Source organism: Acrocarpospora sp. B8E8 (assembly GCF_039871605.1).
In the GTDB taxonomy this organism is placed as follows: Bacteria; Actinomycetota; Actinomycetes; order Streptosporangiales; family Streptosporangiaceae; genus Acrocarpospora; species Acrocarpospora macrocephala.
In genome coordinates, this window is sequence record NZ_JBDPLV010000063.1 from 1 (window position 1) to 57,099 (window position 57,099).

Sequence of the window (57,099 nt, forward strand, 5' to 3'; positions counted from 1 at the left end):
CACCCACCCTTTTGTTCTTTCGGGGCTCCGCCCCTCCCCGCCGTAGCCGTGGTCCTTCCACCCAGGCCCTTTGGGATCGCTTGCCTTCGCTCTCACCCCAACTTCGGCCGCCATCAAGGCGGCAATCGCCGCCCCCTTAGTCGTATGTGCCGAGCTCGCCGTGCCGGAGGTGCGGCCATGGATGCAGCCGTACCTGTGTTCGGGGTGTGGGGCGCTGGTTGCGGGTGGTCGGAGTGGTGATTGAGGGTGCGGGTTAAGGAGCGGCTGAGTTCGCCGAGTCGGAGGTGCGGCCGTGAGTTAGGCGGTCTAGTTCGGATTGCATGATGCGTTCCATGCGGGTGTTGTCGGCGGGGTAGAGGAGGCGGTGGACGCTGAGGCCGTCTACCAGGGCCAGGAGGCGTTCGGTGATGTCGTCGAGGTTTTCCTGGGTGGTCAGTTCGCCGGTGTCGCGGGCTGACTGGAGGAGGGTGCGGATGAGGCGGCGGAGGTCGGCCGCCTCTTCGCGCTGGACCTGGAGGAGGGCGGGGGAGCTGATGCTGCGGGCCCAGAAGCCGATCTCCAGGCCGGTTTCCTGGACGCGTTCCTCGTCGAGGGGGAGGTTGTCGAGGAGGACCTCGCGGAGGGCGGTCAGGCCGGTGCGGCCGGCGAGTTTGGCCGTCAGGCGGGCGGTGATGCGGCGGTGCGAGGACTGGAGGGCCGACAGGAGGATGTCGTCCTTGTCGGTGAAATAGTGGGTGAGGACGCCGTTGGAGTATCCGGCTTCCTTGGCGATGGCGCGGGTGGTGGCCGCCTCGATGCCGTCGCGCAGGATGATGCGTCGCGCGGCCGCCACGACTTCCTGGCGGCGCTCCTCGTGATTCACGATCTTTGGCATGATTCCCCCGATCAAACCGGCTGTTGACATTTTAGTCGGACGCCCGTCTATTATCCAGGGCATGACCGTCCTCACCCTAGGCGTCCATATCGTGGACGTGCTGGCGCGCCCGGTGGAGTCCATTCCGGCCGGCCAGGACACGCATCTGGTGGAGCAGGTCCGGATCACGGCCGCCGGGGCCGCCGCGGGCACGGCGGTCGATCTCGCCAGGCTCGGCGTCCCCGTCGCCTCCGCGGGAGCGGTCGGCGACGACGAACTCGGCGACTTCCTACTGATGATTATGGCCAGACATGGCGTCGATGTGGCGGGCGTGGCGCGAAAGTCCGGCGAGCAGACCGCCGCCTCGATCCTCCCGATCCGTCCGGATGGGGGCCGCCCCTCCTTCCACGTTCCCGGCGCCAACCTCGGTTTCGCGCTCGCCGATCTTGACCCGGCCCAGGTCATCGGCGCGAAATTGGTCCATCTGGGCGGCATGGACGCGAGCTGGGGCCTTCATGATCCAGCCTTCTTCGCGTTACTCGACGAAGCCCGCGCGGGCGGCACGATCATCACCATGGACCTGCTGTCCAACATGCCCGACCTGATGCCCGCCGCGAAGGTCTTCCTCCCGCACCTGGACTACTTCCTCCCCAACGAGGAACAAGCCCTCATGATCACCGGTGCCGCCACCGTCGAGGAGGCCGCCACCGCCCTCCTCGCCGAAGGCCTGACCGCCGCCCTCATCACCCTGGGCGCTCAGGGCAGCCTGGTCGCCACCGCCGACGGCACCACCCACGTCCCCGCCCTGGACATCGAGGTCGTCGACACCACCGGCTGTGGCGACGCCTACTGCGCGGGCTTCATCGCCGCTCTCATCAACGGCCGCTCCGTCATCGCCGCCGCCGAACTCGGCACCACGGTCGCCGCCCGCGTCGCCGGAGGCCTCGGCTCCGACGCGGGCTTGAAGGACGCCCGAAACTTGCTGTCCGACGCTGGAGGTCCAGGCTCGGAGGCAGGTCCGGACAAAGCTTCTAACGCACTGTCCGATGCTGGAGGCCCAAGCTTGGACGCGGGCCCGGACGACGCCTTGAACGCATTGTCCGACGCCGGAGGTCCAAGCTTGAACGCAGGTCCGGACAAAGCCTTGAACGCAGCACTGTCCGACGCTGGAGGTTCAGGCTTGGGCGCGGGCCCGGACGACGCCCCGAACGCGCTGTCCGACTAAGAATCCCGGCGCAGCGCCGCCGGGCTCTTCTGGCGCCGGTGCGGCGAGGGGGAGTGCGGTGGCAAACGGCGCCGGATAACGGTGAGTAACCCGGCGGCCTGCCATTCGGTTGGCCTGTCACCAGCTCGATTGGATGCGAGGATCTTCATGTCGATGGACGCGGAGTTGCGGGCGCGGGCCGCCAAGGTCATTCCGGGTGGGATGTACGGGCATCTCAACGCCGTGCTGCATGGGGAGACGTACCCGCAGTTCTTCGTGCGGGCGGAGGGGGCCCGGCAGTGGGACGCGGACGGGCGGGAGTTCATCGATCTCATGTGCAGCTGGGGGCCGATGATCGTGGGGCACCGGAATCCGGTCGTGGAGGAGGCCGCCGCGGCGCAGCAGGCGCGGGGGGACTGCCTGAACGGGCCTGGGCCGATCATGGTGGAGCTGGCCGAGTTGCTGGTGGAGTCGATTCCGGCCGCCGACTGGGCCATGTTCTCGAAGAACGGGACCGATGCGACCACGCAGGCGCTGATGGTGGCCAGGGCGGCGACGGGGCGTACCAAGGTGCTGGTGGCGCACGGGGCCTATCACGGGGCCGATCCGTGGTGTACGCCCGGGTTGTCGGGGGTGACGCCCAATCAGCGGGCCGACAACGTGGAGTTCACGTACAACGATCTGGCCAGTGCCGAGGCCGCGGCGGAGGTGGGGGACGTGGCCGCGATCCTGGTCACGCCGTTCAAGCATGACTCGTTCGAGGATCAGGCGTTCGCGGAGGCGGAGTTCGCCAGGGGCGTACGGGCGCTGGCCGATCGGCTCGGGGCGGCGCTGGTGATCGACGAGGTGCGGGCGGGCTGGCGGCTGGACCTGCGCGGGTCGTGGGAGGGGTTCGGGGTGCGGCCGGATCTGTCGGCCTGGAGCAAGGCCATGGCCAACGGCCATCCCATCGCCGCTGTGACGGGCGTGGACGCGCTGCGCGGCCCGGCCCAGACCCTCTACTCGACCGGCTCCTTCTGGTTCTCCGCGAGCGCCATGGCCGCCGCCAAGGCCACCATCGAGATCCTCCGGGACACCGGCGGCGTCGCGCTGATGGAACGCGCGGGCGACCGCCTCCGGGCGGGCCTGGCCGCCCAGGCCGCGTCACACTGCTTCGTGATCAACCAGACCGGGCCCGTGCAGATCCCGTGGCTGTCGTTCGAGGGCGACGAGACCCTGGCGCGGGGCGTCGCCTGGGCGGCCGCCTGCCTGGCCGAGGGCGTCTACCTGCACCCGTGGCACAACTGGTTCCTGTCCACGGCGCACACCGACGACGAGATCGACCAGGCCCTGCAGCGCACCGACGCCGCGTTCGCCAAACTCAGGAGCGCATCCTGACCCAGCGGACGTCGTCGAGGCGGGTGCCGTCGGGCCCGGGCAGGAGCTCCTTCGCCACGCCCTCCCGGATGAAGCCCGCGCGTTCCAGCACCCGATGGGACGCGGTGTTCGTCGGAGTCGTCCCGGCGATCACCCGATGGATCGCGGTGTGGGCGAAGACCCACTCCACCAGCAGCACGACCGCGCGGGTCACGTAGCCGCGCCCCCGGTATTCGGGCAGCAGGCTGTAGCCGGTCATGGCCTCGCCGAGGGCCGGGATCACGTGCGAGAGCTGGATGTCGCCCGCGAAGGCGCCCGTGGCCGCGTCCCTGATCGTGATCTCGGCCTGTTCCGCGGCCAGCCAGCGGTAGCCCGCGTTGCGGCAGCGGAGCGCGATGTCGGCGTAGCCGGGGCGGCCGGGGGGCACGTGGTGGGCCATGACCTCGGGGTCGTCCATCATGCGGTGGTAGTCGTCGGTGTCGGCGGGCGCGAGCCGTACCAGCCGGATGACGCCGTCGGTGAGCTCGCCGCCCGGAAAGTCCGGCAGGTACGGCCGGATCGGGTCGCCGGAGTCGGCGGCGAGCCGGGCGAAGGCCACCATGTCGCAGCGGGAGCCGTCGCGCCGGCCGGCGGCGCCGCGCCGGATGCCCTCCCGGACGAAACCGGACGCCATCGCCACCTTCTGGGAGCCGAGGTTCTCGATGTCGGTCAGCAGGTCCAGACGTTGTGCGCCCTGAGCGAAACGCCACGCCGAGATCGCCCGCGTGGCCGCCGTGGCGATGCCCTTCCCGCGCGCCCAGGGCGCCACCCAGTAGCCGACCTCCACGTTGCCGAACCGGTCCGGCGGCTTGACCCCGATCACGCCCTGCGGCTCGTCGGTGGCCGGGTCGGCCATCACGAAGTCCGCGCCGTCCTCCGCCCAGGCCTGCTCGGCCAGCTTGTTCTTCCAGAACAGGGCGTCGGCCCGCGTGTACGGCACCGGGACGAGCGGGATGAATCGCGCGATCTCCGGGTCGGCGCAGGCGCGGGCCACGGCGTCCATGTCCGCGTCCAGCGGCGGGCGGAGGTTGACGGGCCCGGCGGGGATGGTTTCACGGGGGAGCATGAACCCTTACCTACCAGGGACGAGGGCATTCCGGCGAGTCGATTTAGCGCCTCCTTGGGCGGTTTGTACGCAGGAGCCGTACCAGTCGAACGAAGATAGCCTTGCGGCATGGGTTTTCGCAGGCACGGCCCGTTTCAGGCCGGGGATCAAGTTCAGCTCACCGACCCCAAGAACAAGCGGCACACGCTGACGCTGAAGGCTGACGGGGTCTTCCACACGCACAAGGGCTGGATCCCGCATACCGACCTGATCGGACAGCCGGAGGGATCGGTGGTGCGCTCGTCGGGAGGCACCCAGTATCTGGCGTTCCGTCACCTGCTCCAGGACTACACCCTGGCCATGCCGCGCGGCGCGGCCGTGATCTACCCCAAGGACTGCGGCCAGATCATCGCCATGGCCGACGTCTTCCCGGGCGCGAAGGTGGTCGAGGCCGGGGTCGGCTCGGGGGCGCTCAGCTGCTTCCTGCTCCGGGCGGTGGGCACGGAGGGCTCGCTCACCTCCTACGAGCGGCGGGCCGACTTCGCCGAGATCGCCACCAAGAACGTGGAGAAGTTCTACGGCGGCGAGATGAAGCAGTGGCGGCTGGTGGTCGGCGACTTCGTGGAGGCGCTGGACGAGACCGACGTCGACCGGATTATCCTGGACATGCTCGCCCCCTGGGAGTGCGTCGACGCCTCCGCCCGGGCCCTCACTCCCGGTGGTGTTATCTGCTGTTATGTGGCGACAACGACGCAGTTGTCCAAGACGGTGGAGACCATCAGGGAGCACGGGAGTTTCACCGAGCCCCATGCGTGGGAGACCTTGGTTCGCGACTGGCATGTCGAAGGGCTCGCGGTCCGGCCCGACCATCGGATGGTCGGCCACACCGGGTTCCTTGTCACCGCCCGCCGCATGGCGGACGGCGTCACGCCGCCGCCGCGACGCAGGCGCCCGTCCAAGGGTGCGTACGGGGAGGGAACCGAAGGTCAGTGACGATTTAGCGGCGAACCGGCAAAGTGGCGTGACACGGGGAACAAACCATGTGTTCGATGTGCTCACGTCTATGAACCAGTCGAAAAGGCACCAAATCACCAGGCACTCAACGTAACGAGACGAACACCAGTCGGCTACGTTTTTTAAGGCCGTCAGATTGGTAGTGACTTGAGTAGTCTTTCCTCGAATGGAAGGAGGTGACGGGCGTGGCAGCTCGCGATGACGCTGAGGCTCGGGCCGCGCAGCGCGAACGGGAGGTCACTGACCTCACAACTCAGGTCTCCTTCCTTCAGGAGGAGATCACCGCGCTGCGTCGCAAACTCGCCGAGTCCCCCCGGCAGGCCAGGGTTCTCGAAGAGCGGCTTCACGACGTGCAGGCCCAGGTGGCCGCCCTCACCAGCCAGAACGAACGGCTGGTCTCCACCCTCAAGGAGGCCAGGGACCAGATCGTCGCCCTCAAGGAGGAAGTCGACCGGCTGGCGCAGCCGCCGTCCGGCTTCGGCGTCTTCCTCGAGGGCAGGGAAGACGGCACGATCGAGGTGTTCACCGGCGGGCGCAAGCTCCGGGTGAACGTCAGCCCCGCCGTGGACGTCGACTCGCTCAAGCGTGGCCAGGAGGTCATGCTCAACGAGGCGCTCAACGTGGTCGAGGCACTCGGCTTCGAGGATGTCGGCGAGATCGTCATGCTCAAGGAGCTCCTTGAGGACGGCCAGCGTGCCCTGGTCATCTCGCACGCCGACGAGGAGCGCGTGGTCAAACTGGCCGAATCGTTGCTGGAGCAGCCGATCAGGTCGGGCGACTCGCTGCTGCTGGAGCCGCGCTCGGGCTATGTGTACGAGCGGATTCCGAAGTCCGAGGTGGAGGAACTGGTCCTCGAAGAGGTCCCCGACATCTCCTACGACGAGATCGGCGGACTGCGCGGTCAGATCGAGCAGATCAGGGACGCGATCGAGCTGCCCTACCTGCACGCCGACCTGTTCCGGGAGCACAAGCTCCGCCCGCCGAAGGGCGTGCTGCTGTACGGCCCGCCCGGTTGCGGCAAGACGCTCATCGCCAAGGCCGTCGCCAACTCCCTGGCCAAGCAGGTCGCGGAGAAGACCGGCCAGTCGGGCAAGAGCTTCTTCCTCAACATCAAGGGCCCCGAGCTTCTCAACAAGTACGTCGGCGAGACCGAGCGGCACATCCGCCTGGTCTTCCAGCGGGCGCGGGAGAAGGCCTCCGAGGGCACCCCGGTGATCGTGTTCTTCGACGAGATGGACTCGATCTTCCGGACTCGTGGGTCGGGCGTCTCGTCCGACGTCGAGAACACCATCGTGCCCCAGCTGCTGTCGGAGATCGACGGTGTCGAGGGCCTGGAGAACGTCATCGTCATCGGCGCCTCCAACCGCGAGGACATGATCGACCCGGCGATCCTGCGGCCTGGCCGCCTGGACGTCAAGATCAAGATCGAGCGGCCGGACGCCGAGGCGGCGAAGGACATCTTCTCGAAGTACCTCATCTCCGATCTGCCGCTGCACGGCGACGATCTGGCCGAGCACGGCGGCAGCCGCGAGGGCACGATCGCCGAGATGATCCAGCGGGTGGTCGAGCGGATGTACACCGAGATCGAGGAGAACAGGTTCCTCGAGGTGACGTACGCGAACGGGGACAAGGAAGTCCTGTACTTCAAGGACTTCAACTCAGGGGCGATGATCCAGAACATCGTCGACCGGGGCAAGAAGATGGCGATCAAGCAGTTCCTGGAGACCGGGCAGAAGGGCCTGCGGATCCAGCATCTGATGGCCGCCTGCGTGGACGAGTTCCGGGAGAACGAGGACCTGCCGAACACCACGAACCCGGACGACTGGGCTCGCATCTCCGGCAAGAAGGGCGAACGGATCGTGTACATCCGCACGCTCGTGCAGGGGAAGCAGGGCACCGAAGCCGGACGCTCGATCGACACTGTGGCCAACACGGGTCAATACCTGTAGACCACTCCGAAACGGCGCGAATCCTCGGGTTCGCGCCGTTTCGTCATGTCCCATGATCACGTGGTTCTCCCACCCACCCTCCCTTTGGTTTGCCGCGGGCTCCCCCCGCCCCCGTCGTCTCCGTGGTCGCTCGAATGGTGCCCCGGCTGGCTGCCGGGTGGGCTGGCGAAGCCACGGGGGTGTCGGGGTCGGGCGGAGCCCGAGGGCAATCGAAAGGGAGGGTGGGTGGGAGAAACCCCGGTAGCTCTGTTCGCGGTTTTGCGTGATACTTGAGCGCTCTGTGGGATTTTTGTGCCTAAGGGTTATTCCAACATGACGCATTTACGGGGGATCGCGGTGCTTGAGCTGGGAGTTCGTCCGTGACGGCGGCGCCGGCCAGGACCCGGCGGCGTAGACGGCGGCCGGCTTCTCCGCCACCGCCGCCCGCCCGGGCGCCGATCGCCGAGCAGCCGCCCGTCGGCGGGGGACCCAGGCTCGTCGAACTCGACTTATTGCGATTCGTCGCCGCGTTCGCGGTCATGGCCTTCCACTACATGGCCGCCAGCAGATCCCTCTGGGGCGAGTACCCCACCGAGATCTTCGCCTCCGTCAACCGGGTCACCACCCTGGGCATCCTCGGCGTCGAGCTCTTCTTCCTGATCAGCGGCTTCGTGATCCTGATGAGCGCCTGGGGCCGCAGCATCGGCAAGTTCGCCGTCTCCCGCATCTCCCGCCTCTACCCGGCCTACTGGTTCACCGTCGTCGCCCTGTACGTCCTGTACAACTACACCGACGTCACCGGCTTCAAGGGCAACCTCTATCCCATCCACTACCTCATCAACCTCTCGATGTTCCAGGAGGCGTTCGGCGTCCTGCACGCGGGAGGCGTGTTCTGGTCGCTCTGGGTCGAACTCAAGTTCTACTTCCTGATCTCGATCATCGTGATCATCGGCATCAACCTGCGCCGCGCGATGGCGTTCATGTGGGTCTGGCTGGTCCTCGTCGTCGTCGCGGAATACCTCGAGAACGACCTGCTGACCGAGATCGTCATGCCCAGGCAGGCGCCGTACTTCATCGCCGGCATGGCGTTCTACCTGATCCACCGTGTGGGCCCCTCAGTGACCCGCTGGGGTTTCGTCCTGGTTGGGTACGCTTTCGCCGTCTACGCCGCCCTGGAGCGCGTACAGAGCCGGGTGGACGCCATCGGCTTCAAGCGCTTCCCGGCGCCGCCGGAGGCCGTCATCGTGGCGATCACGCTCATCTTCCTGCTCATGGCGGCCGTCGCCCTCGGCTGGCTGAGCTGGGTCAAGTGGGCTCCGCTCACCACGGTGGGCGCGCTCACGTACCCGCTCTACCTGCTCCATCAGAATGTCTCGGCCGTGGTCATCCCGGGCCTTCGCGACACGCTGAACCCGTGGTTGCTCACCGCGCTGACAATGGCGGCATCTATAGTGCTGGCGTATCTCGTTTACAAGCTGATCGACCGTCCTGGCCAGCGTTTGCTTCGCCGGATTCTCGGTGGCCGGAGACCCGTACGAAACGAATAGTCGGCTCTCTGCCGTAACTGTCGGGTAACCGGGCATAGAAGAGGGGCTAGGCTCGGGATATAAACGGCGGAACGACGGCCATGGGGTGCGCATGACGGTACGGCGGGTGATGGGCATCGAGACCGAGTACGGCATCGCCGTGCCCGGTCAGCCCGGGGCGAACGCGATGGTGACCTCTTCGCAGGTCGTCAACGCGTACCTCGCGGCGTCGGCCGCGCGCGCCAGGCGGGCCCGGTGGGACTTCGAGGAGGAGAACCCGCTACGCGACGCCCGCGGGTTCGATCTGGCCAGGGAGGCGGCTGACTCCAGCCAGCTGACCGACGAGGATCTGGGCCTGGCCAACGTGATCCTCACCAACGGCGCGCGGCTGTATGTGGATCACGCCCATCCGGAGTATTCCACGCCCGAGTGCACCAACCCCCGGGCGGCCGTGATCTGGGACAAGGCGGGCGAACGGGTGATGCACGACGCCGCCGTCCGGGCGTCGGGCATGCCGGGCAACGCCCCCATCCAGCTCTACAAGAACAACACCGACAGCAAGGGCGCCTCCTACGGCTGCCACGAGAACTACCTGATGCGGCGGGCCACGCCGTTCGCGGACATCGTCCGGCATCTGACGCCGTTCTTCGTGTCGCGGCAGGTGGTGTGCGGCGCCGGGAAGGTCGGGATCGGGCAGGATTCCCGCGGCGACGGGTTCCAGATCAGCCAGCGCGCCGACTTCTTCGAGGTCGAGGTCGGCCTGGAGACGACGCTGAAGCGGCCGATCATCAACACCCGGGACGAGCCGCACGCGGACCCGGAGAAGTACCGCCGCCTCCACGTGATCATCGGCGACGCCAACATGTCGGAGATTTCCACTTACCTGAAGCTGGGCTCGACCGCGCTGGTGCTCGCGATGATCGAGGACGGGTTCCTCACCAGCGATCTCTCCGTGGAGTCGCCGGTCGCCGCGCTGCGGGCGGTTTCGCATGATCCGACCTGCAAGTATGAGATCTCGCTGCGGAACGGGCGCAAGATGACGGCCGTACAGCTGCAGATGGAGTATCTGGAGCAGGCCCGCAAGTATGTCGAGGACCGGTATGGCGCGGGTCTGGATGAGATGACCAAGGACGTGCTGAACCGGTGGGAGTCGGTGCTGACCCGGCTGGCCGAGGATCCGATGCAGCTGTCGCGCGAGCTCGACTGGGTGGCCAAGCTGGAACTCCTGGAGGGGTACCGGACGCGGGACAACCTGCCCTGGTCGCATCCCCGGCTCGGGCTGGTCGACCTGCAGTATGCGGACATCCGCCCGGATCGAGGGCTGTACAACCGGCTGGTGGCTCGCGGGCGGATGCAGCGGCTGGTGACCGAGGACGACGTCGAACGCGCCATCGAGACGCCGCCGACCGATACGCGGGCCTATTTCCGGGGGCGCTGCCTCCGGCAGTACAGCGAGTCGGTGGCCGCCGCGTCCTGGGATTCTGTGATCTTCGACATTCCCGGGCGGGAGTCGCTGCAGCGGGTGCCCACGCTGGAGCCGCTGCGCGGGACGAAAGCCCACGTGGGCGAGCTGCTCGACCGGTGCAGGACGGCCGCCGACCTGGTGGCCGCGCTCACCGGCGAAGGATAGCCGGGTTGACGGGTTTGTCCGTTCGGGGGTACGTTCCCGGTGAATTGTGGCGGCGTGAGGGAAATCCGGTGTAACTCCGGTGCGGTCGCGCCACTGTAACCCTCCCGATGAGGGGAGCCAGGTCACCACCCGCCACAGACCGACGACAGGGACGCGTAATCCCGGAGGAGGACCGTGGCGTGAGCCAGCTCTCAGCCCCGCATGTTCAGCCCATTCCGCTTCGCAACCTGGCCTGGTGGGCGCTGGCCGTGCCCGTTCTCCTGCTGGTGGCCTATCTGGTCACCTTCGACCAGGGGGCGATCTCCCAGGCGGGTGACTACCTGCACGAGCTCATGCACGACGGCCGTCATCTGCTCGGCGTTCCGTGCCACTGATGATCCGCCCGCTGTTCGTCCGGGGCCTGCTCGCCGGAATCATCGCAGGACTCGCCGCGGGCGTTTTCGCCTACTTCGCCGGCGAGCCGCACATCGACAGCGCGATCGCCCTCGAAGAGGCCGCCGCGCACGCCCATGCCGAGGTTCCCCTCGTCAGCAGAAGCGGCCAGCTGGGGGGATTGTTCCTCGCCACCGCTTTGTACGGCCTCGCCGTCGGCGGCCTGTTCGGCCTCGCGTTCGCCCTGGTACGGGGGCGTATCGGGCCCCGCTCCGGGAGCGTGTTGTCGATCACCCTGGCGGCGGCCGGATTCGTGGCCGTTGTCCTGGTGCCGTTCGTGAAATATCCGGCTAATCCGCCTGCGGTGGGGGATCCGGCGACGATCGGATCGCGGACGTCGCTCTACCTGGTCGCGGTCGCGATCGGGTTGCTGGCGATGGCCGCCGCCGCGGTCGCGCGCCGGATCTTCGAGGTCAACGGGGAACCGGTGCGGTGGCTGGCGACCGGGTTGGGGTTCCTTGTCCCGGTCACGGCAGCGTGGGTGTTCCTGCCGGTCGTGTCGGAGGTTCCCGAAGGGTTTCCGGCGGACTTGCTGTGGGACTTCCGGGTTTCGTCGTTAGGGACTCAGGTCGTGTTGTGGGGGGTGCTGGGGGTTTCGTACGCGTACCTCTGGCATCGGAGTGAACGGGTGGCCGGGGCGCCGCAGGGCGTACCGGCCTGATCGTGGCTGCGCGAGCGGCGCGGGTGATCGTGGTCGCCCATGGCAGGACGGCGGCCGTCAGGGCCGCCGCCTTCCCGTCCCCTGACGACGTTCTGGAGCTCCCGCCAGCCGGGGACGTCGTCAAGGGCGAGGGGCGGGCCGGGCCCGAGGAGCGTTGCCTGGGCACGGCGCGGTGGCTGGGCGTGGCGGCGGTCGCCGATCCGGGGTTGCGTGACTGCGATCTCGGGCGGTGGCGGGGGAGGGCGTTCGCCGAGGTGGCGGCGGAGGAGCCCGAGGGCGTACGGGCCTGGCTGAGCGATCCCGGCGCGGCGCCGCACGGTGGCGAGTCGGTGGCCGGGTTGATCGCCCGGATGGGGGAGTGGCTCGGTGCGCTCCCCGCCGGGCGGTCGCTGGCGGTCACCCATCCGGCGGTCGTGCGGGCGGTGCTGGTGTCGGCGCTGGGGTTGCCGGATGTCGCGTACTGGCGGGTGGACGTTCCGCCGCTGGGCCGAGTCGAATTGAGCGGATTCGACGGGCGCTGGAACCTTCGCTTACCACAATGGGGACCTTTGATGGGGGCCTCACGGGGGTCCGAAGGAATTTTTCCTGGTTTTTCGGCTATTTCGGAGGCTGGTTTTGAGGGATAGCGGTGGTGGATTCCTTCATTTGACCAGCCTTCTGAGGTTTCGGTCTTGAGAAAAGGGCGTATCTGCGGTGACGTATCCGTTTAGCGCGGTTGTTGGGTTGGCGGATCTGAAACTGGCGCTCGTGCTCAACGCGGTGTCGCCGCGGGTGGGCGGCGTCCTGGTCCGGGGGGAGAAGGGCACGGCCAAGTCGACCATCGTGCGGGCGCTGGCGGCGCTGCTGCCGCCGGTGGAGGTGGCGGAGGAATGCCGGTTCTCCTGCGATCCGAGCGCTCCTGATCCCTTCTGCCCTGACGGGCCGCATTCGGGTGCCGGGCTGGTACGGGCTGCGCGGCTGGTCGAGTTGCCGGTCGGCGCGTCCGAGGACCGGCTGGCCGGGTCGCTCGATCTTGAGCGGGCGCTGACCGAAGGGGTCAAGGCGTTCGAGCCGGGGCTGCTGGCGGCGGCGCATCGGGGGATCTTGTACGTGGACGAGGTCAACCTGCTGCACGACCATCTTGTCGATCTTCTTCTGGATGCCGCCGCGCTTGGGACGTGCTATGTCGAGCGGGAAGGGGTGTCGGTGCGGCATGCGGCCAGGTTCCTGCTCTCCGGGACGATGAACCCCGAAGAGGGGGAGCTCCGGCCGCAGTTGCTCGATCGGTTCGGGCTCACCGTGGAGGCGCGGGCGTCGCGGGATCCGGCGGAGCGGGCGGAGGTCATCCGGCGGAGGCTCGCGTATGAGCTCGATCCGGAAGGATTCGCCGCGCGGTGGTCGGCGGAGGAGGCGGAGCTCGCTCGGCGGATTGTCGGGGCTCGTGTGCTTCTGCCCGGCGTGAGGTTGCCGGATGCGGTGTTGAAGCAGATCGCGACGGTTTGTGCCGGGTTTGAGGTGGATGGCATGCGGGCGGATATCGTCACCGCTCATGCGGCGATGGCGCATGCTGCCTGGCAGGGGCGTACCCGGGTGATTTCGGCGGATGTGCGGGCGGCGGCACGGCTCGCGCTGCCGCATCGGCGGCGGCGGGATCCCTTCGACGCGCCAGGCCTGGATGAGGCCAGGCTCGACGAACTCCTGAACGATTTCGGCGATTACCCAGACGACGACCCCGACGATCGTGTACGTCAGGACGAACCCGGAAATATCAACACATCCGAGTCCGGTGACGCCGGAGCCGAGCCCAGCGCGGCCGGGTCAGAGGATGGGGGAGGGTCGGGCATGTCCGGATCGGCTGACTCCTGGGAGCCGGACGCGTCAACGGACTTCGGCCCGTCGGACGGGTTCGGGCCACCGGATTCCGCCGGGATGCGGACGGGTTCGGGCGAGCATGGAGCAGAGGGCCGGGCCGGGCCGGACACTCTGAGATCGGCGGATTCAGGTGGTGCGGGTTTGGCGGAGGGCGGGGCATTCGCGGAGGCGGGTGCGCCCTATCGGACCAGGATTTTCACTGTTCCCGGGGTCGGCATGGGTGTGCCGGGGCGGCGGTCGCGGGCGCGCACGCCGGATGGGCGGACGTCGGGATCCCGCCTGCCCGACGGGCGGGTCACGAGCGTGCACTTGATGGCCACCCTCCGGGCGGCCGCTCCGCATCAGCGGTCGCGTGGTGCGAGGGACTTCGGGTTGCCGGTGGAGAAGGCTGATCTTCAGGGAGCGGCTTCGGGGCAGCGGTCGCGGGGGGTGGATAGTCCCGGGTCGCGGGTGGAACAGGCTGATCTTCAGGGAGCGGCTTCGGGGCAGCGGTCGCGGGGGGTGGATAGTCCCGGGTCGCGGGTGGAACAGGCTGATCTTCAGGGAGCGGCTCCGGGGCAGCGATTGCGGGGCGTGGAAGGTCCCGGGTCGCGGGTGGAGAAGGCTGACCCTCGGGCGGCTTCGGGCCGGCGGTCGCGTGGGGTGGAAGGTCGTGGGCTGCGGATTGAGAAGGCTGATCTGCGGGAAGCCGTTCGTGAGGGGCGTGAGGGTAACCTCGTGCTGTTCGCCGTGGACGCCAGTGGGTCGATGGCCGCGCGGAAGCGGATGGGGGCGGTTAAGGCGGCCGTGTTGAGTTTGTTGCTCGATGCGTACCAGCGGAGGGACAAGGTTGGTCTGATCACTTTTCGGGGGGAGGCGGCGGAGCTGGTGTTGCCGCCGACGTCGTCGGTGGAGGCGGGAGCCGCGCGGATGCGCGATCTTCGCACGGGAGGACGGACGCCGCTCGCGGCGGGCCTGCTCAAGGCCGCGGACGTGCTCCGCGTGGAACGGCTCCGCGACCCGGCCCGCCGCCCGCTGCTCGTCATCGTCACCGACGGCCGCGCGACCTTCGGCCCGAACCCCCGCCAGGCCGCCACCCTGCTCACCCAGGTGACCACCGTCGTCGTCGACTGCGAATCCGGCCCGATCCGCCTCGGCCTCGCCACCGACCTGGCCATGCGGATCGGCGCGCTTCCCGTTCGCCTGGACTCGCTCGCCGAAGGCGGCCTGGCCCAGGTGGTCCGGGCCACCCGGCTGGCCGCATGAACCACGAGGAGAGGTCACATGCCGCAGGGCAAGCCTGACCAAGTGCCCGAAGACGGTCTTACGACACGGCAACGCCGCAACCGGCCGCTCGTGATCGTCCACACCGGACCCGGCAAGGGGAAATCCACCGCCGCGTTCGGGCTCGCCCTCCGCGCCTGGAACCAGGGCTGGCCGATCGGCGTGTTCCAGTTCGTGAAGTCCGCCAAATGGCGCATCGGCGAGGAAGCCGCCCTGCGCGCCCTCGGCGAACTCGGCCCACCCGTCACCTGGCACAAAATGGGCGAAGGCTGGTCCTGGATCAAGAAAGCCGGCACCGAAGACGACCACGCCGCCGACGCCCGCGAAGGCTGGAACCAGATCAAACGCGACCTCGCATCGGAAACCTACCGCCTACTCGTCCTCGACGAGTTCACCTACCCCATCAACTGGGGCTGGATCGACATTGAGGACGTGACCACCACCCTGACCACCCGCCCCGGCACCCAACACGTGATCATCACCGGCCGCAACGCCCACCCCGACCTCCTCACCATCGCCGACCTGGTCACCGAAATGACCAAGATCAAGCACCCCATGGACACCGGCCAAAAGGGCCAACGAGGCATCGAATGGTGACGATGCCTCGATTGGTCATTGCGGCGCCCGCCTCAGGAGCGGGCAAAACGACCATCGCCACCGGCCTGATGGCCGCCCTCGTCCGGCGCGGCCTGGCTGTCTCACCGCACAAGATCGGCCCCGACTACATCGACCCCGGCTACCACACCCTCGCCACCGGCCGCCCCGGCCGCAACCTCGACCCCTGGCTCACCTCCGAAGACCTGATCGCCCCCCTCTTCCTCCACGGCGCCGCCAACGCCGACATCGCGATCATCGAAGGTGTCATGGGCCTCTACGACGGCATGCGCGGCACCCCCGACTTCGCCTCCACCGCCCACGTCGCCCGCCTCCTCGAAGCCCCCGTCATCCTCGTCGTCGACGCCACCGGCCAAGGCCAGTCCGTCGCCGCCCTCGTCCACGGTTTCGCCTCGTACGACACCCGCGTCCGCCTGGCCGGAATCATCCTGAACCGCGTAGGCTCCCCGCGCCACGAGGAGGTCTGCCGCGAATCCCTGGAATCCACCGGCCTCCCGGTCCTGGGCGCCATCCCCCGCACCCCCGACGCCACCACCCCATCCCGCCACCTCGGCCTCATCCCCGCCGCCGAACGCCACACCGAAGCCACCACGACCATCCCGTCCCTAGCCACTTTGATCGAGTCGACTTGCGACCTACCCGGCCTTGTCACCCTCGCCCACCGCGCCGCACCGATCCCGGCCACCGCTTGGAACCCCCAAAACGCTGTCGCCACAAGCGCGAACGCAGGAGCGGCGAGTGGAGGAGCCCTCACATCGGTAGGGCAAAGCGAAGCCACAGGTGATGGATTGACGGGTGGGGGAGCCGCCGTTTCCGCGGGGCGGGGCGAAGCCACGGGCGATGCATTGGCGGGTGCGGGAGCCGCGGCGGGGCGGGGCGGAGCCACGGAAAGAAATCAAGGGTGGGCGGGTGGGACATCCCCCGCATCAGTAGGACATGGCGAAGCCACGGGAGAAGGCGAAGGACGCGTTGACGGGCGGGCTCGTCGGGGTATTCGGCCCGTGGTCGCCATCGCGGGCGGAGCCGCTTTCACCTTTGGCTACGTGGAACAAGTCGAACTGTTGATCGCGGCAGGTGCCGAGGTCGCGGCTTTCGATCCGGTGCGGGATGAGGATCTTCCCGAAGGCACTCGTGGAGTGATCCTGCCCGGGGGTTTTCCGGAGGTACACGCCTCGGAGTTGTCCGCCAATGAGCGCCTCCGGGCGAGGATGGCCGAGTTCGTCGCCAGTGGGGGCGCGGTCGTGGCGGAGTGTGCGGGGTTGCTCTATCTGAGCAGGGAGCTCGATGATCATCCCATGTGCGGCATCCTCGACGCCAAAGCGGAAATGACCGGACGGCTGACTTTGGGGTACCGGGACGCGGTAGCCGTACAAGATTCGGTGCTGACGCGGGCGGGGGAGCGGTATCGGGGCCATGAGTTCCACCGCACCGTCTGCACGCCGCCCGACAACCCGGTCTGGCGCTGGATTGACGGTGGCGACGGATACGCTTCCGATCGGGTGCTGGCTTCGTACCTGCATCTGCACTGGGCGGGCAGCCCCGTGCTGGCCGCGCGATTCGTGGGGGAGTGCCGATGAGTTTCGAGGCGTTCTGGAAGGAACGACACCTCTGCACCCTCACGACGATCCGCCCCGACGGCACCCCCCACGTCGTTCCGGTCGGCGTCACCCTCGACGGCGACACCGCCAGGATCATCACCAGCGGCGGGTCCCGCAAAGCCGGCCACATCCGCGCCGCCGGGCCAGAGGGCGCGCTCGTCGCGGTCTGCCAGGTGGACGGCCGCCGCTGGTCCACCCTCGAAGGCCGCGCCGTCATCCGCGACGACCCCGCCTCGATCGCCGACGCCGAGGACCGCTACGCCGCCCGATACCGCCAACCCCGCCCCAACCCGGAACGTGTCGTCATCGAAATCAAGGTGACCAGGATTCTAGGAAATGTCCCCCATGCCTGACCCGCACACCTCACGGGACACCCAAAGCGACTCACCCCACCCGTCGCCGCCCGGCACATTCCAGCCCACATCCGGAAACGCGAGTCTGGCCTGCTCACCATGACCGCCCCCGTTGTCGTCGTCGGAATCGGCGCCGACGGATGGGACGGGCTCTCCCCTGCCGCCCGCCGCGAGATCGAGACCGCCGAGGTGCTGATGGGCAGCGCCCGCCAGTTCGCCCTGGTCTCCACCTCCGCCGAGCGGATCACCTGGCCGTCCCCCCTGCTCCCGGCCCTCCCCGGCCTGCTCGCCGGCTACCGCGACCGCCGGATCTGCGTCCTCGCCAGCGGCGACCCCATGTTCCACGGCATCGGCTCCACCCTGGTCCGCATCCTCGGCCCGGAAAATGTCAAGGTCCTCCCCTCACCGTCCTCGGTCTCCCTGGCCTGCGCCCGCATGGGCTGGCCGGTCGAACGCACCCACGTGATCAGCGCGGTCGGCCGCCCCCTCGCCACCCTCAACGCCGCCCTCCGCCCCGGCGAGCGCCTCCTGATCCTCGGCGCCGACCCCGCCCGCGTCGCCACCCTCCTCATCAACGCCGGTTACGGCGAGAGCCCCTTCAGCGTCCTCGAACTCCTCGGCGCCCCCGACGAGCAGCTCCGCCACACCACCGCCAACGGCTGGGCCATCTGGGGCGACACCCCCGACCCCCTCAACATCGTGGCCGTCGAATGTTTCCCCGACCCAGGCACGCCCACGCCCCCACGCGTCCCCGGCCTCCCCGACGAGACCTTCGACCACGACGGCCAGCTCACCAAACGCGAGGTCCGCGCGGTCACCCTCGGCCTGCTCGGCACCGACGGCATCCTCTGGGACATCGGCGCCGGCGCGGGCAGCATCGCCATCGAATGGCTCCGCGCCCACCCCGCCGCCACCGCGATCGCCATCGAACGCGACCCTGCCCGAGCCACCCGAATCACCAGAAACGCCGAAACCCTCGGCACCCCCACCCTCCGCGTCCTCACCGGCACCGCCCCCGACGTCCTGACCGCCCTCACCACCCCGCCCACCACGATCTTCATCGGCGGCGGCCTCACCACCCCCGGCCTCCTCGACCACTGCTGGTCCAGCCTCCACCCCGGCGGCCGCCTGGTCGCCAATGCGGTCACCCTCGAATCCGAAGCCGTCCTCTCCACCTGGTACGGCCACCTCGGCGGCGACCTCTTCCGCCTCTCCATCAACAGAGCGGCCCCCATCGGCGACTTCACCACCTGGCGCCCCCAACTCCCGGTCACCATCTGGTCGGTGACGAAACCCTCCGAGGAACCTCGATGACGGCCATTCCACCCGAGGCCAGGCAATCGCACCGTCAGCCAACGATGGCCTCTCATCGCCAGCCGCTGCACCGGTGACGCACGATGACCGTCTCCTGCGTCGGCGGCCAGACGATGACAGGTGATTGCACTGGTGGCCCGCGATGACCGTTCATTTCGTCGGCGGCTGGCGGTTCGCGATGGCCGGCTCCTTCGTCAGCGGCCCGACCATGACGGGCGATTGCACTGGTGGCCCGCGATGACCGTTCACCTCATCGGCGGCCAGCCGTTGTACCGATGGTTCACGGTGTCCGTCTCCTTCATTGGCGGCCGGATGATGACGGGCGATTGCGTTGGTGGCGTGCGATGACCGTTTACTTCATCGGTGCGGGGCCAGGCGCGGCCGACCTGATCACGGTGCGCGGTCAACGCCTCATCGAGCGGCTGCCCGTCTGCCTGTATGCGGGGTCCCTGGTTCCCCCAGAGCTGCTCGCCAGCTGCCCCCCGGGAGCCCGGCTGATCGACACGGCACGCCTGACCCTGGACGAGATCATGTCCGAACTGCTCGCCGCGCACGCCGAAGGCCTGGACGTCGCCCGCCTGCATTCCGGCGACCCCTCCGTCTTCAGCGCGATGGCCGAGCAGATGCGCCGCCTCGACGCGGCGGTGGTGCCGTACGAGGTGGTGCCCGGAGTGCCCGCGTTCGCGGCGGCGGCCGCGACCCTGCGACGCGAGTTGACGGTGCCCGGCGTCGCGCAGACCGTCGTGCTCACCCGTACGGCCCTCCGGGCGACCCCCATGCCCGAAGGCGAGGATCTCGCCACGCTTGGCCGCAGCCGCGCGACGATCGTCCTGCACCTGGCCGTACAACGGATCGAGTCGGTCGTCGCGGAACTGACCCCCGCATACGGACCCGCCTGCCCGGCGGCGGTCGTCGCCTGGGCGAGCCGTCCCGAGGAGACCGTGCTCCGCGGCACGCTGGCCGACATCGCGGAGAAGGTCGCAACGGCGGGCATCACCCGAACCGCCGTCATCATCGTCGGCCGCGCCCTCACCGCCGCCACGTTCCCCGACAGCCACCTCTATTCGTCATCCCGCGTCCGCGACTGAGCTTCCTGTGGGGATCGCATTCCGCGGGACGCGCTGGCGGTGTCGGTCGGTGGGCCCGGCTGGCCGCCAGATGCGCGGTCGCGGCCGGTTGCGCGCATGCCGGGCAACGGCCTGCACGCCGCCAGTTTCCAGGCTGCCCGAACCGGTTGGCTTCCATCAGGCCGATGCCATCGCGGGCCTTCGGCTTGGTGGCACGGAAGACGGCCAGCTGATCATCGCCCTCGTCCCTGATCGACGTGCTCGCCCGCCACCTGGCTTCGCGCTGGAGGCCGATCGTCAGCCTGCGGCCAGGTCCATGCGGAGGAACTCGGTGATGCGGAGCAGCCTCGGTGGGCGTGGCACCTCATCGGAGAGAGCCTGGAACGCCTCGTCTTTCCCGACGAGGCGTGGGGCGGCGAGTTCCACGTCCTTCCCGTCGACCCGGAGCCGCGCCCCCTCGGCCGCCAGGACGTTCTGCACCCAGTCCGAGCGCGATCCGTACACCAGAACGAACAGGTAGCCGCCGTCGACAGGGTGCGCATCGAGCGGTGTGCGGTATCTCGTGCCAGAGGTGCGACCGACGTGAGTCAGCACCGGCCACGTCCCGCTCGCGATCGCGCGAGGGTTGAACACCCGCTTGTTCACGTGCCCCCACCACCTCGGCATCGGCATCGGGATCTCCTTGTCTCGCCCCGGCGGGGCGCGTCGTGGGTCAGAGGTTCGCTGAGCTCCCAAGCTGATTCCAACCGGGAGGGCTTACGCTCGTAAGGTGGCTTACGTGTGTAAGGCTGGCTTACGCATGTAAGATTGTCAACCCGCCCGTACCCTGGAGCCGTCGTGTCACCCTCACCACCGCTATCAACGCGGCAACCGCTCAGCAGAGGTCGCGTGCTGGAAGCCGCCATCCGGGTCGCGGATCGCGGCGGCGTGGAGGCGATCACGATGCGGCGGGTGGCGCAGGAGCTGGGCGTGGAGGCGATGTCGCTCTACCACCACGTGCCGAACAAGGATGCGATCCTCGACGGCGTGGTCGACATGGTGTTCGCGGCGATCGAGCTACCCAGCGCCGACTGCGACGATTGGCGCGACGCGATCCGTGCGCGCGCTTCCTCCGCGCGTGTGGTCTTGTCGCAGCACAGGTGGGCTCTCGGCCTTATGGACTCCCGTCGCAACCCGGGGCCGGCGACGCTACGCCACCACGACGCCGTCCTCGGCGTCCTCCGGCAGGCGGGGTTCACGCTGCCGATGGCCGCGCACGCCGTCTCACTCATCGACAGCTACATCGGCGGGTTCGTCCTTCAGGAGGCAAACCTGCCGGTGACGACGCCGGACGATGTCGAGGAAGTGGCCGGCGGCATCCTCGAGCACCTGCCGGCGGACGAATTTCCGTACCTCACGGAGATGATCGTCGGCCACGCCCTGCAACCGGGCTACGACCACACGAGCGAGTTCGGCTACGGCCTGGCCCTCATCCTGGACGCGCTCGAAGCTCGCCGCAGGCAGAGCCCTGACACCGCCACGTGAGACGCACCCGAAGCAAGACCGAAGCGTTCTCATGTAGTGAGACCGAGTAGCTGGAGTCCGTCCGTTGCGTGGCTCCGGTAGCGGACGGTGATGTGCTCCAGATGGCGGGTGAGCGTGTCGATCGGAGGTCGATGGCACGCGACCGCGGTCAGGCAAGAAGTGACTGCAGAGGGCGGTTCTACGGGATTCGACCGTTACTGGCCAATGGCAGAGGATCGGCCGACGATGGTTCCCGCGCGGTCGATGACGATGACGTCCACGGAGACCGGGGCGCCGGTCAGGACGGTGCGGGCGGTGTTCTGGGCGTGGGTGGCTACGAGGTCGCCGAGGGGGATGGTCGCGGCCTGGCAGAGGCGGAGGGCGTGGAGGGCGGTGTTGGCGGATTTGATCTGGGGGATGAGGTCGGGGGGCGCGCCCGCTTCCGCGGCCAGAGTGGCGAGCAGGGTGAGGTTCACCTGGGAGCGGCCGGAGTGCAGGTCGAGGTGCCCGTCGGCGAGTTTGGAGAGTTTGCCGATGCCGCCGACGATGGTGAGGCGGGGGATGGGGTGGCGGCGGAGGTATTTCAGGACTGCGCCGGCGAAGTCGCCCATGTCGAGGAGGGCGTCGTCGGGCAGGCCGTACAGGGTGGAGGCGACCTGTTCGGAGGTGCTGCCGGTGCAGCCGGCGACGTGGGGGTGGCCCGCGGCGCGGGCGACGTCGATGCCGCGGCGGATGCTGTCGATCCAGGCGGAGCAGGAGTAGGGGACGACTACGCCGGTGGTGCCGAGGATGGAGAGGCCGCCGAGGATGCCAAGCCGGGGGTTCCACGTTTTGAGGGCAAGCTCGGCCCCTCCTTCTACGGATATTTCCACTACGACGTCGCCGGTTCCGCCGTGGCGGGCGGCGACTTCGGCGATGTGGCCGGTCATCAGGCGGCGCGGGACCGGGTTGATGGCGGGTTCGCCGACCGGGAGGGGCAGGCCGGGTTTGGTCACGGTGCCGACGCCCGGGCCCGCGAGGAAGGTCACCCCGGAGGCGGGGGCGCCGGGGCGGACGGTGGACGCGATGAGGGCGCCGTGGGTCACGTCCGGGTCGTCGCCCGCGTCCTTGACGATCGCGGCCATCGCCCAGCCGTCGCCGAGCGCCTCCCGGGCCAGCGCGAATGACGGGTGTTTGTCCTTGGGCAGGGTGATCTCGACGGGGTCGGGGAATTCCCCCGACAGCAGTGCCGTGTAGGCGGCCGTCGTCGCCGCGGTCGCGCAGGCGCCCGTGGTCCAGCCGTATCTGAGGCCGCTCATGCGTCGGGGCCCAGGGAGGGCGTGGGATCCCGATGAGTTACGAGGCCGCTCATAGGGTTGGCGTTTCGTTGAGCCAGGTCACGGCTTCGTCGACGGTCTCGGCTGTGAGGATGCCGGGCGGTGGGGGCGGACGCCGTACCACGATCACGGGGAGGCCCAGTTCACGGGCGGCGGTGAGCTTGGCGGAGGTCATGGTGCCGCCGCTGTCCTTGGTGACGAGCACGTCGATGTGGTGAGCGCGCAGCAGGAGGAGTTCGCCTTCTCGCGTGTACGGACCCCGGCTGAGCAGCACCTCCATCCGGCGCGGGAACGGAGGCTCGGGCGTGTCGACCGATCGGGCGAGGAACCAGACGTCGTCGAGATGGGCGAAAGCGGGCAGGCTTCGGCGGCCGGTGGTGAGGAAGGCGCGCGTACCGATCTGGGGGAGCCGTTCGGCGGCTTCCTCCAGTGTGGCCGTCCAGCGCCAGTCGTTGCCGGGTTCGAGGGTCCAGCCGGGCCGCCGGAGCACCAGCAACGGAATCCCGGTGCTGTCCGCCGCCTTCACGGCCGAATCGGTCATTCGCGCGGCGAACGGATGCGACGCGTCCACGATCATGGTCACGCGTTCGGCTCGCAGCCAGGCGGCGAGGCCGTCCGGCCCGCCGAAACCACCGATCCTGACCTCGCCGACGGGCAACCGGGGGGAGTTCACCCGGCCCGCCAGGGACGAGATCGTGTCGACTCGTCCCTGTACGGCTGCCGCCAGACGCCTCGCCTCGTCCGTGCCCCCGATGATCAGCAGCCGGGGACTCATGCCGGGTAGCGGCGCGGCGTGAACACGACAGTCCCCTGCTCGCGGGGAACGATCCGCGTGGTCGAGGAGCCGATGATCAGCAAACAGCGCATGTCGATGGTGGCGGGGTCCAGGTCGGCCACGGTCGTCACGCGGACGTCTTCGCCGGGCGAACCCACGGAGCGGCCGATGATCACCGGGGTTTCGGGCGATCGGTGCTCCAGGAGCAGGTCGCGGGCCGCGGCGACCTGCCAGGTACGGGTGCGCGACGCCGGGTTGTAGATGGCCAGCACCAGATCCGCACGGGCGGCCGCGCTGATCCGATCCGCCACCACATCCCAGGGTTTGAGCTGATCCGACAGCGAGAGCACGCAGTAGTCGTGCCCGAGCGGCGCGCCCACCCGCGCCGCGACCGCGTGCGCCGCCGTGAGCCCCGGGACCACCCGGACGGGCACCCCCGCGAACCGGGCCTCGCACGACACCTCCAGAACCGCGCTCGCCATCGCGAAAACCCCGGGATCCCCCGACGAGACCACCGCAACCCGCGAACCGGACAACGCCAATTCCAGCGCGTGCGCGGCCCGTTCGGCCTCGACTCTGTTGTCGGTCGCGTGCCGTTTCTGGCGCGGATTCACGGGGACCCGATCCAAATAAGGCCCGTACCCCACTAATTCATCGGCTGTCATCAGCGCATCCCACGCTTCCGGTGTCAGCCACGGCCGGCCGGCGGGCCCAAGCCCGACCACGGCCACCTCACCCATTCCCGAAGCCGGAACAGTCCGCACCGGCACGACCGCCGGATCATTCACCGGACTGGGCAGCAACGCCAGCGAGAAATAGGGAACCGACGCCGGATCCACATCCGCCAGAGGCGCTATTCGTTCACCCGCCGTCGTGGCGCGCTCCACATACCACGCGTCGTCCAGTTTCCCCGCCGCCGCGAAAGCGTCCCGCACCTTCTCGAAGGTACGGCCCAGCTTCAGAATCGCCACCGAATCAGCCGACCCGATGTGCGCCGCGAGCGTCTCCGCCGGAAGCGTCCCCGGCAGAACCGTCAACGTCTCATCCCGCTCGACCAGCGGCCTCCCCAGCACGGCCGCCGCTCCGCTCACCGAGGTGACCCCCGGCACGACCTCGGTCTCATACCGATGCGCAAGCCGTTTGTGCATGTGCATGTATGACCCATAGAACATCGGATCGCCCTCGCACAACACGACCACATCCCGGCCCGCGTCCAAATGCTCCGCCAGCCGGATCGCACACGCGGCGTAGAAATCGTCGAGCGCGCCTTGATACCCACCCGGATGATCGGTCGTCTCCGTGGTGACCGGATAGACGAGCGCTTCTTCGACCTGGTCGCCGCGTAAATAGGGAGCGGCCACCGACCGCGCGATACTCCGCCCGTGGCGTGCGCTGTGATACGCGATCACCCCGGCCGCCCCGAGCAGCCGCGCGGCTTTCACGGTCACCAACTCCGGATCACCGGGCCCGAGCCCCACGCCATAAAGCCGTCCAACCTTGACGGTCACCGGTTCCGGGTGACCGGATGAGAGTTCAACACCATCGAGTCGTGCGGTCTGGACGGTCGCCCATTCAGGGTCACCGGATGAGAGTTCAACGCCATCGAGTCGTGCGGTCTGGACGGTCGCCGGTTCGGGGTGGCCGGGTCCGGCGAGTTGTCCGGTCGTGACGAATTCCGGATCGCTGGAATGCAGGGCCGGGTCCTTGGGGTCTTGTGGCCGGGTCATGTCGTTCGCACCGTCCTCGGTCACTCTTCGTCGCTCGCGATCGCGTTGATCGCCGCGGCCGTCATGGCGCTGCCGCCTCTACGTCCCCGTACCACAAGGAACTCCAGGTCGTCGCGTGCGGCAAGGGCGTCCTTCGACTCCGCCGCCCCGATGAAACCCACCGGAACCCCCAGCACCGCGGCGGGTCGTCCCGCTCCCTCGTCGATCATCTCCAGCAGCCGGAAGAGCGCCGTCGGAGCGTTTCCGATGGCGACGACCGAGCCTTCCAGGCGATCCCGCCACAATTCCAGAGCGGCCGCGCTCCTGGTCGTTCCCAGCCGTTCCGCCAGTTCGGGCACGCGCGGATCCCCCAGCGTGCAAACCACATCATTCCCAGCGGGAAGCCGCCTGCGCGTCACCCCCGACGCCACCATCCGCGCGTCACACAACACCGGAGCCCCACCACGCAACGCTGTCCCCGCCGCCGAGACCACCCGAGGCGACCAGGCCAGATCTCCCACCAGATCCACCATCCCGCAGGCGTGGATCATCCGGACCGCGACCCGCGCCACATCCTCCGGCAGCCCGCCCAATTCCGCTTCCGCGCGAATCGTGGCGAACGACCGCCGATAGATCTCCGCACCGTTCCGGACGTAACTCACCCGATCCTCCTGCTTCGCACATCCCCCACAACCGCGTTCAATTCCCTATGGGTACGGCTGACGCCCTCGAAATCCACCCGATAACCCCCCGGAACCGCCACCACATCCACGACCTCACCCCGAGGCCGCCCGCAACGACGTTCGCACCCGGCCCAATGCACGGACCTCGACCCGCGGAGCGCCGGCACCGACGCCCGCGCGTCCGCCTGCACATCGGTCAGCGACTTCGCGCATCCCGGCCGTCCCGTGCACGCCGTCACCCCCACCCAGGGCGATCGGGGATCGGTCACCAGCCCCGCATCGCCCAGAGCGGCCTCAGCCGACGCCGCGTCCTCCGCCGACAACCCGGCCACGACCACCCCGCGCCAGGGCGTCAACCGCACGATTCCCTCCGAACCGGCCACCTCGGCGAGCACTACCGCGTGTGCCGCCGACAACCGCCCGAGCGGAACGGCCGCTCCGATCGCATACGTCCCATCGCTCAGCGGAATGACGCCCAGCGGAGTGACGCCCAGCGGCGGACGACCGTCGCCGGGCCGATCACCGGGTCCTTCGGCCGAGGTCTGGCCCACGGTGGGCCGGGCGGCGACCTCGGTGGCGGCACGAGCGGTGACCTGGGCGGTAGCGGTGGTGTTGAGCAGGGCGGTGGTCTGGGCGGGGACGGTGACATGGGAGGTGAACAGCTCGGCTACCCGGGCGGCTACCTGGGCTGGACCGTCCTGGAGTTCGGCCAGCCGCCACGCCTCGCTGTTCTGGGCGGTTCGTTCGGTGAGGAAGGATTCCGCGGCGGTCAGTATGAGCGGGACGGTGACCTCGACCGGACAGCGGATTCCGTGGTCTTCCCCGGCGAGGAGGATTCGCAGGGAATCGGCGTCAGGGATGGCCGATATATCGGCGTTCTGGGTGGCCACGTCGCCGGTGCCGTCGTCCAGGGCGAAGAGGAATCGGCCAGGGAGGCCCGCCAGGGGCGTACGCGCGCAGAGGCCTTCGTCCAGGGCGGTGATCAGCGGGCGGACATCGAGGACGCCGTATGGGCCGAGGCCGGTCAGTGGCGAGGCGAGGATGTTGCGGACACGTTCGTGGGTGGCGGAGGGGAGCAGGCCCGCGGCGGCGATTCCGGCGGCGAAGGCGGCCGGGTCGCGGAGGGCGCGCACCTGGATGTTCGCGCGGGAGGTCAGCTCGATGAAGCCGTCGCCGAGGCCGGCGGTCAGGGCGTGGAGCGCGGCGGTGGAGAGCTCGCCGCCAGGAACGCGTACGCGGGCCAGCGGGCCATCCGCCGCCTGGTGAAGCTGCAGGGCTCCGGGGCAGGCATCAGGTCCAGTCCGGATGAGATCTGGGACGCTTCGCGCCGATATCCCGCTATGTCCCGCAATAGCCACATCCTGGATGGTAAAGCCTGCCCGGCCCTTCGCTCCCCGCGGGGCGCGGTGCCGGGCCCCCGAAATCACCGCGAAGTGGATCTGTACGCATTGGAGCGTTCTATCCATTCGCGTCACGGCGAAGGGTCGCCGCCCGATTCGCGGTGATGAGAAGCCATCCCGATAGTCGGGAAGGTGGGGTGGGCTGTCCTGGAAAAGGTGGTTGGCATACGCTGCTCGTGGCGACGGCGAATGAGGAAGCCGGTGTGAATCCGGCGCGGTCCCGCCACTGTCACCGGGGAGCGAACCCCACCATGGCCACTGTCACAGGGAAGGCCGGGGGGAGCGTCGAGCCGGGAGCCAGGACACTCGGGCCGTCGTGACTTCGACGACCCGGGGCGCGGACCCCGAGGGAGGGCTCTCGCGTGATCCTGCTGCTGTCCACGTCCGACACCGACCTGCTCAGCGCCCGTGCGAGCGGCGCCGGCTATCGCCTCGCGAACCCGGCCAGGCTCCGGCCGGACGATCTTCCTGACCTGCTGGACGGCGCCGATCTCGTCGTCGTACGGCTCCTGGGCGGCCGCCGGGCCTGGGAGGAGGGCTTGGACCTCCTGCTCGCCGGGCCGGTCCCGGTGGTCGTGCTTGGAGGTGAGCAGGCTCCCGACGCCGAGTTGATGGAACTGTCCACCGTCCCGGGCGGGGTGTGCGCCGAGGCACACGCGTACCTGGCCCACGGCGGACCGGCCAACCTGGCGGAACTCCACCATTTCCTCTCCGACACGGTGCTCCTCACCGGCCACGGCTTCGAACCGCCCGCCCCACTGCCCACCTGGGGCATTCTGTCCCGTCCCGGCCATCGCGCGGACGCAGGCGGCCCGTTGCCGTCTGGACAGTCGCCAGCGGAGGAGGGGCCGCTGCACGACCCCCGTTCTGAGAAACCCGGGAAGTGGGGCGAGCGGCCGCGTCATGGGAGTGACGGACCGCCGGATCATGAATCGCGCCGTGAGGGGTCCGGGGACGAGCTCCCGCGTCATGGGAGTGACGGACCGCCGGATCATGAATCGCGCCGTGAGGGGTCCGGGGACGAGCTCCCGCGTCATGGGGGTGACGGACGGCCGGTTCATGAACCGCGCCGTGAGGGGTCCGGGGACGAGCTCCCGCGGCCGGTGGTGGGGGTGCTCTACTACCGGGCCCATCATGTGGCCGGGAACACCGCGTTCGTGGAAGCGCTCTGTGATGCCGTCGAGGCGGCCGGGGGGCGGGCGCTGCCGGTGTACTGCGCGTCGCTCCGGACGGCGGAGCCGGGGCTTTTCGCGGCTTTGCGGCGGGTGGACGCGCTTGTGGTCACGGTGCTGGCGGCCGGCGGGACCAAGCCCGCGACCGCGTCGGCGGGCGGGGATGACGAAGCCTGGGACGTGGGGGCGCTGGCGGAGCTGGACATCCCGATCATTCAGGGGCTCTGCCTCACGGGGGATCGGGCTTCCTGGGCGGCGGGGGACGACGGGCTTTCGCCGCTGGACGCGGCCACGCAGGTCGCGATTCCGGAGTTCGACGGGCGGCTCATCACCGTTCCCTTCTCCTTCAAGGAGATCGACGCGGACGGGCTCACCGTGTATGTCGCCGACCCGGAGCGGGCCGCGCGGGTGGCCGGGATCGCGGTACGGCACGGGCTGCTCCGGCACGTCCCCGCCGCCGAGCGGCGGATCGCGATCATGTTGTCGGCGTATCCGACGAAACATTCCCGGATCGGCAACGCCGTCGGCCTGGACACGCCCGCGAGCGTGGTCCGGTTGCTGGACGCGATGGCGGCCAGCGGCTACGAACTCGGCGAGGATCTCCCCAGGCACGAGGGCGACGCGCTCATCCACGCGCTCATCGCGGCCGGTGGGCAGGATCCCGACTGGCTCACCGAGGAGCAGCTGGCGGGCAATCCCGTACGTATCCCCGCCGAGCGTTACATCGAGTGGTATCGCACACTTCCCGAGGACCTGCGGGAGGGGATGGAACGCCACTGGGGGCCACCGCCGGGGGAACTCTACGTTCAGGACGGGGACATCGTGCTGGCCGCGCTGCGGTCGGGGAACGTCGTCGTCATGGTGCAGCCGCCGCGTGGATTCGGCGAGAACCCGATCGCCATCTACCACGATCCCGACCTGCCGCCCAGCCACCACTATCTCGCCGCTTATCGCTGGCTGTCCGACACGTTCCAGGCGCATGCCGTCGTCCACGTCGGCAAACACGGCAACCTCGAATGGCTGCCCGGCAAGTCGGCCGGGCTCTCCGCCTCCTGCGGCCCGGACGCGGCCCTCGGCGACCTTCCGCTGATATATCCGTTCCTGGTCAACGACCCGGGCGAGGGCACCCAGGCCAAACGCCGCGCCCACGCCACCCTCGTCGACCACCTCGTCCCGCCGATGGCCCGCGCCGACACCTACGGCGACCTGGCCCGCCTGGAACAGCTCCTCGACGAGCACGCGTCCATCGCCGCCATGGACCCCGCCAAACTGCCCGCCATCCGCGCTCAGATCTGGACCCTCATCCAGGCCGCCCGCCTCGACCACGACCTCGGCCTCGACGACCGCCCGCACGACGCCGAATTCGACGACTTCCTCCTCCACGTCGACGGCTGGCTGTGCGAGGTCAAAGACGTCCAGATCCGGGACGGCCTGCACGTGCTCGGCGTCGCCCCCGAAGGCGAGGCCAGGGTCGACCTCGTCCTGGCCATGCTCCGAGCCCGGCAGATGTGGGCCGGTTCTGAGGCCCTGCCCGGCCTCCGCGAGGCCCTCGGACTGTCGGAAGCGGGAGACGCGACCCGAATCGGAGTCGACGAAGCCGAGGCGACCGCCCGCGCACTGGTCTCCGCGATGGAAGCCCGCGCCTGGACACCTGACGCCGTCCCCGAGGTCGTTCGCGAAACCCTTGGAAATATCACCCCTGGCCGGAAGTCGGACGACATCACACGCCCAGACCTGGACACACACCTGGTCCAGAACGCGATGCCGGGGGAGAGGGCCGAAGATGTGCCAACAGCGGATCTTGCCCCCACTTCCGGGACTGCGCCGACGATGAATGCCGTCCCCGCCGGGGTGGGGCCGGAGGTCCACGGTTCAGGGGCGGCGCCGGAGGTAGACGCGGTGGCGGAGCCCATGGCGGTAAGGCGGGTGATTTCAACGGATCACGGCTTGGTTGAGCGGGTGTTGCGGTTCGCCGCTGTGGAGGTTGTGCCTCGGCTGGCGCGTACCACCGATGAGATCGACAACGTGCTGCACGCGCTGAACGGGGGATACGTTCCCGCCGGGCCCAGTGGCTCGCCGCTGCGAGGGCTGGTCAATGTGCTGCCGACCGGGCGGAACTTCTACTCGGTCGATCCGAAGGCCGTACCGAGCAGGCTGGCGTGGGAGACCGGGCAGGCGATGGCGGAGTCGCTGGTCGAGCGGTATCGAGCGGATACGGGGGAGTGGCCCCGATCGGTGGGGTTGTCCATCTGGGGGACCAGCGCGATGCGTACCGCGGGCGACGATATCGCCGAGGTGCTCGCGCTGCTGGGCGTGCGGCCGGTGTGGGATGACGCGTCGCGCCGGGTCACCGGACTGGAGGCGATCTCCGCCGGAGAGCTCGGACGGCCACGGGTCGATGTGACCGTGCGGATCAGCGGGTTCTTCCGGGACGCGTTCCCCCACGTCGTGGCCATGCTGGACGACGCGGTCAAACTGGTCGCGAGGCTGGACGAGCCGGGCAACTTCGTCCGGGAGCACGTGCTGGCCGACGCCGCGCGCGGCGAGCGCGCCACGCTGCGGATCTTCGGGTCGGCGCCGGGGGCGTACGGCGCGGGCCTGCTCCCGCTCATCGACAGCCGCAACTGGCGGGACGACACCGACCTGGCCGAGGTGTACGCGGTCTGGGGCGGATTCGCCTACGGCCGCGGCGTCGACGGCGTCGCGGCCCGCGAGGACATGGAGTCGGCCTACCGGCGGATCAACGTCGCCGCCAAGAACGTCGACACCCGCGAGCACGACATCGCCGACTCCGACGACTACTTCCAGTACCACGGCGGCATGATCGCCACCGTCCGCGCCCTCACGGGCAAGGCCCCCGCCGCGTACATCGGCGACAGCACGCGCCCCGACGCCGTGCGCACCCGAAGCCTCTCCGAGGAGACCAGCAGGATCTTCCGCGCCCGGGTCGTCAACCCCCGCTGGCTGGCCGCGATGCGCAGGCACGGCTACAAGGGCGCGTTCGAACTGGCCGCCACCGTCGACTACCTGTTCGGCTACGACGCCACCACCGGCGTGGTCGCCGACTGGATGTACGACAAGCTCGCCGCCACCTACGTCCTGGACGAGGAGAACCAGCGTTTCCTCACCGAATCCAACCCCTGGGCGCTCCACGGCATCACCGAACGCCTGCTGGAAGCGGCCGGACGCGGCATGTGGGAACACCCGGACCCCGAAATCCTCCAGCGCCTCCAAGAGGTCTACCTCAAGGCCGAGGGAGACCTCGAATCCGGCTGAGCGATTCGGCCGCTCGCCGTTATCCGGCGCCGCCCACCACCACTTCGCTTCTCGCCGCACCGGCGCCGAAGAGGGAGCGCCATTTCCGGCCAGCTATCCACGGGCGGGGCCAACTCCCGTCGATCGGCAGCTCCATCGATGGAGCGGAGGCGGCCTTCGAGGTAGCTACATCGATTCGCCGAAGGGCATCGAAATCTACAACTTGAAGGCGCCCGGGGGGAGGTTTTCGCTGGACGGGAGGGTTTGGGGGCGGCGGCCTGGGGCAGCCGCGGAGATGCCTTCGCGGCGGAGGAGGTCGGCCAGCAGGAGGGCGACCGCCTCGCCGGTGAGGCGGCGGGCGGCCTCGCGCCGCAGCAGGCCCTCGATGACCGGCCACAGGGCTCCGGCGTTCGACGGCGGATCGGGCTCGTGGGTCAGGGCCATGCCGAGCATGGACAGCGGCCCATCCCCGGGATAGGGCGGCCGCCCCTCCACCGCCGCGTACATGGTCGCCCCCAGCGACCACAGATCCGACGCGTGCGTGGCTCTCTCGCCGCGCATGCGCTCCGGAGCGAGATAGGCGGCCGACCGGGTGAGCGGAATGGTCTGGGAGGCCGTGCTGTCCTCCTCCATCGCCGCGATGCCGAAATCGGTGAGCACCACCCGATCGCCGGTGAGCAGGATGTTCTCCGGCTTGATGTCGCCGTGCACGACCCCGCACAGATGCGCGTGCCGGATCCCGGCCAGAAGCTGGAACCCCAGCCAGGCCGACCAGCGGACCGGGATGCGGCCGATGTGCCCGATCGTCTCCTTGAGGGTCAGCCCTTCTAGGAACTCGGTCACGATCCAGAGCCGCCCGTTCTCCTCGAACAGATCGTGCACGGTGATGATCCCGGGATGGCTCAGCCGCGCCGCCGACCGCGCCTCCTTGAGGGCGCGCCGCCGGGTGTCCTCCAGGTCGGGCATGTCCATCCGGTACGGCGGCTGCACCTCCTTGATCGCCACGTCCCGGGTCAGCCGCAGGTCATGAGCCTGCCACATGATGCCCGTGCCATCACGACGAATCGGCGATGCCAGCCGATAACGCTCAAGGAGCAGTCGTGCGCGATCCGTTCCCATATCCACCCGTCTGCTCCGAGGTGCCTGCAATTCCCGCGTTCCGAGTTCCATATTGTGCTCTGTCACGGTTCCGGAGTGCGGCGTCACTCCCCGTACGGGAGATAACGATCCGATCTACACCAGGCCGATTCCAAGGATCATCGTCCCGGCGCCGAGTCCGACCCCGCCGAGCACGGTAAGCCATATCAGTTTGTTCGGCTTCGTATCAGACGGCCGTACGACCGACAGGAAGAAGCCGAGCGGCATCAGGATGGGGGCGGCGACGATCAGCACCCGGGCCAGGGAGCGCATACCGTCCGAGAGATCTGCATGATCCAGGTATAGCAGGGCGACCAGTGCGAAGAGCACCAAAACGCCCGCATGGGCGTGTCCGGCTCGCCAGAGGCCGCGTCTGACCGGGTTGTCGAGGTAGCCGGGGATGCGCCCGAGGATGTGGCCCAGCAAGGAGAGCCCGCCGATGCCGACGCCCGAGACGGTGATGAGCAGCACTCCGGCCGTGGTGAGCGAGGAGGGGGACATGCGCGGATCCGTTCGTTGGGAAGTTGTACTATCCAATATTTGGATAGTTTCGCTATCTAGTCAAGGGCATTTGCCTTTACGCCGCTCAACGGGTTATCTGTCGGGACTCCTTCAGCCGAGCCAAAGATCACACGACGATTCAGGCGAGTTGTCGGTCGGTTCGGGGAAGATATGAAGCAGAGAAGTCCCCCGAGCGGAGGTATCACCGATGGCCAGCAAGGACACCGGCGGTCAGAAGCAGACCGGCCGCCAGGAGAGCGAGACCCAAGACGTCGAGGCGCAGGACGCCACCGATGTCCAGGAACGGCATGAGAAGCTCACCGACGACGTGGACGCGATCCTCGACGAGATCGACGAGGTGCTCGAGGAGAACGCCGAGGAATTCGTGCGCAGCTACGTGCAGAAGGGCGGCGAGTAAGGGGGGATTCCCCTAACCGGCGGTGACGCGGCTCACCGCCGGTCACCGGCGTAAATCTGGGGACTCTCTACGTGAACCGCGGCGATCCTGTCCCAGTTCTAGTCAGCTTCCCGGCCGTAAACGAACCGAGCTCGCAGCTCCTCGCCGTCGATGGCTTCGACGGTTCAGGCCGCGTGCGGCAGCGTGACTCACTGCCCGGTATGGCAGGCCATGCCGTGTATCGCGGTGCCGATAACAGATCGTGGAGCCGTTCCCCGGCAAGCCGGGTGCGTTCAATCCCGTCACCGCATCACCAACAGTAACAGCGCAACCACAAAGAGGGAAGCCATTCCTCTCGGGCCCGAACGCCCGAGGTACCTGGCTAGATCCCGCTGAGATGAGGCGCCGCTCCGCTCGCTCCGGGCACGACGAGCAGGTCGTGGCGGTATTCCCCGGCCAGCCGGGCAAATACCGATTTATCACGCGGGCATGGCATCACCGCGAAACGCGACGCCGAACCCCGGATGACCGCCAGGCGAGCGCCTTCGCCTCCCTCCAGAAGGCCCGCTTCCAGGCGGGCGAAAGGCTCACCCGCGCGCAGCTCCACGCGAGCGGCCGGCCCGCCCCCGATGATCTCCATCGCCGAGACGAGCGTGCCGCGCACGACGTCGTCGACCTCGACCGGGCCGGGCACGCCGCATCCGATCCCGTGGATCTCCCCGCCGTCCGGAGCCCGCAGCGAAATCGTGCCGTCGGGGGTCGCCTCGACCCGGAGCAGGCCGTTGTCGAGGACTCCCGGGACCGGCAGGCCGCCACCGGGACCCGAGCCGGGGGACAGCGCGGGCGCGGCGGACGCGACCAGGACGATCCTCCCCGACGCGGGGACCGTGACCTGGGCGGCCACGGTCACGACCGGCTCCACGACCGCGCCGCCGACGAGCGTCGGACCGTGCTCCAGCCACTGGACCGGCACCCAGGCTCCCGCCCGCGTGCGCAGATGCGGGCGGCTCTCCGGCAGCTCGGTGAAGATCAACCCGGTCCGCTCGTACGCCGAGGGGTTCACCACCTCGATCTCCAAGGTCAGCGCGGTCACCTCCGATGGCCGGTCTTCACGAAGGATCGGTATACCCCGGGCGCAAGTCGTACAAAGATATGCCCGGGATCTTGAAAGCGGTTCGCGCTCAGCTGATCGGGAAGAGTGCAAGCAGTGCGCCGAGGTGAGTAGGGTCGGCCTAAACAGACGACACATTGGAGGGAGTCGCGTGGCATCTCAGCAGCAGGCCTGGATGAACAACCTCTTCACGAATACGGGTTCTTCGTCGTTCACCGAGTTCTTGGGCATGCACGCGTCGGATCTGCTGCCGTTCCGGACCGAGAGGCTGGCCGTCCCGGTCAGCGACCAGATCCCGCACGCGACCACGATCATCGCGGTGACCTGCGCGGGCGGCGTGGTCATGGCGGGCGACCGGCGTGCCACCTCCGGCAACATGATCTTGCAGCGGGACATAGAGAAGGTGTTCCGCACCGACGACTACTCCTGCCTCGGCATCGCCGGAACCGCCAGCACCGGCATCGAGATGGCCCGGCTCTACCAGGTCGAACTCGAACACTACGAGAAGATGGAGGGTCGCTCGCTCTCCACCGACGGCAAGGCCAACCGGCTCGCCACCATGATCAAGGGCAACCTGCCGATGGCCATGCAGGGCCTCGCGGTGGTCCCGATCTTCGCGGCGTACGATCCGAATCTGGACGCCGGGCGGATCTTCGGTTACGACGTGGGCGGCGGGCCCTACGAGCAGCAGCAGTACCACTCCATCGGATCCGGCTCGATCTTCGCCAAGGGGTCGCTGAAGAAGCTCTACCGGGAGAACTCCTCGCCCGAGGACGCGGTGCTGACCTGCGTGCAGGCCCTGTACGACGCGGCCGACGACGACTCCGCGACCGGCGGGCCCGACGTGACCCGCAAGATCTGGCCGGTGGCCGCGGTGATCACGGCGGAGGGCTACCGGCGCCTCGGCGACGACGAGGTTGCGGGCTACGTGCACGCGATGCTGGAAGCCCGGATGGCCAACCCTGACGGCCCCACCGCCCCGCTGCGCTAGAGAGGAACCCCACGAGGTGTCCATACCTTTCGGATACGCATCGCCCGAGCAGATCATGCGCGACCGGGCGGAATACGCGCGGAAGGGCATCGCCCGCGGCCGGAGCGTGGTCGTCATGCAGTACGAGGACGGCATCCTGTTCGTGGCGCCGAACCCGTCCAAGGCCCTGCACAAGATCAGCGAGATCTACGACCGGATCGGCTTCGCCGCGGTCGGCCGCTACAACGAGTTCGAGTCGCTGCGCCTGGCGGGGATCAGGTATGCCGACATCAACGGCTACACCTACAACCGCAACGACGTGACCGGCCGCGGCCTGGCCAACCTGTACGCGCAGCAGCTCGGCATGATCTTCACCGACTCGATCAAGTCGCTGGAGGTGGAGATCGTGGTCGCCGAGGTGGGCGACGCCACCGAGGAGGACCAGATCTACCGGCTGACCTTCGACGGCTCGGTCTTCGACGAGCAGGGCATGGCGGTCATCGGCGGGCAGTCCGACGCGGTGGCCGGGCGGCTCAAGGAGCGTTACCGCCCGGGCCTGTCGCTGGCCGAGGCCCTGGACGCCGCGCTCGCCGCGCTGACCGAGCCGGGCGGCGAACGCTCCCCGATCGGGCAGCTGGAGGTCGCCGTGCTGGACCGGACCCGGGAGCAGCGCAAGTTCCAGCGCCTGGCCGGGCCGCGCCTGGAGCGCCTGCTGGCCGCGTCCGGGCCGGAGACTCCGGAGGCACCGCCCGCCCCGGCGGAGCCCACGCTGCCGGAGAAGGGCGCCCCCGAGGTCGACACCGGGCCGCCCACCGCCCCCGACGGCGACATCGACACAGGATCCGATTCCTGAAGTTTCCCCGGATGGTCACCGAAACCGGTGGCCATCCGGCGTTTCCGGGCACGACCAAATGCGGATTTCGCTAGGCTTTTCCGCATATGACCACTTATCTCCGGCAGGCCGCGCTGGCTGTCGCCGTACTCTCGCTCGCCGCCTGTTCCGGCACCGAGGCCGCGGCCCCGGCCGCGACGGTCACCGTGACCGCCTCCCCGTCGCCGCTCGCCACGGTCACGGCCACCCCGGCGGCCGCCTCCCCCAGCCCCCTCGCGTCGCCGTCGCCGACGGCCCCACCGGGGAACCAGGTGTTCGAGCCCTCCGAGGAGTACGACCAGAACGACGTCATCGGGGCGAGACAACCGAAGATCAAGGGCACCAAGTTCCAGTTCGACCCCGGGCACGACTTCACCAAGCGCATCAGCCCCAGCGCCGACGGCATCCTGCGCGGCCGTTTTGTCACCATGCAGGACGGGGACACCGCCGAGTACGTCCCAGTTCGCTGGGACGGCGGCACCTACGTCGGCCCCGCCGAGGGCGACGTCACCGCCTACGCCGCGCCGCTGGCCCCCGGCGTGGTCTACCTGAGCGCCACCGGCTGCACCGGCAACGACCAGACGATCAACGGCGACGCGCTCGGCACCGAGCGCTGCACCCGCGCGCGACTCGCCGAGCACGCCCGCGAAGGCCGCCTCACCGCCCTGATCACCGTCGCGAACGGCCAGGTCACCAAGGTTGTGGAGATCTACTTCTGACCGCCCGGGAGGCCTGCGGGAGCGCCCGGGGACAATCCACTTCATGATCCCTATGTCGTTCCGCCATTCGGGGCATAGGGTGATGTGATGGATCGTCGCATCTTCGGGCTGGAGAACGAGTACGGCGTCACCTGCACGTTCCGGGGGCAGCGCAGGCTGTCACCGGACGAGGTGGCGCGCTACTTGTTCCGGCGAGTGGTGTCCTGGGGCCGATCGAGCAACGTCTTCCTCCGCAACGGCGCGCGTCTGTACCTGGACGTGGGCAGCCATCCCGAGTACGCCACGCCCGAATGCGACAACGTCGTGGAACTGGTAACCCACGACAAGGCGGGCGAGCGCATCCTCGAAGGTCTTCTGGTGGACGCCGAGAAACGGCTCCGCGAGGAAGGCATCGCCGGGGACATCTACCTGTTCAAGAACAACACCGACTCGGCCGGGAACTCCTACGGCTGCCACGAGAACTATCTGGTCGGGCGGCACGGCGAGTTCGGCCGCCTGGCCGACGTGCTCATCCCCTACCTGGTCACCCGCCAGATCATCTGCGGCGCCGGCAAGGTGCTGCAGACCCCGCGTGGAGCGGTCTACTGCGTCTCGCAGCGGGCCGAGCACATCTGGGAGGGCGTCTCCTCGGCGACCACCCGGAGCCGCCCGATCATCAACACCCGGGACGAGCCGCACGCCGACGCCGAGCGGTTCCGCCGCCTGCACGTCATCGTCGGCGACTCCAACATGAGCGAGACCACCATGCTGCTCAAGGTCGGCGCCACCGACCTGGTGCTGCGGATGATCGAGGCCGGGGTGGTGATGCGCGACCTGTCGCTGGAGAACCCGATCCGGGCCATCCGCGAGGTCTCGCACGACATGACCGGCCGCAGAAGGGTCCGGCTGGCCAACGGCCGGGAGGCGTCCTCGCTGGAGATCCAGCAGGAGTACCTGGGCAAGGCCAAGGACTTCGTGGACCGGCGCGGCGGCGACGAGACCAGCAAGCGCGTGCTGGAGCTCTGGGAGCGCACCCTGCGGGCGGTGGAGACCGGCGACCTGGACCTGGTCTCCCGGGAGATCGACTGGGTCACCAAGTACCAGCTGATTGAACGTTACAGAAAGAAGTACGACCTGCCGCTGTCCTCGCCGCGGGTCGCCCAGCTGGATCTGGCCTACCACGACGTGCACCGCCGCCGCGGCCTGTTCTACCTGCTGCAGAAGCGCGGCGCGGTGGAGCGGGTGGCCTCCGACATCAAGATCTTCGAGGCCAAGTCGGTCCCGCCGCAGACCACGCGGGCCAGGCTGCGCGGCGAGTTCATCCGCAGGGCGCAGGAGAAGCGCCGCGACTTCACGGTTGACTGGGTGCACCTGAAGCTGAACGATCAGGCCCAGCGGACGGTGCTCTGCAAGGACCCGTTCCGCAGCGTCGACGAGCGGGTGGACAAGCTGATCGCCGGAATGTGATCTCCTTACGCCATCCTGACAGCGGGTTCGGGTAGTGTGACGCGAACCCGCTGTCTGACTCTCCGCTGCCTTCCTGAGGATTCCCATCATGCGCCGCCGCACGGCCATCGCCGCCGCCGCTCTTCCCTTGCTTCTGACCGCTGTCGCGTGCGGCACCGCCCAGAAGACCGCCACCGGGGCCAGCCCCGCAGCCACCCCGGCCGGCTCGGCCGCCGCCAGCGGCAGCGCCCCCGCGCCCAGCGCCGCGGCCTCACTGACCGGGCCGCTCGGCGACGCCAAGAACATCAAGGTCGACGGCTCCGCCGGCACCATGCCGAAGGTCACCTTCCCCACCGGGAACCCGGCCCTGACCTCCTCGGCGCGCGTGATCGCCCCCGGGGACGGCAACGCGGCCAAGGACGGCGACACGCTGGTCGCCAACGTGAGCGTCTACACCTGGGACGGCAAGGAGAACAAGACCGTCGGCTCGGCGTACGACAAGGGAACGCCCGAGTTCGTGCCGGTCAACCAGAACCTCCCGAAAGTGCTGCACGACGGCCTGGTCGGGTTGAAGCCCGGGGGCAGGGTGCTGGTCGTGATCGCCAAGGACAGCCTCGACCAGGCGATGATCGACAACGCCAAGCAGCAGGGCACCGACTTCGGGGTGACCTCGCAGGTGCTGGTCATCGACATGGTCTCGGCCGCCGCCAGGGCCGCCGTGGGCAACGCCACCGACCCCGGCATCGAGGGCGTCAAGCTGGTCAACCCGGGCGGCGAGACGGCCCCCGAGCTGACCACCAAGACCGCGGCGCAGCCGCCGAAGGACCTGGTCGTCAAGACCGTCATCAAGGGCGACGGCCCGAAGGTGAAGGAGACCCAGACGGTCATGGTGCACTACACCGGCAAGATCTGGGGCAGCGACCAGGAGTTCGACTCCAGCTGGAAGCGCGGCGAGGCCACCCAGTTCGCGCTCAGCCAGGTCGTCAAGGGCTGGGCCCAGGGCCTGACCGGCGTCGCCGTCGGCAGCCGCGTCGTCATCACCATCCCGCCGGAGCTCGGCTACGGCAAGGAAGGCCAGGCCGAGGCCGGCATCAAGGGCACCGACACCCTGGTGTTCGTGGTGGACGTGCTCGGCGCCGTCTGATCGTTGCGCCGGAGCCCTCCTCCCCGCGAGGGAAGGAGGGCTCCGGCGTTTCCGTACACTCCGGCTGTGGACAGTGATGAGGCGGTGGCCCTGCTCGGAGATCCGGTGCGGCGGGAGCTGTACCGGTTCGTGGTCGGGCGCGGCCGGGCGGTCGGGCGGGCCGAGGCGGCGGAGGCGACCGGGGTGGCCCGGGGCCTGGCCGCCTTCCATCTCGACAAGCTGGTCGACGCGGGGCTGCTGACGGCGGAGTTCAAGCGGCTGGGGGAGCGGACCGGGCCGGGCAGCGGGCGGCCCGCGAAGGTGTATCGCCGGTCGGGGACCGAGCATCTGGTCAGCCTGCCGCCCCGGGACTATCGCACGGTGGCGCTGATCCTGGCCGAGGTGGTCGACCTGCTCGGCGGCGACGAGCTGGCCGAGGAGGCCGCGCGGCGGGCGGGCCGGAAGCTGGCCGCCGGCGCGTCCGGGCCGGTACGGGAGACGCTGGCCCGGCAGGGCTACGAGCCCTACGAGGAGGACGGGGTGCTGCGGCTGCGCAACTGCCCCTTCCACGTGCTGGCGGGGGAACATCCGCTGCTGGTGTGCTCGATGAACCTGTCGCTCTGCCAGGGGCTGCTCGACGGGGCCGAGGGCGTGACGGCCCGGCTGGACCCCAGGCCCGGGGAGTGCTGCGTGGTCATCTCTAAAAATAATAGGAATTGACATAGAAGGCGGGGCTGGGAATCCTGGGGTCATGCATCTGGCCCAGCTGAACGTCGCGCATCTGCTCGCCCCCCTCGACTCCCCCCAGCTGGCGGAGTTCGTCGCCCTGCTGGAACCCGTCAACCTGCTCTCCGACAGCTCGCCGGGGTTCGTCTGGCGGCTCAAGGGCGGGCCTGATCCCACCGACACCGTGCAGCACGACTACGGGGACGAGCTCGTGATCAACTTCTCGGTCTGGGAGTCGCGGGAGACGCTCTGGAACTTCGTGTACCGGTCCCGGCATCTGGCCGTGTTACAACGACGGCGGGAGTGGTTCCAGCGGGTCGCGGCGCCGTACAGCGTGATGTGGTGGGTGCCGGAGGGGGAGCCGCCCACGCTGGCGGAGGGGATGGCCCGGCTGGACCGGCTCAGGGCCGAGGGGCCCGGACCGGAGGCGTTCACATTCAAGGACTTCTTTTTCAATGAGAAACTCGTTCCATAGACAGCCGCATAGCCGCCGTCCAGGCGACTCACCGCTGCGGCCGCCCATTTCACGACTTTCTCATTGACCCGATCAGCGTGTGATGACCGACCAGTCGAAGGTGTGGCCCTTGGGGCCGATGGCGGCCACGCTGAGGGTGTCGTCGCCGGTGACCTGGACGGCCACGAAGTGGTGGCGTTTGCGGGCGGCGGCCCGTTTGGGCAGGCCGGGGCAGCCGTACTTGATCGGGTAGAGGCCCGCGCCGCCCCCGCCGGTGACGATGTAGTTGACCCCGTTGGGGGAGATGAAACGCTGGTAGTTGTGGTCGTGGCCGTTGAGGACCAGGGCGACCCGGTGCCGTTCCAGGATGGGCACCCAGTGCCGGTCCACGGTCGGGGTCGAGCTGTGCAACGAGCACGACCAGGCGGGCTGGTGGAACACCACGACCCGCAGCCGGGGCCCGGCGGCCGACAGCTGGCGGTCCAGCCAGCCGGCCTGCTCGGCGTGGTCGCGGTTGGCGTCCAGGAACAGGAACTCCACCCCGGGCAGCCGCTTCGCGAACGGCGGCGTGGGCAGGCCGAGGGTCTTCAGCTGCTGGGCGGCGTGTCCCGCCTGCACGTCGTGATTGCCGAGCGCCGCCCAGAGCGGGGCTTTCAGCCCCTTGTAGGGCTTGGTGAGCACGGCGGGGAACTTGTCGGGACGGCCATCGGGATAGACGTTGTCCCCGGTCGTGATGATCGCGTCGACGCGGTGCCGGGAGGCCCAGCGTTTCATCGCCGCCGCCACCCGCCGCTGCGCCTTCCCGCCGGTGCCGAAGTCGCCGATGGCCAGGAAGCCGATCTGCTGGGGATCGCTCGGCACCGATCCCGCCACGGTGGCGGAGGTGCTCGGGACGGGCTCCCGGTCCGCTCCGGACTCGGCGCTCGACCCTGAGCACGCCGGGACCGCCAGCAGGGCGGCACCCAGCAGGGCGGCCCGGACTTTCCGCGCTGTTCTTCTCGCGTTCATGCGTCGGATGCTAGAAGTCACGCCCGCGCTGAGCTGGTATTTCAGGCCAGAAGCGTGGCGGTGTGGCGGCCCGCGGCGGCCGCCGCCAGGAAGTAGGCGCGGTCCTGGTCCAGGTTCCTGCCCATCGTCGACAGGGTGACGGGGGACTTCCGGAGCGCCTCGTACAGCCCGCCGACCGGCACCTCCACGAGGATGTGGCGGGAGGCCAGGTCGGCCGACTGGTAGCGGATCTGGTCGCCGAACTCGCCCGGCAGCGCGGGCACCACCACCTCGGCGGGGGAGAGCGCCACCCGGCCGTACGCGGTGAGCGAATGGTGCGACACCCCGACGTGCCGGTCCCGCTGGTCGCCCTCGCTGATCCGCAGCGCCGCCACCGGGCGCCCGCCGAGCACCCCGGCCGCGTTGATCGCCTCCCCGGCCATCACGCCGGAGAAGCCCCAGCGGGTGCCCGTGCCCAGATTGCCGGGCCCTTGGGCGATGATCGCCACGTCGGCCTTGAGCACGTGCCGGGCGGCCAGCAGGGCGGTGTGCGTGGTCACCGCCTCCACGTCCCCGCCGAACGCCTGCCCGGCCGTCACCACGCCGCACAGCCAGCCGATCTCCCGTAGCCGGGCGCAGGACATGGAGAACCAGGCGGGGAGGGCGCCGCCGTCCTGCATCACGTACGCCACCCGGATCTCGGGGCGGGAGGCGTACAGGCCGCAGAGGATCGGCGGGAGGGCGGAGTGCAGGTCGGCCACCACGACGGGCATGCCGTCCAGGGTGTCGGCGTCGCGGAGGAGCTCGTGGTGGGGCGAGTCCTGCTCGTCCGCGCCCTGCACGGTGGCCTGCAACGGCGTGTACCGCGCCTTCACCAGGTGGCCGGGACCCACCGGATCTTGTGGCAAACGGTCTGGAATCGCCACCACCATGGCGTAACCTCCCGTACCGAGGCCCATCGCGAGTGCGGTCGTGTTCAGGAGCACCGCGTCGCCGGGTTCCGGACGGCCCACCAGCGGGGGATAGGCCAGCGCCCGGCACTGGGTTCCGTCTTCGACGGACACCTCCAGTTCCACCGCGCCCGGCCAGTCACGCCTGATCCCCAGGACCTCGCCCTTGCGCCATCTGATCACCTGGAAAAGGGTAGCGTTCTTCATCGGAGAAGGAGGGGAGGGGCCATGTCCCGGCGGAAGACCGAGCGATTGCTCAATCTGGTGATCTGCCTGCTCTCGACCCGGCGGCCGCTGAGCGCGGAGCAGATCCGCCACGTCGTCCCGGGCTACGACCCGGACAACGACGAAGCCTTCCAGCGCATGTTCGAGCGGGACAAGAACGAGCTGCGCGAGATCGGCATCCCGATCGAGGTCAACAAGGACCCGTGGGAGGACGATCCCGGCTACCGCATCGTCCGGCAGGCCTACGAGCTGCCCGAGATCACCCTGGAACCCGACGAGGCCGCCGTGCTGGGTCTGGCCGCGCAGGTCTGGCAGCGGGCCAACCTGGCCGAGGCGGCCAGCGGCGCGATGCTCAAGCTGAAGGCGGGCGGGGTGGAGACCGATCTGGTGGAGGGCCCGCTGGAGCTGCGGGTGGACACCAGGGACGCCTCCTTCCCGACCTTGTGGGAGGCGGTCAGGGACCGGCGGGTGGTGGCCTTCGACTACCGCTCCTCCGGCAGCGAGTCGGTGCTGCGCCGGGTGGTCGAGCCGTGGGGCGTGGTCAGCCGCCGCGGCCGGTGGTATCTGGTCGGGCACGACCGCGGCCGCGACGACACCCGGGTGTTCCGGCTGAGCCGCATCGCCGGCCCGGTCGCCCCCGTCGGGCGGCCCGGCGCGGTCCGCGTGCCCGACGGCATCGACCTGCGCGCCCAGGTGGGTTACGCGGGCGAGGAGTTCCCGGAGCGTACGGCGCTGCTGCGGGTGCGCCCCGGCACCTGCCAGGGGTTGCGGCATCTGGCCAGGCAGGTCCGGCCGGGAGCCGAGTGGGACGAGGTGGAGCTCGCGTTCACCGACGCGGAGCGGCTGGCCGGGTGGATCGCCAGCCTCGCCGCCGACGCCCAGGTGATCGACCCGCCGGACGCGCGGGAGGCCGTCATCCGCCGCCTGAAGGGGGCTCTGCAGTGAACGACCGGCTGCCGCGGCTGCTGGCGCTCGTGCCGTACCTGATGTCCCATCCCGGGGCGCAGGTGCCGGAGGTGGCGCGGCTGTTCGGGCTGAACGAGAAGCAGCTCATCGACGACCTGCAGCTGGTCTGGATGTGCGGGCTGCCGGGGCACACCCCCGGCGACCTCATCGACGTCTCCTGGGACGGCGGCGAGATCCTCATCGACAACGCCGAGACCATCGCCCGGCCGCTGAAGCTGGGCGTGGACGAGGTCAGCGCTCTGCTGGTGGCCCTGCGGCTGCTGGCCGAGCTGCCGGAGTTCGCCGGGACCGAGGCGCTCGGGCGGGTCATCGCCAAGCTGGAGCAGGCCGCGGGCGACGGCGCGGCGGCGGTCAGCAACCAGGTCGCGGTGGAGGTGGACGCCGCGCCCGGCGCGCTGGCCACCGTCACCACGGCGGCCAGGCACAAGCGGCGGGTGTCGCTGCGCTACTACGTGCCCGGCCGCGACGAGGTGACGCCGCGCGAGGTCGACCCGCTCCGGGTGGTGCTGGTGGACGGCCACCACTACCTGGAGGGCTGGTGCTACCGGGCCGAGGCGATGCGCATGTTCCGGGTGGACCGCATCCTCGCGGTGGACATGCTGGACGTGGCCGCCGACCCGCCCGCCGAGGCCGAGCCCATGGACGTCGCCGACGGCGTGTTCCGGCCGTCGGAGAGCGACGAGCTGGTGGAGCTGGAGGTCACCCCGGCCGGGCGCTGGGTGTCGGAGTACTACCCGGTGGAGAGCCTGGAGGAGCTCGGCGAGGGCCGCCAGCGCGTCACCCTGCGGGCGCGTGACCAGACCTGGCTGGTACGGCTCGCGCTCCGGCTGGGCGACTCCGGCCGCGTGATCAGGCCCGAGTCGCTGGCCGAACGCGTGACCGAGACGGCCAAAGAGGCCCTGGCCAACTATTACTGAGGGGCGTCATGATCTGGATCTATGCCGCGGTCGGGCTGGGCGTGGCCGGGCTGGCCGTGCTCGGCGTGCTGACCGCGCGGGTTCTGGTGGCCGCGCGCGGGCTCGGGCGGGAGCTCGACCGGGCCAGGAAGCGCATCGAACCCGCGCAGGCCCGGTTACGCGCCGAGATCGGGAATCGTCCTTCCGAAGGATGACATAGCCCCTGTTGGAAGGGCATGGTGATGAGTACTGCCCGCACGGCGTACCATCGGGCTGAGACGTGCAGGCGCACCATCGGCCCCGTAAGGAAGTGTCATGCCAAGCTTGGGACCCACTGAGCTGATAATCATCGGGCTCATCGTCATCCTCCTGTTCGGCGCGAAGAAGCTTCCGGACACGGCTCGGGCGCTTGGGCAGTCGCTGCGGCTGTTCAAGAAGGAAACCAAGAAGATGAACGACGAGGACGAGGAATCGACGGTCGTGAAGGCTCAGGCCGAGACCGTGCCGCCGCCCCCCGCGCAGATTCCCCCGGTCGTCCCCGCCGCCGCCAACCCGGCGACCCCCTCGGTCGAGGACCGGCTGCGCACGCTTGAGGAAGAGAACGCCAAGCTGCGCGCCTCGCAGGCCGACAAGCAGAACTGAACGCTCCTTCCCCTAGCCCAGGAATCGTCCAATGGCGCTGCTGAAACGGTCGACTCCCGCGGCCGCGAGTGACGACGACGGCCGCATGTCGCTCATGGATCACATCCGTGAGCTGCGCAACCGCATCGTCAAGATCATTCTTGGCATTGTGGTGGGAACGATCGTCGGGTTCATCTTCTTCGACCCGATCTGGGATTTCATGACCGGGCCGTTCTGCCGGCTGCCTTCGAATCTCCGGCTGGGCAACAGCACCAGCACCGACTGCAACCTCAACCTCGTAGTCGGCAGCGTGACCGGGGGCATCTTCATCAACCTCAAGGTCGCGTTCATGTTCGGCCTGGTGGTGGCCGCGCCGATCTGGCTGTATCAGGTCTGGGCGTTCGTGACCCCGGGTCTGTACCGCAACGAGAAGAAGTACTCCTACACCTTCCTCGGCCTCGCCGTGCCGCTGTTCCTGGCCGGGTCCGCGCTGGCGTACCTGACCATGGACAAGGGCCTGTCGCTGCTGCTGGGGTTCGTGCCGGAGAACGCGGTCCCGCTGATCGATGTCAACGACTATCTGTCGTTCCTGATGCTGATGCTGGTCATCTTCGGCGTGTCCTTCCTGCTGCCGCTGCTGATGGCCTTCCTGAACATCATCGGCGTGCTGCGCTACTCCGCCGTGGCCAAACATCAGCGCATGGTCGTGTTCCTGATGTTCGTGTTCGCCGCGATCGCCACCCCGAGCCAGGATCCGTTCACCATGCTGGCCCTGGGCCTGCCGATGATCGCGCTGTTCTACCTGGCGCTGGCGTTCATGTACTTCCGTGACCGCAGGCAGGACGCGCTGGACGCGCAGCGGGCGCGGGCTCTGGAAGAGGAGCTCGACGGCCCCAGCGTTCCGGCCGACGATTAGTGGCGGGCGAGCTCGTCGTCGTGGTGAACCCGGCCGCGCGTGGCGGGCGGGGGATCCGGTCGCTCGACCCGGTCCTGGCGCGATTACGGGCCGGTGGCCGGGAGGTCTCGGTCCTGATCGGAGATTCGGCTGAGGACGCGATGGCCCGGGCGCGTACGGCTGTCGCCGCCGGGCCCGCCGCCCTCGTCGCGTTCGGCGGGGACGGGCTGGTGCATCTGGCCGTCCAGGCGGTGGCCGGCACCGGCGTGCCGCTGGGGATCATTCCGGCCGGGACCGGCAACGACATCGCCGACGCGGTCGGCATCCCGCGTCGTGACCCGCTGCGGGCCGTGGACGCGGTGCTCGGTGGACGCGTGCGGGTGATCGACGCGGCCCGGATATCTCCGGGCTCGCGGTGGTTCGCCGGGGTTGTCGCGTGCGGCTTCGACTCCCGCGTCAACGAGCGCGCCAACCGGATGACCTGGCCGCCCGGCATGTCGAAGTACATCCTCGCCCTGGTCCAGGAGCTGCGCTCGTTCACCCCGATCCCGTTCACGATCACGGTCGACGACCAGGTGATCAAACGGGAGGCCATGCTGGTGGCGGTGGGCAACACGCGCTCGTACGGCGCCGGGATGCGGGTGTGCCCCGACGCGGCACCCGACGACGGCCTGCTGGATGTGATGATCCTGGCGGCCATGCCGAAGACCGCGTTCCTGCGCGCCTTTCCCAGGGTCTACAAAGGCACCCATACCGCCCTCCCGGCGGTGCACCTCCTGCGCGGCCGCACGGTCACCCTCGACGCGCCGGACACGATCGCGTACGCCGATGGCGAACGGGTCGGCCCCACGCCGCTCAGCTGCTCCGTGGAACCGGGGGCGTTGCGGGTGCTGGTGCCGTGAGCATGCCGTACAAAAGGGAATCTACTTTGTAAAGGCGCGAGGCCGGGCGCGGGACGGCCGTAACGCGGATATCGGTAGGGTTGACGGCATGAGCACGCCTGCGGAACGCTACGCCGTCTTCCGAGAGCAGCAGACCGAGAGCGGCCCGGCGCTCACCTCGTTCCGCGAGCTGTATGACTTCGGCCTCGACGAGTTCCAGGTCGACGCCTGCCAGGCGCTGGAGGCGGGCGATGGAGTGCTGGTGGCGGCCCCCACGGGCTCGGGCAAGACGGTGGTCGGGGAGTTCGCCGTGCACCTGGCCCTGGAGCAGGGCCGCAAGTGCTTCTACACCACGCCGATCAAGGCGCTCTCCAATCAGAAGTACAACGACCTGGTCCGGCGCTACGGCGCGGCCAAGGTCGGCCTGCTCACCGGCGACAACAGCGTCAACGGCGAGGCCCCGATCGTGATCATGACGACCGAGGTGCTGCGCAACATGCTCTACGCCGGGTCCGGCACCCTGGCCGGGCTCGGCTACGTGGTCATGGACGAGGTGCACTATCTGGCCGATCGGTTCCGCGGCGCGGTCTGGGAGGAAGTGATCATCCACCTGCCCGAGTCGGTGCGGGTGGCAGCACTGTCGGCCACGGTGAGCAACGCCGAGGAGTTCGGCGAGTGGCTCGGCGAGGTGCGCGGCGACACCACGGTGATCGTGGACGAGCACCGCCCGGTGCCGCTCTGGCAGCACATGCTGGTCGGCAACCGCCTCTACGACCTGTTCGCCAACGAGGACGGCGCGACCAGGATCAACGCCAGCCTGATGCGCCTGTCCCGGGACGAGCAGCGGCTGGCCAACACCCGCGGCAAGCGCGGCTACCTGCGCCCGCGCCGCAACGGCCACGACCGGGCGACGACCATCGAACGGCTGGACGCGGAGGGCCTGCTGCCCGCGATCACGTTCATCTTCTCCCGGGCCGGGTGCGACGCCGCCGTCCAGCAGTGCCTGGCCGCGGGGCTGCGGCTGACCAGCGACAAGGAGCGGCACGAGATCCGCCAGCTGGTGGACGAGCGGACCGCCCACCTGCCGGACGAGGACCTGGCCGTGCTCGGCTACCTGGAGTGGCGGGACTGCCTGGAGCGCGGCCTGGCCGCCCACCACGCGGGCATGCTCCCGGCCTTCAAGGAGGTCGTCGAGGAGCTGTTCACCAACGGCCTGGTGAAGGCGGTGTTCGCGACCGAGACGCTGGCGCTGGGGATCAACATGCCCGCCCGCTCAGTCGTGATCGAGAAACTCGACAAGTGGAACGGGGAGACGCACGCCGACCTGACGCCGGGGGAGTATACGCAGCTGACCGGGCGGGCCGGGCGGCGCGGCATCGACGTGGAAGGCCACGCGGTGGTGGTCTACCAGCCGGGCCTGGATCCGATGAGCGTGGCCGGTCTGGCCAGCACCCGGACCTATCCGCTGCGGTCGAGCTTCCGGCCTTCGTACAACATGGCGGTCAATCTCGTCGGCCAGGTCGGGCGGGAACGCGCCCGCACGCTCCTGGAGGACTCCTTCGCCCAGTTCCAAGCTGACCGGGCGGTGGTCGGGCTGGCCCGGCAGCTGCGCAAGTCGGAGCAGGCCCTGGAGGGCTACGCGGAGGCGATGACCTGCCATCTGGGGGATTTTCCCGAGTACGCGGCGATGCGCAGGCGGCTGTCGGACCGCGAGGCCGAGATGGCGCGGCAGCGCGGGGCCGCCCGGCGGGCGCAGGCCGTGCAGAGCCTGGAGGAGCTGAAGCCCGGGGATGTGATCCGGATCCCCGGGGGGCGGCGGGCCGGGCTCGCGGTGGTGCTCGATCCGGGGCTCGGGCCGCGCGGGGAGGGGCCCACGCCGACGGTGCTGACGGTGGGGCGGCAGGTCAAGCGGCTGGCGGCGGTGGACTTCCCGGTGCCGGTGGAGCCGGTGGACCACATCCGCATCCCGAAGAACTTCAACGCGCGCAGCCCGAAGGAGCGGGCCAACCTGGTCTCGACCATGCACGCCAAGCTGGGCGACCGGGATCTGGGCAAGCCTGCCCGGGCGCGCGACCACGCCACCGAGGACGAGGAGATCAACCGGCTGCGCCGGGAGCTGCGCCAGCATCCCTGCCACGGGTGCGACGAGCGGGAGGACCACGCGCGCTGGGCGGAGCGGTACTACAAGCTCCAGCGGGAGACCGAGGCGCTGCGCCGCCGGGTGGAAGGGCGGTCGCACGTGATCGCCCGGACCTTCGACCGGGTCTGCGGGGTGCTGGACCAGCTCGGCTACCTGGACGGCGAGACCGTCACCGACCAGGGGCGGCGGCTCGCCCAGCTCTACACCGAGCTCGACCTGCTCACGGCCGAGTGCCTGCGGGCCGGGATCTGGGAGAAGCTGGATCCGGCCGAGCTGGCGGCCTGCGTGTCCTCGCTGGTGTTCGAGTCCCGCCAGTCCGACGACACGCGCAGCCCGAAGATCCCGGCCGGGGGCGCCAAGGAGGCGCTGGCCGCGATGCTGCGGCTGTGGGGGGAGCTGGAGGGCATCGAGGAGGACCACGGCCTGTCGTTCATCCGCGAGCCCGACTTCGGGTTCGCCTGGGCGGCGTTCCGGTGGGCGAAGGGGCACACCCTGGACGCGGTCCTCACCGACGGCGACCTGGCGGCCGGCGACTTCGTGCGCTGGGTCAAGCAGCTGCTCGACCTGCTCGGGCAGCTGCGGGACGCGGCGCCGAAGGGCAGCAAGGTGCGCGACAACGCGGGCAAGGCGGTCGACGCGCTGCGGCGGGGCGTGGTGGCCTACTCCTCGGTCAGCTGATCCTGCTGAACCGGACCTCGCGCTTGTTCGGGTCCGCGCGCACCAGCCGGACCCGGATGCGCTCGCCGAGGGGGAGCCCGTCGCCGTCGCAGCGGGCGATCACGGCCGGGTCGGTGACCTGGACGTGGCCGCCCGGCTTGTCCTCGGCGACGTCGACCACGACCGCGTCGAACTCCTCGCCGACCCGCTCGTGCAGCACGAACGCCTCGACCAGGTCCACGCAGGCCCGGTCGGCCCCGCCGGTCCTGCGCCCGGCCGCCCGCATCTGCTCGGGCAGCACCACCAGGGCCTCCTCGACCCGTTCCGGCACGGGTTCCCCGGCCGCGACGGCCAGGCACACCTCGGTCGCGTAACGGTCCACCAGGCGGCGCAGCGGCGCCGTCACGTGCGCGTACGGACCCGCGATGGCGGCGTGTTCGGCCAGCCGGGGCGGCTCCCCGTTGAAGGAGACATACGCCGCGCCGCGCAGCAGCACCGTGGATTCGTGCAGGAAGGCCGCATGTCCGGGAATCTTCGGATCGAGGCCGTGCACGACCTCGCCGTAGGTCGCGCCCTCCGGCCAGGAGACGCCCAGCGCGAGCGCCACCCGGCGGATCTTGGCCAGGTCGCGCGGGTCGGCCGGGGGCAGCACCCGGAGCAGGCCGATCTCGGCGTCCAGCATCAGCTGCGCCGCCGCCATGCCGGTGAGCAGCGAGATCTGCGCGTTCCACGCCTCGCACGGCAGCGGCGTCCGGAACTCCAGCCGGTAGCCGCCGCTCTCCTGCACCACTTCCTGGTCCGGCGTGGGCAGGCTCACCCCGCCCCTGGCCCGTTCGAGCGCCAGCCGGAGCGGGCCGATCTCGGCGAGCAGGCGCAGCGTGCCGTCGGCCCGTCCGGTGTCGACCACGGTCTGCACGTAGTCGTAGTCGAGCCGCTCCCGGCTGCGGACCAGCGCCCGCCGCACGTCCACACCGACGGTGCGGCCCTCGGCGTCCAGGTCCAGGCACCAGAGCGCGGCCGGGCGGACCTCGCCGGGCAGCAGGCTGGCCGCGCCCTCCGACAGCACGGCCGGATGCAGCGGGATCCGGCCGTCCGGCAGGTAGACGGTCTCGCCGCGGGTCCTGGCCTCCAGGTCGATCGCGCCGCCCGGGCGGACGAAGGAGCCGACGTCGGCGATCGCGTACCAGACGCGGTAGCCGCCTCTGGGGCGTTCCTCCAGGCAGAGGGCTTGGTCCAGGTCCATCGAGCCGGGCGGGTCGATGGTCAGGAACGGCAGGTCGGTGCGGTCCTCGCCGGCCGGGGGGCGGGAGGCCACCTGCTCGGCCTCGGCCCGGACCGGCGCGGGGAACGCGGCGGGGAGGTCGAATTCATCGCGGATCCGCTCGAATCCATCGACGAGCCGTGGTTTCTGCGCGTCCGGGACCCGGATCGTTCTGTGCGGCACGCCCATCAACGTAGCGGAGCGCGGACCCCGGGCGGGCGTGTTGCCTCGCCGGGGATGGTCGGAGCCGGGCTTCGGGCGTGCCCCCTTTACCCGCGCCGGGCTGGTGCCTGGATTCCAGCCGTGCGAGTTTCCGGTCCGGGGCATCCGTGTTTTCTTGGGCTCCGCGTGTTTACCCGGCCTGCGCTCGGGCCAGCACGGGCAGCAGGCGGTTGAGCGGGCTGTCCAGGCCGTAGCGGTCGGCGAGTTCGACCAAGCGGGCGGGGTCCTTGGGTTCGGCCGGGACGCGCAGGTCCACGTCCGGGATCGGGGCGTCGTGGGCGACCTGGACGACCGCGGGCGCGACCGCCAGGTAGTCGCGGGCGGCGGCCAGCTTGTTGCGCGCGCCGGCGGGGAAGCCGTCGTCGCCGGTGGCCGCCAGCAGGGCGTCGAGCGAGCCGAACCGGGTGATCAGCGCGGCGGCGGTCTTCTCGCCGATGCCCGGCACGCCCGGCAGGCCGTCGCTCGGGTCACCGCGCAGCGTCGCGAAATCGGCGTACGCGCGGCCGGGAATGCCGTACTTCGCCGTGACGAACGCCTCGTCCACCGTCTGAAGATTACGAATCCCCCTTACAGTGTAAAGGACGTGGCACGGTTTCGCGTCGTCCACCAGCTGGAACAGGTCCCGGTCGCCGGTGACGATCTCGACCGCGCCCTGGTGCCGGACCGCCAGGGTGCCGATGACGTCGTCCGCCTCGTACCCGGCGACGCCGAAGCTGGCGATGCCCAGCGCGGCCAGCACCTCCTCGATCACCGGCACCTGCGGCGCGAGTGTGTCCGGGATCTCCTCCTGGTTCCCGTACGCCACCCGATGCGATTTGTACGACGGGATCGCGGCCACCCGGAACGCGGGCCGCCAGTCGGCGTCCATGCAGGCCACCAGCTGGGTAGGGGAGTGCGACCGGACCAGCGTGGCGATCATGTCGATCAGTCCGCGTACGGCGTTGACGGGCATGCCGTCCGGCGCGGTCATCGATTCCGGGATGCCGTAGAAGGCCCGGAAGTACAGCGACGGGGTGTCGAGAAGCATCAGCACCCGTCTATCGTCCCAGCACCGTTACCTGAGATGTGAGCGAACATGCACTCGGCCTCAGGCAGCCGTGACCTTGCGGTCCGGCGTTCCCCGTCGCCGGGGTTCCCGCTTCACCACCGACCGCCGGGCCATGCCCGGTCTTACATCGGCTCCACGGGCGTTTCCCGTCTCCCCGCAACTCTGGGCGACGTCAAGATCGGCCGCGAGGGCGGCCAAATTGAGCGCGGCGTTGTGGTCCCGGTCGATGACCAGGCCGCACGCCTCACAGGCGTAGGTCCGGACGCGCAACGGCAGCTTGGCTTTCACCGCGCCGCACCCCGAACAGGTTTTGGAAGAGGGGAACCAGCGAGAGCACACCAGCAGCCGCCCGCCGTTCCAGCCGGTCTTGTAGGACAGTTGACGGCGGACTTCGCCCATCCCGGCATCGCAGATGGCGCGAGCTAGCCTTCGGTTGCCGACCATCCCGGCCACGTTGAGGTCCTCGGCCACGACCGTCCCGTAGGTCCGGGCCAGGGTGGTGGTGAGCTTGTGCAGGCCGTCCCGCCGCCGCGCGGCGATCTTGGCATGGACGCGCCTCAGGTCGGACTTGGCCTTCCGCCACCTGCGCGACGGCTGGCGGCGACCGCCGGCGGGGGTGCGTGGGCCATTACGGCGGGCCAGCCGCCGATTGGCACGGCGGAGTTCGCGCAGCGCGGCCTGGTGGTGTTTCGGGTTGGCGATGACCTCACCCGTGGACAGGACCGCCAGGGATTTCACGCCCAGGTCCACGCCGACCACGGCGTCGGCCTGGGCCGGAACACGTTCGGCGTGATCACGTTCGGCTCGGTCGAGTTCGACGGTGAATGCCACATGCCAGCGGCCCGACTCCTCCGCGACGGTCGCCGCGAGGATCCGGGCCGTGCCGCGTTCGAGGTGGCGGGCCAGCTTACGCGTGCTCTCGTGCGTGCGGATCGTCCCCAACCGGGGTAACGTCACGTGGCGGCGATCCGGTTCCAGGCGGATCACCCCGGTGGTGAAGCGCACCGCGAGCCGGGCCTTGTGCCGTTTCTTGAACTTGGGGAAGCCCATCTTCTTGCCCTTGCGGATGCCTTTACGCGAGGCGTCCCAGTTCGCCAGGGCGGCGGTCAGGTTCGCGAGTCCGGTGGAGTAGGCCTCCTTGGAGCATTCGGCCCACCACGGCGCGACCTGACCCTTGACCTGGTTCCAGGCGCGGCGCAAGCCGTACAGGTTCCACGGCACGCTCGGGGTCAGCAACTCAGCGGGCACGCCGTAGGATTTCTCCGCCTCCCGCTGATCCAGGTTTGCCTTCACCAGGGCCAGGCCCCAGTTGAACGCGAAACGGGCTGCCCCGGCGTGCGAGCATAGCGCCTCCTCCTGGGCTGGGGCCGGGTCCAGCGCGAACCGATAGGCCCGCGTGGTCTTCACGCCGTGTCCCCCTTGGTCGCGGTGACCGCGCGCAGCGCGCGGTTCCGTCCGCCGCGTCGCCCGTACAGACCGGCGCACATCGAGGTAAGCACTTCGATCATGTCGCGGACCAGGTCATCGGTGGTCTCGCCGGGATCGGCCACGACGATCCGGCGGCACTGCGCCGCGAGTGCGGCTTCAAGGTACTTGACCCCGAACCGGGCCAGCCGATCCCGGTATTCGACCACGATCACCGCCACTCCCCAGACCTTCCACAACAGTTCGTAACCCCATCGCGAGGAGACACGTATCGTCCTCCGGGCTGGGCCCGCCCGCCGCGTCGATCAGGAACCCGAGGCCCGCGTCGAGATCGTGGTGGCCGATCTTCTCGGCCGCGCTCATGATCAGCTCCAGCCCTTCGTCGATGTCGCGGTCACGCCGTTCCACCAGCCCGTCGGTGAACATGAGCAGCAGATCGCCGGGGCGTAGCCGTACCTTCGAGACGGTGAACGGCGGGTCGGGCGAGGCGCCCAGCACCAGGCCGCGCGGGGCGCGGAGCTGGCGGGCCCGCCCGTCCCTGATCATGATCGGTGCGAGATGCCCGGCCTGCGCCCAGGTGAGCAGCCCGGTCGCGGGGTCGAGCAGGCCCACGATGACGGTGGCGATGGTGTCGTCGAGCCGGTTGAGCACCAGCGCGTTCAGCCACGCCAGCAGCCGGTTGGGCGGGCGGCCGGTCATCGCCAGGCCGACCAGCGCGTGCCGCAGCTGCGCCATCTGGGCGATGGCGGCCATCCCGTGCCCGGAGACGTCCCCGACGGCGAGCAGGACCCGGCCGTCGGGGAGGGTGGTCGCCTCATACCAGTCGCCGCCCAGCGTGGCATAGGGCGGCGCGGCGCCGTCGCCGCGCGGCTGGACCGCCGGCACGTAGCGGACGGCGATGCGGGCGGTGGGCAGGTCCATGTTCGCGCCCGGTTCCGGCAGAATGGCCGCGCGCAAAGCGGCGCCGACGCCGCGTTCCTCGGCCAGCCACTCCTCCTGCCGGTCGAGGCGCGCGCGCAGATCCTGCACCATCTCCGCGGCGGTCAGGGGAGCCTTCATCGAGGGGATGCGGTCGTCCGCGGGGTGGAGGGGCAGCGATTCGCCGCCCACGACGCCGACCATGGTGGGGCTCACTCTCAAAACAGCATCTATCTGGACAATCGAGAACTGGCCGTGATCGGCCTTGCGCGGAGCGTAGCAGTGATTTCCCGGTGATGCGAAGTATTTGGGCTGAGCGGCGGGTCGGAGACTGTCGGCGGGCTCTGCTTAGATGGGGACTTGTGACAACGGAGTCCTCTGAGCTGTATCCGGTGACCAGAATCGACGAGGTCCGGGCGGCCACCGCCGCGGCCGGCCTCGGCGCGCTGCTGCTGACCCCTGGCCCGGATCTGCGCTATGTGAGCGGTTACCACGCGCATGCCCTGGAACGCCTGACCTGTCTGGTGGTGCCCGCCGCCGGGGAGGCGTTCATGATGGTGCCCCGGCTGGAACTGCCGGCCGCGCAGGCGTCGCCCGCCGGGCGGATCGGGCTGGAGTTCGTCCCGTGGGACGAGACCGACGATCCCTATGCGGTGGTGGCCAAACGCCTCGGCGACGTCGGGTCGGTGGGGTTGTCGGACCGGATGTGGGCGATGCAGTCGCTCCGGTTCCGCGACGCGCTGCCCGGAGTCGAGCAGCATCTCGCCGGGCGCGCCCTGGCTGAGCTGCGGATGCGCAAGTCGCCCGCCGAGGCCGCGGCCCTGCGCGAGGCCGGGGCGGCGATCGACGCCGTGCACGAGCAGGTGCCCGGGTTCCTGCGGGCCGGGCGCACCGAGCGCGAGGTCGGCCGCGACATCGCCGACGCGATCATGACCGCCGGTCACGCGGTCATCGACTTCGTCATCGTGGCGTCCGGGCCGAACGGCGCGTCACCGCATCACGACCTCTCCGACCGGGTCATCCAGCAGGGCGACCAGGTGGTGGTGGACATCGGCGGGACCATGCCGAGCGGCTACTGCTCGGATTCGACGCGGAACTACTCGGTGGGCGAGCCCGGTTCCGCCTACGCGGCTTATTTTGAGGTGCTCCGCCGGGCGCAGGAGGCCGCCTGCGACTTCGTCCGGCCCGGGGTGACCTGCGAGGCCGTGGACGCGGTGGCCCGCCAGGTGATCGAGGAGGCCGGATACGGCTCCTACTTCATCCACAGGACCGGGCACGGCATCGGCCTGGAATCCCACGAGGAGCCCTACATCGTGTCGGGCAACACGCGGGCGATGGAGCCCGGTTTCGCGTTCTCCATCGAGCCCGGCATCTACCTGCCCGGCGAGCACGGCGCGCGGATCGAGGACATCGTGGTGTGCGTGGAGAGCGGCGGCGAACGCCTCAACCTGACCACGCGGGATCTCGTGGTCGTGTAGGAGCGTCGCGATGAACGTGGACAGGGTCTCGCCGACGGCCGAAGGCCACGACCTCTTCGACCTGGTGCGGGAACTGGCCGCCAAGGAGGTCGCCCCCCGGGCCGCCGGGGACGAGGCGGCCGGCCGGTTCCCGCGCGAGCTGTTCCGGCTGCTGGGGGCCTCCGGGCTGCTCGGGCTGCCCTATGCGGAGGAGCACGGCGGGGGCGGGCAGCCGTACGAGGTGTATCTGCAGGTCGTCGAGGAGCTCGCCGGGGCCTGGCTGGCGGTCGGGCTGGGCGTGTCGGTGCACACGCTGTCGTGTTTCCCGCTCTCGGCGTTCGGGTCGGCCGCCCAGCGCGCCGAACACCTGCCCGAACTCCTCGGCGGCGAGGTCCTGGGCGCGTACTGCCTGTCGGAGCCGCAATCCGGTTCCGACGCGGCCGCGCTGACCACCCGGGCCGCGCCCGTCGACGGCGGCTACTCCGTCGACGGGGTGAAAGCCTGGACCACCCACGGCGGCGTCGCCGACTTCTACACCGTCATGGCCAAGACCGAGG

At 69.6% G+C, this 57,099-nt stretch carries 51 protein-coding genes, 1 pseudogene and 2 riboswitches (1 of these 54 only partly in view); of the genes and pseudogenes, 34 read left to right on the plus strand and 18 right to left on the minus strand.

Annotated elements, in window-relative coordinates:
- Positions 1-253: 253 nt before the first annotated feature.
- A complete protein-coding gene (locus tag ABGB08_RS41480; protein WP_347602154.1) occupies positions 254-874 on the minus strand; it encodes a TetR family transcriptional regulator C-terminal domain-containing protein in 621 nt (206 codons plus the stop codon).
- A gap of 61 nt (positions 875-935) precedes the next feature.
- On the opposite strand from ABGB08_RS41480, the gene ABGB08_RS41485 reads away from it, so the two are divergent.
- Both ABGB08_RS41485 and ABGB08_RS41490 read left to right on the plus strand, forming a co-directional pair.
- Complete coding sequence (locus ABGB08_RS41485) at positions 936-2,078, plus strand: PfkB family carbohydrate kinase (RefSeq protein ID WP_347602156.1); 1,143 nt, start codon at positions 936-938, stop codon at positions 2,076-2,078.
- 147 nt (positions 2,079-2,225) lie between these two features.
- Positions 2,226-3,434, plus strand: a complete 1,209-nt coding sequence (locus ABGB08_RS41490) for an aminotransferase class III-fold pyridoxal phosphate-dependent enzyme (RefSeq protein WP_347602158.1) — start codon at positions 2,226-2,228, stop codon at positions 3,432-3,434.
- Here ABGB08_RS41490 and ABGB08_RS41495 read toward each other — a convergent pair.
- Positions 3,418-4,518, minus strand: coding sequence for a GNAT family N-acetyltransferase (locus ABGB08_RS41495; protein WP_347602160.1), 1,101 nt, complete (start codon positions 4,516-4,518; stop codon positions 3,418-3,420). The two genes, ABGB08_RS41490 and ABGB08_RS41495, sit on opposite strands and share 17 nt — an antisense overlap.
- Positions 4,519-4,626: 108 nt before the next feature.
- Here ABGB08_RS41495 and ABGB08_RS41500 point away from each other — a divergent pair, with 108 nt between their 5' ends.
- The 13 genes from ABGB08_RS41500 to cobM all read left to right on the plus strand — a co-directional run bounded on the left by ABGB08_RS41500 (position 4,627) and on the right by cobM (position 19,770).
- Positions 4,627-5,490 carry a tRNA (adenine-N1)-methyltransferase gene (locus tag ABGB08_RS41500; protein ID WP_155360101.1) on the plus strand — a complete coding sequence of 288 codons (864 nt, stop codon included), beginning with the start codon at positions 4,627-4,629 and terminating at the stop codon, positions 5,488-5,490.
- Positions 5,491-5,687: 197 nt separating this feature from the next.
- Positions 5,688-7,460 (plus strand): proteasome ATPase, encoded by a 1,773-nt coding sequence (gene arc / locus ABGB08_RS41505; protein ID WP_218038814.1) that lies wholly within the window; start codon positions 5,688-5,690, stop codon positions 7,458-7,460.
- A gap of 359 nt (positions 7,461-7,819) precedes the next feature.
- Positions 7,820-8,986 (plus strand): acyltransferase, encoded by a 1,167-nt coding sequence (locus ABGB08_RS41510; protein WP_347602163.1) that lies wholly within the window; start codon positions 7,820-7,822, stop codon positions 8,984-8,986.
- 91 nt (positions 8,987-9,077) lie between these two features.
- The gene (gene dop / locus ABGB08_RS41515) at positions 9,078-10,595 is read left to right on the plus strand and encodes a depupylase/deamidase Dop (protein ID WP_347602165.1); all 1,518 of its coding nucleotides are present in this window, start codon (positions 9,078-9,080) and stop codon (positions 10,593-10,595) included.
- 9 nt (positions 10,596-10,604) lie between these two features.
- Positions 10,605-10,743: riboswitch (cobalamin riboswitch) on the plus strand.
- A 31-nt stretch (positions 10,744-10,774) separates the two neighbouring features.
- A complete protein-coding gene (locus ABGB08_RS41520; protein ID WP_170317135.1) occupies positions 10,775-10,969 on the plus strand; it encodes a CbtB domain-containing protein in 195 nt (64 codons plus the stop codon).
- Positions 10,969-11,688, plus strand: coding sequence for a CbtA family protein (locus ABGB08_RS41525; protein ID WP_347602167.1), 720 nt, complete (start codon positions 10,969-10,971; stop codon positions 11,686-11,688). Before ABGB08_RS41520 ends, ABGB08_RS41525 begins: the two co-directional genes overlap by 1 nt.
- A 2-nt stretch (positions 11,689-11,690) precedes the next feature.
- Positions 11,691-12,314, plus strand: coding sequence for a histidine phosphatase family protein (locus ABGB08_RS41530; protein WP_347602169.1), 624 nt, complete (start codon positions 11,691-11,693; stop codon positions 12,312-12,314).
- A 97-nt stretch (positions 12,315-12,411) separates the two neighbouring features.
- Positions 12,412-14,784, plus strand: a complete 2,373-nt coding sequence (locus ABGB08_RS41535) for a VWA domain-containing protein (protein ID WP_347602171.1) — start codon at positions 12,412-12,414, stop codon at positions 14,782-14,784.
- Between the two features lie 18 nt (positions 14,785-14,802).
- The gene (cobO, locus tag ABGB08_RS41540; RefSeq protein WP_155360094.1) at positions 14,803-15,399 is read left to right on the plus strand and encodes a cob(I)yrinic acid a,c-diamide adenosyltransferase; all 597 of its coding nucleotides are present in this window, start codon (positions 14,803-14,805) and stop codon (positions 15,397-15,399) included.
- A complete protein-coding gene (locus ABGB08_RS41545) occupies positions 15,393-16,994 on the plus strand; it encodes a cobyrinate a,c-diamide synthase (protein ID WP_347602173.1) in 1,602 nt (533 codons plus the stop codon). Before cobO ends, ABGB08_RS41545 begins: the two co-directional genes overlap by 7 nt.
- Positions 16,991-17,368: a PPOX class F420-dependent oxidoreductase gene (locus ABGB08_RS41550; protein ID WP_347602175.1), complete on the plus strand. Its 378-nt coding sequence runs from the start codon at positions 16,991-16,993 to the stop codon at positions 17,366-17,368. The genes ABGB08_RS41545 and ABGB08_RS41550 overlap by 4 nt, the downstream gene beginning before the upstream one ends.
- Before the next feature lie 99 nt (positions 17,369-17,467).
- Positions 17,468-18,682 (plus strand): precorrin-6y C5,15-methyltransferase (decarboxylating) subunit CbiE, encoded by a 1,215-nt coding sequence (gene cbiE, locus ABGB08_RS41555; RefSeq protein WP_347602177.1) that lies wholly within the window; start codon positions 17,468-17,470, stop codon positions 18,680-18,682.
- A gap of 344 nt (positions 18,683-19,026) precedes the next feature.
- Positions 19,027-19,770: a precorrin-4 C(11)-methyltransferase gene (gene cobM / locus ABGB08_RS41560; protein ID WP_347602179.1), complete on the plus strand. Its 744-nt coding sequence runs from the start codon at positions 19,027-19,029 to the stop codon at positions 19,768-19,770.
- A 276-nt stretch (positions 19,771-20,046) separates the two neighbouring features.
- Here the strand turns inward: cobM and ABGB08_RS41565 are convergent, their stop codons facing one another.
- A complete protein-coding gene (locus ABGB08_RS41565; protein WP_347602181.1) occupies positions 20,047-20,421 on the minus strand; it encodes a nitroreductase family deazaflavin-dependent oxidoreductase in 375 nt (124 codons plus the stop codon).
- Positions 20,422-20,637: 216 nt separating this feature from the next.
- Here ABGB08_RS41565 and ABGB08_RS41570 point away from each other — a divergent pair, with 216 nt between their 5' ends.
- Positions 20,638-21,273 (plus strand): TetR/AcrR family transcriptional regulator, encoded by a 636-nt coding sequence (locus ABGB08_RS41570; protein ID WP_347602183.1) that lies wholly within the window; start codon positions 20,638-20,640, stop codon positions 21,271-21,273.
- A gap of 194 nt (positions 21,274-21,467) precedes the next feature.
- On the opposite strand, the gene ABGB08_RS41575 is transcribed toward ABGB08_RS41570, so the two are convergent.
- Genes ABGB08_RS41575 through cobG form a run of 5 tightly spaced genes read right to left on the minus strand, consistent with a single transcriptional unit; the run spans position 21,468 to position 27,090 of the window.
- Entirely contained in the window at positions 21,468-22,550 is a 1,083-nt protein-coding gene (locus tag ABGB08_RS41575; protein ID WP_347602185.1) for a cobalt-precorrin-5B (C(1))-methyltransferase, read from the minus strand.
- A 49-nt stretch (positions 22,551-22,599) separates the two neighbouring features.
- The gene (locus ABGB08_RS41580; RefSeq protein ID WP_347602187.1) at positions 22,600-23,343 is read right to left on the minus strand and encodes a cobalt-precorrin-6A reductase; all 744 of its coding nucleotides are present in this window, start codon (positions 23,341-23,343) and stop codon (positions 22,600-22,602) included.
- Entirely contained in the window at positions 23,340-25,070 is a 1,731-nt protein-coding gene (locus ABGB08_RS41585) for a precorrin-2 C(20)-methyltransferase (RefSeq protein WP_347602189.1), read from the minus strand. Before ABGB08_RS41585 ends, ABGB08_RS41580 begins: the two co-directional genes overlap by 4 nt.
- 20 nt (positions 25,071-25,090) lie before the next feature.
- Positions 25,091-25,711: a precorrin-8X methylmutase gene (locus ABGB08_RS41590; RefSeq protein ID WP_347602191.1), complete on the minus strand. Its 621-nt coding sequence runs from the start codon at positions 25,709-25,711 to the stop codon at positions 25,091-25,093.
- Entirely contained in the window at positions 25,708-27,090 is a 1,383-nt protein-coding gene (gene cobG, locus ABGB08_RS41595; RefSeq protein ID WP_347602193.1) for a precorrin-3B synthase, read from the minus strand. The genes ABGB08_RS41590 and cobG overlap by 4 nt, the downstream gene beginning before the upstream one ends.
- Positions 27,091-27,278: 188 nt before the next feature.
- Positions 27,279-27,461: riboswitch (cobalamin riboswitch) on the plus strand.
- A 33-nt stretch (positions 27,462-27,494) separates the two neighbouring features.
- Here cobG and cobN point away from each other — a divergent pair.
- Positions 27,495-31,580 carry a cobaltochelatase subunit CobN gene (gene cobN, locus ABGB08_RS41600; RefSeq protein WP_347602194.1) on the plus strand — a complete coding sequence of 1,362 codons (4,086 nt, stop codon included), beginning with the start codon at positions 27,495-27,497 and terminating at the stop codon, positions 31,578-31,580.
- 195 nt (positions 31,581-31,775) lie between these two features.
- Here cobN and ABGB08_RS41605 read toward each other — a convergent pair whose 3' ends face one another.
- Together ABGB08_RS41605 and ABGB08_RS41610 are read right to left on the minus strand one after the other, a co-directional pair.
- The gene (locus tag ABGB08_RS41605; protein WP_347602196.1) at positions 31,776-32,600 is read right to left on the minus strand and encodes a serine/threonine-protein kinase; all 825 of its coding nucleotides are present in this window, start codon (positions 32,598-32,600) and stop codon (positions 31,776-31,778) included.
- Positions 32,601-32,792: 192 nt separating this feature from the next.
- The gene (locus ABGB08_RS41610) at positions 32,793-33,197 is read right to left on the minus strand and encodes a hypothetical protein (protein ID WP_155355196.1); all 405 of its coding nucleotides are present in this window, start codon (positions 33,195-33,197) and stop codon (positions 32,793-32,795) included.
- A 208-nt stretch (positions 33,198-33,405) separates the two neighbouring features.
- Here ABGB08_RS41610 and ABGB08_RS41615 point away from each other — a divergent pair, with 208 nt between their 5' ends.
- Positions 33,406-33,615 carry a ubiquitin-like protein Pup gene (locus ABGB08_RS41615; protein ID WP_155355195.1) on the plus strand — a complete coding sequence of 70 codons (210 nt, stop codon included), beginning with the start codon at positions 33,406-33,408 and terminating at the stop codon, positions 33,613-33,615.
- A gap of 361 nt (positions 33,616-33,976) precedes the next feature.
- Here the strand turns inward: ABGB08_RS41615 and ABGB08_RS41620 are convergent, their stop codons facing one another.
- Entirely contained in the window at positions 33,977-34,687 is a 711-nt protein-coding gene (locus ABGB08_RS41620; protein WP_347602199.1) for a hypothetical protein, read from the minus strand.
- A 193-nt stretch (positions 34,688-34,880) separates the two neighbouring features.
- On the opposite strand from ABGB08_RS41620, the gene prcB reads away from it, so the two are divergent.
- From prcB to ABGB08_RS41655, 7 genes are all read left to right on the plus strand, one after another.
- Positions 34,881-35,696 (plus strand): proteasome subunit beta, encoded by an 816-nt coding sequence (gene prcB / locus ABGB08_RS41625; protein WP_347602259.1) that lies wholly within the window; start codon positions 34,881-34,883, stop codon positions 35,694-35,696.
- A 16-nt stretch (positions 35,697-35,712) separates the two neighbouring features.
- The gene (gene prcA, locus ABGB08_RS41630) at positions 35,713-36,528 is read left to right on the plus strand and encodes a proteasome subunit alpha (protein ID WP_347602201.1); all 816 of its coding nucleotides are present in this window, start codon (positions 35,713-35,715) and stop codon (positions 36,526-36,528) included.
- Between the two features lie 86 nt (positions 36,529-36,614).
- Positions 36,615-37,265, plus strand: a complete 651-nt coding sequence (locus ABGB08_RS41635) for a hypothetical protein (RefSeq protein ID WP_347602203.1) — start codon at positions 36,615-36,617, stop codon at positions 37,263-37,265.
- A gap of 87 nt (positions 37,266-37,352) precedes the next feature.
- Complete coding sequence (gene pafA, locus ABGB08_RS41640; protein ID WP_155355191.1) at positions 37,353-38,711, plus strand: Pup--protein ligase; 1,359 nt, start codon at positions 37,353-37,355, stop codon at positions 38,709-38,711.
- 88 nt (positions 38,712-38,799) lie between these two features.
- Positions 38,800-39,834, plus strand: coding sequence for an FKBP-type peptidyl-prolyl cis-trans isomerase (locus tag ABGB08_RS41645; RefSeq protein WP_347602205.1), 1,035 nt, complete (start codon positions 38,800-38,802; stop codon positions 39,832-39,834).
- Positions 39,835-39,900: 66 nt separating this feature from the next.
- Complete coding sequence (locus ABGB08_RS41650; RefSeq protein WP_347602207.1) at positions 39,901-40,533, plus strand: transcriptional regulator; 633 nt, start codon at positions 39,901-39,903, stop codon at positions 40,531-40,533.
- 31 nt (positions 40,534-40,564) lie between these two features.
- Positions 40,565-41,014, plus strand: a complete 450-nt coding sequence (locus ABGB08_RS41655) for a DUF3291 domain-containing protein (RefSeq protein ID WP_347602209.1) — start codon at positions 40,565-40,567, stop codon at positions 41,012-41,014.
- 72 nt (positions 41,015-41,086) lie between these two features.
- Here the strand turns inward: ABGB08_RS41655 and ABGB08_RS41660 are convergent, their stop codons facing one another.
- Both ABGB08_RS41660 and ABGB08_RS41665 read right to left on the minus strand, forming a co-directional pair.
- Positions 41,087-42,001: a metallophosphoesterase gene (locus ABGB08_RS41660; protein ID WP_347602211.1), complete on the minus strand. Its 915-nt coding sequence runs from the start codon at positions 41,999-42,001 to the stop codon at positions 41,087-41,089.
- Between the two features lie 41 nt (positions 42,002-42,042).
- On the minus strand, positions 42,043-43,113 hold the full coding sequence (locus ABGB08_RS41665; RefSeq protein WP_347602213.1) for a DUF3866 family protein: 1,071 nt from the start codon (positions 43,111-43,113) through the stop codon (positions 42,043-42,045).
- A gap of 45 nt (positions 43,114-43,158) precedes the next feature.
- On the opposite strand from ABGB08_RS41665, the gene ABGB08_RS41670 reads away from it, so the two are divergent.
- The 7 genes from ABGB08_RS41670 (at position 43,159) to ABGB08_RS41700 (ending at position 50,232) form a co-directional block, all read left to right on the plus strand.
- Positions 43,159-44,100, plus strand: coding sequence for a WYL domain-containing protein (locus ABGB08_RS41670; protein WP_347602215.1), 942 nt, complete (start codon positions 43,159-43,161; stop codon positions 44,098-44,100).
- Positions 44,097-45,038 carry a WYL domain-containing protein gene (locus tag ABGB08_RS41675; protein WP_347602217.1) on the plus strand — a complete coding sequence of 314 codons (942 nt, stop codon included), beginning with the start codon at positions 44,097-44,099 and terminating at the stop codon, positions 45,036-45,038. Before ABGB08_RS41670 ends, ABGB08_RS41675 begins: the two co-directional genes overlap by 4 nt.
- A gap of 8 nt (positions 45,039-45,046) precedes the next feature.
- Positions 45,047-45,232: a hypothetical protein gene (locus ABGB08_RS41680; RefSeq protein ID WP_347602219.1), complete on the plus strand. Its 186-nt coding sequence runs from the start codon at positions 45,047-45,049 to the stop codon at positions 45,230-45,232.
- A 100-nt stretch (positions 45,233-45,332) separates the two neighbouring features.
- Positions 45,333-45,659, plus strand: a complete 327-nt coding sequence (gene tatA / locus ABGB08_RS41685; RefSeq protein ID WP_347602221.1) for a Sec-independent protein translocase subunit TatA — start codon at positions 45,333-45,335, stop codon at positions 45,657-45,659.
- Between the two features lie 31 nt (positions 45,660-45,690).
- A complete protein-coding gene (gene tatC / locus ABGB08_RS41690; RefSeq protein ID WP_347602223.1) occupies positions 45,691-46,554 on the plus strand; it encodes a twin-arginine translocase subunit TatC in 864 nt (287 codons plus the stop codon).
- Positions 46,554-47,435 carry a YegS/Rv2252/BmrU family lipid kinase gene (locus ABGB08_RS41695; protein ID WP_347602225.1) on the plus strand — a complete coding sequence of 294 codons (882 nt, stop codon included), beginning with the start codon at positions 46,554-46,556 and terminating at the stop codon, positions 47,433-47,435. The genes tatC and ABGB08_RS41695 overlap by 1 nt, the downstream gene beginning before the upstream one ends.
- 88 nt (positions 47,436-47,523) lie before the next feature.
- Complete coding sequence (locus ABGB08_RS41700) at positions 47,524-50,232, plus strand: DEAD/DEAH box helicase (protein ID WP_347602227.1); 2,709 nt, start codon at positions 47,524-47,526, stop codon at positions 50,230-50,232.
- Here the strand turns inward: ABGB08_RS41700 and ABGB08_RS41705 are convergent.
- From ABGB08_RS41705 to ABGB08_RS41725, 5 genes and pseudogenes are all read right to left on the minus strand, one after another.
- On the minus strand, positions 50,225-51,661 hold the full coding sequence (locus tag ABGB08_RS41705) for an RNB domain-containing ribonuclease (RefSeq protein ID WP_347602229.1): 1,437 nt from the start codon (positions 51,659-51,661) through the stop codon (positions 50,225-50,227). The two genes, ABGB08_RS41700 and ABGB08_RS41705, sit on opposite strands and share 8 nt — an antisense overlap.
- Before the next feature lie 163 nt (positions 51,662-51,824).
- Positions 51,825-52,721, minus strand: a complete 897-nt coding sequence (locus ABGB08_RS41710; protein WP_347602261.1) for a 5'-3' exonuclease — start codon at positions 52,719-52,721, stop codon at positions 51,825-51,827.
- A gap of 60 nt (positions 52,722-52,781) precedes the next feature.
- Complete coding sequence (tnpB, locus tag ABGB08_RS41715; RefSeq protein WP_347602231.1) at positions 52,782-54,149, minus strand: IS607 family element RNA-guided endonuclease TnpB; 1,368 nt, start codon at positions 54,147-54,149, stop codon at positions 52,782-52,784.
- Positions 54,146-54,379, minus strand: a pseudogene (locus ABGB08_RS41720) (IS607 family transposase); the annotation flags it as partial. The gene tnpB and the pseudogene ABGB08_RS41720, both read right to left, overlap by 4 nt.
- On the minus strand, positions 54,327-55,289 hold the full coding sequence (locus ABGB08_RS41725) for a PP2C family protein-serine/threonine phosphatase (RefSeq protein WP_347602263.1): 963 nt from the start codon (positions 55,287-55,289) through the stop codon (positions 54,327-54,329). The gene ABGB08_RS41725 and the pseudogene ABGB08_RS41720, both read right to left, overlap by 53 nt.
- A 188-nt stretch (positions 55,290-55,477) precedes the next feature.
- On the opposite strand from ABGB08_RS41725, the gene ABGB08_RS41730 reads away from it, so the two are divergent.
- A complete protein-coding gene (locus ABGB08_RS41730; protein WP_347602233.1) occupies positions 55,478-56,563 on the plus strand; it encodes a M24 family metallopeptidase in 1,086 nt (361 codons plus the stop codon).
- A gap of 10 nt (positions 56,564-56,573) precedes the next feature.
- Positions 56,574-57,099, plus strand: the 5' end (the start) of a protein-coding gene (locus tag ABGB08_RS41735; RefSeq protein ID WP_347602235.1) for an acyl-CoA dehydrogenase family protein. It continues 611 nt past the right edge of the window; the window shows 526 of its 1,137 coding nt (coding positions 1-526); its start codon is at positions 56,574-56,576; its stop codon lies beyond the right edge, outside the window.

Excerpts from the sequence above, each read along its gene's own strand:
- ABGB08_RS41480 (WP_347602154.1), bottom strand. The coding sequence starts at position 874 with ATGCCAAAGATCGTGAATCACGAGGAGCGCCGCCAGGAAGTCGTGGCG.
- ABGB08_RS41485 (WP_347602156.1), top strand. The coding sequence starts at position 936 with ATGACCGTCCTCACCCTAGGCGTCCATATCGTGGACGTGCTGGCGCGC.
- ABGB08_RS41490 (WP_347602158.1), top strand. The coding sequence starts at position 2,226 with ATGTCGATGGACGCGGAGTTGCGGGCGCGGGCCGCCAAGGTCATTCCG.
- ABGB08_RS41495 (WP_347602160.1), bottom strand. The coding sequence starts at position 4,518 with ATGCTCCCCCGTGAAACCATCCCCGCCGGGCCCGTCAACCTCCGCCCG.
- ABGB08_RS41500 (WP_155360101.1), top strand. The coding sequence starts at position 4,627 with ATGGGTTTTCGCAGGCACGGCCCGTTTCAGGCCGGGGATCAAGTTCAG.
- dop (WP_347602165.1), top strand. The coding sequence starts at position 9,078 with ATGACGGTACGGCGGGTGATGGGCATCGAGACCGAGTACGGCATCGCC.
- ABGB08_RS41525 (WP_347602167.1), top strand. The coding sequence starts at position 10,969 with ATGATCCGCCCGCTGTTCGTCCGGGGCCTGCTCGCCGGAATCATCGCA.
- cobO (WP_155360094.1), top strand. The coding sequence starts at position 14,803 with ATGCCGCAGGGCAAGCCTGACCAAGTGCCCGAAGACGGTCTTACGACA.
- ABGB08_RS41545 (WP_347602173.1), top strand. The coding sequence starts at position 15,393 with ATGGTGACGATGCCTCGATTGGTCATTGCGGCGCCCGCCTCAGGAGCG.
- ABGB08_RS41550 (WP_347602175.1), top strand. The coding sequence starts at position 16,991 with ATGAGTTTCGAGGCGTTCTGGAAGGAACGACACCTCTGCACCCTCACG.
- cbiE (WP_347602177.1), top strand. The coding sequence starts at position 17,468 with ATGACCGCCCCCGTTGTCGTCGTCGGAATCGGCGCCGACGGATGGGAC.
- cobM (WP_347602179.1), top strand. The coding sequence starts at position 19,027 with ATGACCGTTTACTTCATCGGTGCGGGGCCAGGCGCGGCCGACCTGATC.
- ABGB08_RS41565 (WP_347602181.1), bottom strand. The coding sequence starts at position 20,421 with ATGCCGATGCCGAGGTGGTGGGGGCACGTGAACAAGCGGGTGTTCAAC.
- ABGB08_RS41575 (WP_347602185.1), bottom strand. The coding sequence starts at position 22,550 with ATGAGCGGCCTCAGATACGGCTGGACCACGGGCGCCTGCGCGACCGCG.
- ABGB08_RS41580 (WP_347602187.1), bottom strand. The coding sequence starts at position 23,343 with ATGAGTCCCCGGCTGCTGATCATCGGGGGCACGGACGAGGCGAGGCGT.
- ABGB08_RS41585 (WP_347602189.1), bottom strand. The coding sequence starts at position 25,070 with ATGACCCGGCCACAAGACCCCAAGGACCCGGCCCTGCATTCCAGCGAT.
- ABGB08_RS41605 (WP_347602196.1), bottom strand. The coding sequence starts at position 32,600 with ATGTGGCAGGCTCATGACCTGCGGCTGACCCGGGACGTGGCGATCAAG.
- ABGB08_RS41610 (WP_155355196.1), bottom strand. The coding sequence starts at position 33,197 with ATGTCCCCCTCCTCGCTCACCACGGCCGGAGTGCTGCTCATCACCGTC.
- ABGB08_RS41615 (WP_155355195.1), top strand. The coding sequence starts at position 33,406 with ATGGCCAGCAAGGACACCGGCGGTCAGAAGCAGACCGGCCGCCAGGAG.
- prcB (WP_347602259.1), top strand. The coding sequence starts at position 34,881 with ATGAACAACCTCTTCACGAATACGGGTTCTTCGTCGTTCACCGAGTTC.
- ABGB08_RS41635 (WP_347602203.1), top strand. The coding sequence starts at position 36,615 with ATGACCACTTATCTCCGGCAGGCCGCGCTGGCTGTCGCCGTACTCTCG.
- pafA (WP_155355191.1), top strand. The coding sequence starts at position 37,353 with ATGGATCGTCGCATCTTCGGGCTGGAGAACGAGTACGGCGTCACCTGC.
- ABGB08_RS41645 (WP_347602205.1), top strand. The coding sequence starts at position 38,800 with ATGCGCCGCCGCACGGCCATCGCCGCCGCCGCTCTTCCCTTGCTTCTG.
- ABGB08_RS41655 (WP_347602209.1), top strand. The coding sequence starts at position 40,565 with ATGCATCTGGCCCAGCTGAACGTCGCGCATCTGCTCGCCCCCCTCGAC.
- ABGB08_RS41660 (WP_347602211.1), bottom strand. The coding sequence starts at position 42,001 with ATGAACGCGAGAAGAACAGCGCGGAAAGTCCGGGCCGCCCTGCTGGGT.
- ABGB08_RS41670 (WP_347602215.1), top strand. The coding sequence starts at position 43,159 with ATGTCCCGGCGGAAGACCGAGCGATTGCTCAATCTGGTGATCTGCCTG.
- ABGB08_RS41680 (WP_347602219.1), top strand. The coding sequence starts at position 45,047 with ATGATCTGGATCTATGCCGCGGTCGGGCTGGGCGTGGCCGGGCTGGCC.
- tatA (WP_347602221.1), top strand. The coding sequence starts at position 45,333 with ATGCCAAGCTTGGGACCCACTGAGCTGATAATCATCGGGCTCATCGTC.
- tatC (WP_347602223.1), top strand. The coding sequence starts at position 45,691 with ATGGCGCTGCTGAAACGGTCGACTCCCGCGGCCGCGAGTGACGACGAC.
- ABGB08_RS41700 (WP_347602227.1), top strand. The coding sequence starts at position 47,524 with ATGAGCACGCCTGCGGAACGCTACGCCGTCTTCCGAGAGCAGCAGACC.
- ABGB08_RS41705 (WP_347602229.1), bottom strand. The coding sequence starts at position 51,661 with ATGGGCGTGCCGCACAGAACGATCCGGGTCCCGGACGCGCAGAAACCA.
- ABGB08_RS41710 (WP_347602261.1), bottom strand. The coding sequence starts at position 52,721 with ATGCTTCTCGACACCCCGTCGCTGTACTTCCGGGCCTTCTACGGCATC.
- ABGB08_RS41725 (WP_347602263.1), bottom strand. The coding sequence starts at position 55,289 with ATGGTCGGCGTCGTGGGCGGCGAATCGCTGCCCCTCCACCCCGCGGAC.